Annotated in this window: 64 protein-coding genes and 1 pseudogene (2 of these 65 only partly in view); 38 read left to right on the forward strand and 27 right to left on the reverse strand. The window is 69.7% G+C overall.

All coding sequences use genetic code 11. The annotated features are described in order from the left end of the window. Nucleotides 1-451: the end of a M20/M25/M40 family metallo-hydrolase gene (locus tag AB0P25_RS16715; RefSeq protein ID WP_363808855.1), read on the forward strand. 869 nt of this gene lie to the left of the window's left edge; 451 of the gene's 1,320 nt are visible here — the last part of the coding sequence; its start codon lies off the left edge, out of view; the stop codon is at nucleotides 449-451. A 43-nt stretch (nucleotides 452-494) separates the two neighbouring features. Beyond that, nucleotides 495-1,358 (forward strand): undecaprenyl-diphosphate phosphatase, encoded by an 864-nt coding sequence (locus tag AB0P25_RS16720; RefSeq protein ID WP_363808856.1) that lies wholly within the window; start codon nucleotides 495-497, stop codon nucleotides 1,356-1,358. Between the two features lie 7 nt (nucleotides 1,359-1,365). Here the strand turns inward: AB0P25_RS16720 and AB0P25_RS16725 are convergent, their stop codons facing one another. Beyond that, complete coding sequence (locus tag AB0P25_RS16725) at nucleotides 1,366-2,301, reverse strand: PAC2 family protein (protein ID WP_363808857.1); 936 nt, start codon at nucleotides 2,299-2,301, stop codon at nucleotides 1,366-1,368. Nucleotides 2,302-2,388: 87 nt separating this feature from the next. Between AB0P25_RS16725 and AB0P25_RS16730 the strand changes: the two genes are divergently transcribed. From AB0P25_RS16730 to lnt, 10 genes are read left to right on the forward strand one after another with little or no spacing between them, the layout of a single operon-like run. Continuing rightward, nucleotides 2,389-3,114, forward strand: a complete 726-nt coding sequence (locus AB0P25_RS16730) for an HAD family hydrolase (protein ID WP_363808858.1) — start codon at nucleotides 2,389-2,391, stop codon at nucleotides 3,112-3,114. Continuing rightward, nucleotides 3,111-4,154 carry a tRNA (adenine-N1)-methyltransferase gene (locus tag AB0P25_RS16735; RefSeq protein WP_363808859.1) on the forward strand — a complete coding sequence of 348 codons (1,044 nt, stop codon included), beginning with the start codon at nucleotides 3,111-3,113 and terminating at the stop codon, nucleotides 4,152-4,154. Before AB0P25_RS16730 ends, AB0P25_RS16735 begins: the two co-directional genes overlap by 4 nt. 42 nt (nucleotides 4,155-4,196) lie before the next feature. Continuing rightward, nucleotides 4,197-5,114, forward strand: a complete 918-nt coding sequence (locus AB0P25_RS16740) for a peptidylprolyl isomerase (protein ID WP_363808861.1) — start codon at nucleotides 4,197-4,199, stop codon at nucleotides 5,112-5,114. Nucleotides 5,115-5,136: 22 nt separating this feature from the next. Then, nucleotides 5,137-6,192: a WYL domain-containing protein gene (locus tag AB0P25_RS16745; protein ID WP_363808862.1), complete on the forward strand. Its 1,056-nt coding sequence runs from the start codon at nucleotides 5,137-5,139 to the stop codon at nucleotides 6,190-6,192. Beyond that, nucleotides 6,185-7,159, forward strand: coding sequence for a WYL domain-containing protein (locus AB0P25_RS16750; RefSeq protein WP_363808863.1), 975 nt, complete (start codon nucleotides 6,185-6,187; stop codon nucleotides 7,157-7,159). Before AB0P25_RS16745 ends, AB0P25_RS16750 begins: the two co-directional genes overlap by 8 nt. A gap of 29 nt (nucleotides 7,160-7,188) precedes the next feature. Beyond that, entirely contained in the window at nucleotides 7,189-7,548 is a 360-nt protein-coding gene (locus tag AB0P25_RS16755) for a hypothetical protein (RefSeq protein ID WP_363808864.1), read from the forward strand. A gap of 4 nt (nucleotides 7,549-7,552) precedes the next feature. After that, the gene (gene tatA / locus AB0P25_RS16760; protein ID WP_363808865.1) at nucleotides 7,553-7,807 is read left to right on the forward strand and encodes a Sec-independent protein translocase subunit TatA; all 255 of its coding nucleotides are present in this window, start codon (nucleotides 7,553-7,555) and stop codon (nucleotides 7,805-7,807) included. A gap of 43 nt (nucleotides 7,808-7,850) precedes the next feature. Then, the gene (tatC, locus tag AB0P25_RS16765; protein WP_363809338.1) at nucleotides 7,851-8,603 is read left to right on the forward strand and encodes a twin-arginine translocase subunit TatC; all 753 of its coding nucleotides are present in this window, start codon (nucleotides 7,851-7,853) and stop codon (nucleotides 8,601-8,603) included. Nucleotides 8,604-8,639: 36 nt separating this feature from the next. Further along, nucleotides 8,640-11,072, forward strand: coding sequence for a DEAD/DEAH box helicase (locus tag AB0P25_RS16770; protein ID WP_363808867.1), 2,433 nt, complete (start codon nucleotides 8,640-8,642; stop codon nucleotides 11,070-11,072). Nucleotides 11,073-11,114: 42 nt separating this feature from the next. Further along, nucleotides 11,115-12,674 carry an apolipoprotein N-acyltransferase gene (gene lnt, locus AB0P25_RS16775; RefSeq protein WP_363808869.1) on the forward strand — a complete coding sequence of 520 codons (1,560 nt, stop codon included), beginning with the start codon at nucleotides 11,115-11,117 and terminating at the stop codon, nucleotides 12,672-12,674. Nucleotides 12,675-12,723: 49 nt separating this feature from the next. On the opposite strand, the gene AB0P25_RS16780 is transcribed toward lnt, so the two are convergent. The 4 genes from AB0P25_RS16780 to AB0P25_RS16795 form a co-directional block, all read right to left on the reverse strand. Then, nucleotides 12,724-13,095: an RNA polymerase-binding protein RbpA gene (locus AB0P25_RS16780; RefSeq protein WP_064108923.1), complete on the reverse strand. Its 372-nt coding sequence runs from the start codon at nucleotides 13,093-13,095 to the stop codon at nucleotides 12,724-12,726. 112 nt (nucleotides 13,096-13,207) lie between these two features. Beyond that, nucleotides 13,208-13,957, reverse strand: a complete 750-nt coding sequence (locus AB0P25_RS16785) for a glycerophosphodiester phosphodiesterase family protein (RefSeq protein ID WP_363808871.1) — start codon at nucleotides 13,955-13,957, stop codon at nucleotides 13,208-13,210. Next, nucleotides 13,954-14,949: an SPFH domain-containing protein gene (locus AB0P25_RS16790; RefSeq protein WP_363808872.1), complete on the reverse strand. Its 996-nt coding sequence runs from the start codon at nucleotides 14,947-14,949 to the stop codon at nucleotides 13,954-13,956. The genes AB0P25_RS16785 and AB0P25_RS16790 overlap by 4 nt, the downstream gene beginning before the upstream one ends. Further along, nucleotides 14,946-15,440 (reverse strand): NfeD family protein, encoded by a 495-nt coding sequence (locus tag AB0P25_RS16795; RefSeq protein ID WP_363808873.1) that lies wholly within the window; start codon nucleotides 15,438-15,440, stop codon nucleotides 14,946-14,948. Before AB0P25_RS16795 ends, AB0P25_RS16790 begins: the two co-directional genes overlap by 4 nt. Nucleotides 15,441-15,547: 107 nt before the next feature. Between AB0P25_RS16795 and AB0P25_RS16800 the strand changes: the two genes are divergently transcribed. Then, nucleotides 15,548-16,345, forward strand: coding sequence for an SDR family oxidoreductase (locus AB0P25_RS16800; protein ID WP_363808874.1), 798 nt, complete (start codon nucleotides 15,548-15,550; stop codon nucleotides 16,343-16,345). Continuing rightward, nucleotides 16,342-18,336 (forward strand): S9 family peptidase, encoded by a 1,995-nt coding sequence (locus tag AB0P25_RS16805; protein WP_363808875.1) that lies wholly within the window; start codon nucleotides 16,342-16,344, stop codon nucleotides 18,334-18,336. The genes AB0P25_RS16800 and AB0P25_RS16805 overlap by 4 nt, the downstream gene beginning before the upstream one ends. A gap of 57 nt (nucleotides 18,337-18,393) precedes the next feature. On the opposite strand, the gene AB0P25_RS16810 is transcribed toward AB0P25_RS16805, so the two are convergent. From AB0P25_RS16810 to AB0P25_RS16820, 3 genes are all read right to left on the reverse strand, one after another. Then, nucleotides 18,394-19,035 (reverse strand): DUF308 domain-containing protein, encoded by a 642-nt coding sequence (locus AB0P25_RS16810; protein WP_363808876.1) that lies wholly within the window; start codon nucleotides 19,033-19,035, stop codon nucleotides 18,394-18,396. Nucleotides 19,036-19,135: 100 nt separating this feature from the next. Continuing rightward, complete coding sequence (locus AB0P25_RS16815; RefSeq protein ID WP_363808879.1) at nucleotides 19,136-19,966, reverse strand: DUF1206 domain-containing protein; 831 nt, start codon at nucleotides 19,964-19,966, stop codon at nucleotides 19,136-19,138. Further along, nucleotides 19,963-20,742, reverse strand: coding sequence for a phosphatase PAP2 family protein (locus AB0P25_RS16820; RefSeq protein WP_363808880.1), 780 nt, complete (start codon nucleotides 20,740-20,742; stop codon nucleotides 19,963-19,965). Before AB0P25_RS16820 ends, AB0P25_RS16815 begins: the two co-directional genes overlap by 4 nt. A 145-nt stretch (nucleotides 20,743-20,887) precedes the next feature. On the opposite strand from AB0P25_RS16820, the gene AB0P25_RS16825 reads away from it, so the two are divergent. From AB0P25_RS16825 to AB0P25_RS16835, 3 genes are read left to right on the forward strand one after another with little or no spacing between them, the layout of a single operon-like run. Next, nucleotides 20,888-22,579 (forward strand): circularly permuted type 2 ATP-grasp protein, encoded by a 1,692-nt coding sequence (locus AB0P25_RS16825; protein ID WP_363808882.1) that lies wholly within the window; start codon nucleotides 20,888-20,890, stop codon nucleotides 22,577-22,579. Beyond that, a complete protein-coding gene (locus tag AB0P25_RS16830; RefSeq protein WP_363808884.1) occupies nucleotides 22,573-23,496 on the forward strand; it encodes an alpha-E domain-containing protein in 924 nt (307 codons plus the stop codon). Before AB0P25_RS16825 ends, AB0P25_RS16830 begins: the two co-directional genes overlap by 7 nt. Continuing rightward, entirely contained in the window at nucleotides 23,493-24,350 is an 858-nt protein-coding gene (locus tag AB0P25_RS16835) for a transglutaminase family protein (RefSeq protein WP_363808886.1), read from the forward strand. The genes AB0P25_RS16830 and AB0P25_RS16835 overlap by 4 nt, the downstream gene beginning before the upstream one ends. 31 nt (nucleotides 24,351-24,381) lie before the next feature. On the opposite strand, the gene AB0P25_RS16840 is transcribed toward AB0P25_RS16835, so the two are convergent. Continuing rightward, a complete protein-coding gene (locus tag AB0P25_RS16840; RefSeq protein WP_363808888.1) occupies nucleotides 24,382-24,945 on the reverse strand; it encodes a GNAT family N-acetyltransferase in 564 nt (187 codons plus the stop codon). A gap of 30 nt (nucleotides 24,946-24,975) precedes the next feature. Next, nucleotides 24,976-25,704, reverse strand: coding sequence for a Pr6Pr family membrane protein (locus AB0P25_RS16845; RefSeq protein WP_363808890.1), 729 nt, complete (start codon nucleotides 25,702-25,704; stop codon nucleotides 24,976-24,978). Nucleotides 25,705-25,863: 159 nt separating this feature from the next. Here AB0P25_RS16845 and AB0P25_RS16850 point away from each other — a divergent pair, with 159 nt between their 5' ends. Continuing rightward, nucleotides 25,864-27,213 (forward strand): DUF1214 domain-containing protein, encoded by a 1,350-nt coding sequence (locus AB0P25_RS16850; protein WP_363808892.1) that lies wholly within the window; start codon nucleotides 25,864-25,866, stop codon nucleotides 27,211-27,213. 67 nt (nucleotides 27,214-27,280) lie between these two features. On the opposite strand, the pseudogene AB0P25_RS16855 reads toward AB0P25_RS16850, so the two are convergent. Continuing rightward, a pseudogene (locus AB0P25_RS16855) lies at nucleotides 27,281-28,011 on the reverse strand (flavodoxin family protein). 321 nt (nucleotides 28,012-28,332) lie between these two features. On the opposite strand from AB0P25_RS16855, the gene AB0P25_RS16860 reads away from it, so the two are divergent. After that, entirely contained in the window at nucleotides 28,333-28,656 is a 324-nt protein-coding gene (locus AB0P25_RS16860) for a pyrophosphatase (RefSeq protein ID WP_363808894.1), read from the forward strand. A 162-nt stretch (nucleotides 28,657-28,818) separates the two neighbouring features. Here the strand turns inward: AB0P25_RS16860 and AB0P25_RS16865 are convergent, their stop codons facing one another. From AB0P25_RS16865 to AB0P25_RS16875, 3 genes are read right to left on the reverse strand one after another with little or no spacing between them, the layout of a single operon-like run. Further along, nucleotides 28,819-29,247, reverse strand: coding sequence for a MarR family transcriptional regulator (locus AB0P25_RS16865; protein ID WP_363808895.1), 429 nt, complete (start codon nucleotides 29,245-29,247; stop codon nucleotides 28,819-28,821). Then, on the reverse strand, nucleotides 29,244-29,597 hold the full coding sequence (locus AB0P25_RS16870; RefSeq protein WP_363808896.1) for a VOC family protein: 354 nt from the start codon (nucleotides 29,595-29,597) through the stop codon (nucleotides 29,244-29,246). The genes AB0P25_RS16865 and AB0P25_RS16870 overlap by 4 nt, the downstream gene beginning before the upstream one ends. A gap of 52 nt (nucleotides 29,598-29,649) precedes the next feature. Then, nucleotides 29,650-29,991, reverse strand: a complete 342-nt coding sequence (locus AB0P25_RS16875; RefSeq protein ID WP_363808897.1) for a hypothetical protein — start codon at nucleotides 29,989-29,991, stop codon at nucleotides 29,650-29,652. Between the two features lie 100 nt (nucleotides 29,992-30,091). Between AB0P25_RS16875 and AB0P25_RS16880 the strand changes: the two genes are divergently transcribed. Beyond that, the gene (locus AB0P25_RS16880) at nucleotides 30,092-31,354 is read left to right on the forward strand and encodes an MFS transporter (RefSeq protein WP_363808898.1); all 1,263 of its coding nucleotides are present in this window, start codon (nucleotides 30,092-30,094) and stop codon (nucleotides 31,352-31,354) included. Between the two features lie 6 nt (nucleotides 31,355-31,360). Here AB0P25_RS16880 and AB0P25_RS16885 read toward each other — a convergent pair whose 3' ends face one another. After that, entirely contained in the window at nucleotides 31,361-32,371 is a 1,011-nt protein-coding gene (locus AB0P25_RS16885) for an aldo/keto reductase (RefSeq protein ID WP_363808899.1), read from the reverse strand. 158 nt (nucleotides 32,372-32,529) lie between these two features. Here AB0P25_RS16885 and AB0P25_RS16890 point away from each other — a divergent pair, with 158 nt between their 5' ends. The 6 genes from AB0P25_RS16890 (at nucleotide 32,530) to AB0P25_RS16915 (ending at nucleotide 37,754) form a co-directional block, all read left to right on the forward strand. After that, nucleotides 32,530-33,444, forward strand: coding sequence for an AraC family transcriptional regulator (locus AB0P25_RS16890; RefSeq protein ID WP_363808901.1), 915 nt, complete (start codon nucleotides 32,530-32,532; stop codon nucleotides 33,442-33,444). Nucleotides 33,445-33,466: 22 nt separating this feature from the next. After that, a complete protein-coding gene (mraY, locus tag AB0P25_RS16895) occupies nucleotides 33,467-34,573 on the forward strand; it encodes a phospho-N-acetylmuramoyl-pentapeptide-transferase (protein ID WP_363808903.1) in 1,107 nt (368 codons plus the stop codon). A gap of 111 nt (nucleotides 34,574-34,684) precedes the next feature. Further along, nucleotides 34,685-35,536: a trypsin-like serine protease gene (locus AB0P25_RS16900; protein ID WP_363808904.1), complete on the forward strand. Its 852-nt coding sequence runs from the start codon at nucleotides 34,685-34,687 to the stop codon at nucleotides 35,534-35,536. A 66-nt stretch (nucleotides 35,537-35,602) separates the two neighbouring features. Continuing rightward, a complete protein-coding gene (ykgO, locus tag AB0P25_RS16905; protein ID WP_064108940.1) occupies nucleotides 35,603-35,725 on the forward strand; it encodes a type B 50S ribosomal protein L36 in 123 nt (40 codons plus the stop codon). Between the two features lie 125 nt (nucleotides 35,726-35,850). Continuing rightward, nucleotides 35,851-37,323: a cardiolipin synthase gene (gene cls, locus AB0P25_RS16910; RefSeq protein WP_363808906.1), complete on the forward strand. Its 1,473-nt coding sequence runs from the start codon at nucleotides 35,851-35,853 to the stop codon at nucleotides 37,321-37,323. Nucleotides 37,324-37,349: 26 nt separating this feature from the next. Next, entirely contained in the window at nucleotides 37,350-37,754 is a 405-nt protein-coding gene (locus tag AB0P25_RS16915; protein WP_363808907.1) for a VOC family protein, read from the forward strand. Between the two features lie 20 nt (nucleotides 37,755-37,774). Here AB0P25_RS16915 and AB0P25_RS16920 read toward each other — a convergent pair whose 3' ends face one another. From AB0P25_RS16920 to AB0P25_RS16930, 3 genes are all read right to left on the reverse strand, one after another. After that, on the reverse strand, nucleotides 37,775-39,409 hold the full coding sequence (locus AB0P25_RS16920) for a SulP family inorganic anion transporter (RefSeq protein ID WP_363808908.1): 1,635 nt from the start codon (nucleotides 39,407-39,409) through the stop codon (nucleotides 37,775-37,777). Nucleotides 39,410-39,536: 127 nt separating this feature from the next. Beyond that, nucleotides 39,537-40,970: an FAD-dependent monooxygenase gene (locus AB0P25_RS16925; RefSeq protein WP_363808910.1), complete on the reverse strand. Its 1,434-nt coding sequence runs from the start codon at nucleotides 40,968-40,970 to the stop codon at nucleotides 39,537-39,539. A 98-nt stretch (nucleotides 40,971-41,068) separates the two neighbouring features. Beyond that, entirely contained in the window at nucleotides 41,069-41,665 is a 597-nt protein-coding gene (locus tag AB0P25_RS16930; protein ID WP_363808911.1) for a TetR family transcriptional regulator, read from the reverse strand. Nucleotides 41,666-41,741: 76 nt separating this feature from the next. Between AB0P25_RS16930 and AB0P25_RS16935 the strand changes: the two genes are divergently transcribed. Further along, nucleotides 41,742-42,194: an ester cyclase gene (locus tag AB0P25_RS16935; protein WP_363808913.1), complete on the forward strand. Its 453-nt coding sequence runs from the start codon at nucleotides 41,742-41,744 to the stop codon at nucleotides 42,192-42,194. 2 nt (nucleotides 42,195-42,196) lie between these two features. Here AB0P25_RS16935 and AB0P25_RS16940 read toward each other — a convergent pair whose 3' ends face one another. Next, nucleotides 42,197-42,499, reverse strand: coding sequence for a YciI-like protein (locus AB0P25_RS16940; RefSeq protein ID WP_363808915.1), 303 nt, complete (start codon nucleotides 42,497-42,499; stop codon nucleotides 42,197-42,199). Between the two features lie 140 nt (nucleotides 42,500-42,639). Here AB0P25_RS16940 and AB0P25_RS16945 point away from each other — a divergent pair, with 140 nt between their 5' ends. The 7 genes from AB0P25_RS16945 (at nucleotide 42,640) to AB0P25_RS16975 (ending at nucleotide 46,458) form a co-directional block, all read left to right on the forward strand. Next, on the forward strand, nucleotides 42,640-43,464 hold the full coding sequence (locus AB0P25_RS16945) for a cytochrome c oxidase assembly protein (RefSeq protein ID WP_363808918.1): 825 nt from the start codon (nucleotides 42,640-42,642) through the stop codon (nucleotides 43,462-43,464). A gap of 116 nt (nucleotides 43,465-43,580) precedes the next feature. After that, nucleotides 43,581-43,913, forward strand: a complete 333-nt coding sequence (locus AB0P25_RS16950) for a PadR family transcriptional regulator (RefSeq protein ID WP_064108947.1) — start codon at nucleotides 43,581-43,583, stop codon at nucleotides 43,911-43,913. A 2-nt stretch (nucleotides 43,914-43,915) separates the two neighbouring features. Further along, complete coding sequence (locus AB0P25_RS16955; RefSeq protein ID WP_363808920.1) at nucleotides 43,916-44,296, forward strand: DUF1048 domain-containing protein; 381 nt, start codon at nucleotides 43,916-43,918, stop codon at nucleotides 44,294-44,296. Next, a complete protein-coding gene (locus AB0P25_RS16960) occupies nucleotides 44,293-45,084 on the forward strand; it encodes an ATP-binding cassette domain-containing protein (RefSeq protein WP_363808921.1) in 792 nt (263 codons plus the stop codon). Before AB0P25_RS16955 ends, AB0P25_RS16960 begins: the two co-directional genes overlap by 4 nt. Then, on the forward strand, nucleotides 45,081-45,845 hold the full coding sequence (locus tag AB0P25_RS16965) for an ABC transporter permease (RefSeq protein WP_363808922.1): 765 nt from the start codon (nucleotides 45,081-45,083) through the stop codon (nucleotides 45,843-45,845). The genes AB0P25_RS16960 and AB0P25_RS16965 overlap by 4 nt, the downstream gene beginning before the upstream one ends. 62 nt (nucleotides 45,846-45,907) lie before the next feature. Next, nucleotides 45,908-46,204 carry a DUF4287 domain-containing protein gene (locus tag AB0P25_RS16970; protein ID WP_363808923.1) on the forward strand — a complete coding sequence of 99 codons (297 nt, stop codon included), beginning with the start codon at nucleotides 45,908-45,910 and terminating at the stop codon, nucleotides 46,202-46,204. After that, the gene (locus tag AB0P25_RS16975) at nucleotides 46,201-46,458 is read left to right on the forward strand and encodes a hypothetical protein (RefSeq protein ID WP_363808924.1); all 258 of its coding nucleotides are present in this window, start codon (nucleotides 46,201-46,203) and stop codon (nucleotides 46,456-46,458) included. The genes AB0P25_RS16970 and AB0P25_RS16975 overlap by 4 nt, the downstream gene beginning before the upstream one ends. 156 nt (nucleotides 46,459-46,614) lie before the next feature. On the opposite strand, the gene AB0P25_RS16980 is transcribed toward AB0P25_RS16975, so the two are convergent. The 3 genes from AB0P25_RS16980 to AB0P25_RS16990 form a co-directional block, all read right to left on the reverse strand. After that, nucleotides 46,615-46,983, reverse strand: coding sequence for a YciI family protein (locus AB0P25_RS16980; protein ID WP_363808925.1), 369 nt, complete (start codon nucleotides 46,981-46,983; stop codon nucleotides 46,615-46,617). A gap of 74 nt (nucleotides 46,984-47,057) precedes the next feature. Continuing rightward, nucleotides 47,058-47,801: a methyltransferase domain-containing protein gene (locus AB0P25_RS16985; protein ID WP_363808927.1), complete on the reverse strand. Its 744-nt coding sequence runs from the start codon at nucleotides 47,799-47,801 to the stop codon at nucleotides 47,058-47,060. 26 nt (nucleotides 47,802-47,827) lie between these two features. Continuing rightward, complete coding sequence (locus AB0P25_RS16990) at nucleotides 47,828-49,744, reverse strand: diguanylate cyclase (protein ID WP_363808929.1); 1,917 nt, start codon at nucleotides 49,742-49,744, stop codon at nucleotides 47,828-47,830. 126 nt (nucleotides 49,745-49,870) lie between these two features. On the opposite strand from AB0P25_RS16990, the gene AB0P25_RS16995 reads away from it, so the two are divergent. Next, nucleotides 49,871-50,131 (forward strand): hypothetical protein, encoded by a 261-nt coding sequence (locus tag AB0P25_RS16995; protein WP_363808930.1) that lies wholly within the window; start codon nucleotides 49,871-49,873, stop codon nucleotides 50,129-50,131. A gap of 23 nt (nucleotides 50,132-50,154) precedes the next feature. Here AB0P25_RS16995 and AB0P25_RS17000 read toward each other — a convergent pair whose 3' ends face one another. Further along, the gene (locus AB0P25_RS17000) at nucleotides 50,155-50,544 is read right to left on the reverse strand and encodes a RidA family protein (protein WP_363808932.1); all 390 of its coding nucleotides are present in this window, start codon (nucleotides 50,542-50,544) and stop codon (nucleotides 50,155-50,157) included. An 18-nt stretch (nucleotides 50,545-50,562) separates the two neighbouring features. Here AB0P25_RS17000 and AB0P25_RS17005 point away from each other — a divergent pair, with 18 nt between their 5' ends. Beyond that, nucleotides 50,563-50,688: a hypothetical protein gene (locus tag AB0P25_RS17005; protein ID WP_363808934.1), complete on the forward strand. Its 126-nt coding sequence runs from the start codon at nucleotides 50,563-50,565 to the stop codon at nucleotides 50,686-50,688. 139 nt (nucleotides 50,689-50,827) lie between these two features. Then, nucleotides 50,828-51,316, forward strand: a complete 489-nt coding sequence (locus tag AB0P25_RS17010) for an FBP domain-containing protein (RefSeq protein ID WP_363808935.1) — start codon at nucleotides 50,828-50,830, stop codon at nucleotides 51,314-51,316. Nucleotides 51,317-51,341: 25 nt separating this feature from the next. On the opposite strand, the gene AB0P25_RS17015 is transcribed toward AB0P25_RS17010, so the two are convergent. Both AB0P25_RS17015 and AB0P25_RS17020 read right to left on the reverse strand, forming a co-directional pair. Continuing rightward, nucleotides 51,342-52,184 carry a class II glutamine amidotransferase gene (locus AB0P25_RS17015; protein ID WP_363808937.1) on the reverse strand — a complete coding sequence of 281 codons (843 nt, stop codon included), beginning with the start codon at nucleotides 52,182-52,184 and terminating at the stop codon, nucleotides 51,342-51,344. Nucleotides 52,185-52,282: 98 nt separating this feature from the next. Further along, the gene (locus AB0P25_RS17020) at nucleotides 52,283-52,951 is read right to left on the reverse strand and encodes a Type 1 glutamine amidotransferase-like domain-containing protein (protein WP_363808938.1); all 669 of its coding nucleotides are present in this window, start codon (nucleotides 52,949-52,951) and stop codon (nucleotides 52,283-52,285) included. Nucleotides 52,952-53,037: 86 nt separating this feature from the next. Between AB0P25_RS17020 and AB0P25_RS17025 the strand changes: the two genes are divergently transcribed. Then, nucleotides 53,038-53,262, forward strand: a complete 225-nt coding sequence (locus tag AB0P25_RS17025) for a hypothetical protein (RefSeq protein ID WP_363808940.1) — start codon at nucleotides 53,038-53,040, stop codon at nucleotides 53,260-53,262. 32 nt (nucleotides 53,263-53,294) lie between these two features. Here AB0P25_RS17025 and AB0P25_RS17030 read toward each other — a convergent pair whose 3' ends face one another. Then, entirely contained in the window at nucleotides 53,295-53,837 is a 543-nt protein-coding gene (locus tag AB0P25_RS17030; RefSeq protein ID WP_363808943.1) for a universal stress protein, read from the reverse strand. Next, on the reverse strand, nucleotides 53,837-53,873 hold the 3' portion of the coding sequence (locus AB0P25_RS17035; RefSeq protein WP_363808945.1) for a VOC family protein. The gene runs 392 nt beyond the window's last position; 37 of the gene's 429 nt are visible here — the last part of the coding sequence; its start codon lies off the right edge, out of view; the stop codon is at nucleotides 53,837-53,839. The genes AB0P25_RS17030 and AB0P25_RS17035 overlap by 1 nt, the downstream gene beginning before the upstream one ends.

Consider the following 53,873-nt stretch of genomic DNA (forward strand, 5'->3'; position numbering starts at 1 on the left):
GACGACCAACCCGACACTGCTCGAGGCCGGGTACAAGCACAACGTGATCCCGGACACGGCCGAGGCGCTGGTCGACATCCGCACGCTCCCCGGCGAGGAGGACGCGGTGCTCGCGCGCGTCCGCGAGCTCGTCGGAGACGACGTCGAGATCCAGGTGATGCACCGTGACATCGGCCTGGAGGCGGAGTTCGGCGGGGGGCTCGTCGACGCGATCACCGGGACGCTCAACCAGCACGACCCCGACGCGCCGGTGCTGCCCTACCTGCTCTCCGGCGGCACGGACAACAAGGCGCTGAGCAAGCTCGGGATCACCGGCTACGGTTTCGCCCCGCTCCGACTGCCCGCCGAGCTCGACTTCCCCGGCATGTTCCACGGCGTTGACGAGCGCGTGCCGCTCGACGCGCTAGTGTTCGGGAGGACCGTGCTCCGCGATCTTCTGCGCAGCTACTAGGCCCGCCCGTCCGACTCCTACCCCCGGGAGCGTCTACACCGCCATGGAATTCATCAACGCCCTGATCCTCGGCTTCGTGCAGGGACTCACCGAGTTCCTGCCGATCTCGTCGTCGGCCCACATCCGCATCGTCGGCGAACTGCTCGGCACAGGTGCCGACCCGGGCGCCCGGTTCACCGCCATCATCCAGCTCGGCACCGAGGCCGCCGTGCTGCTCTACTTCTGGCGCGACATCGCGCGCATCGTCGCGCAGTGGTTCCGAGCGCTGTTCGGGCGCATCCCGCGCAACGACCCGGACGCGAGGATGGGCTGGCTGGTGATCATCGGCAGCATCCCGATCGTGGTCCTCGGCCTGCTCTTCCAGAACCAGATCGAGACCGTCTTCCGGTCGCTCTGGATCGTCGCGACCACGCTGATCGTGTTCGGCATCCTGCTCGGCATCGCGGACTGGGTGGGGGCGAAGACGAAGCGGCTGCGGGATCTGACGTGGGTCGACGGCATCATCTACGGCTTCGCCCAGGCGCTCGCGCTCATCCCGGGCGTCTCGCGCTCGGGCGGCACCATCACCGCCGGTCTGTTCATGGGCTACCAGCGCCGTGCTGCCGCACGCTACTCGTTCCTGCTCGCGATCCCCGCCGTGTTCGGCAGCGGCCTGTACCAGCTGTACAAGGCGATCAAGGAGCCCTGCACCCAGGCGCTGGCCCAGGCCGGCACCTGCACGGTCGAGGTGTTCGGCCCGGTCGAGACCGCCGCGGCGACCGTCGTCGCGTTCGTCGTCGGCCTGCTGGTGATCGCCCTGTTCATGGGCTACATCTCGCGCCGCAGCTTCCTGCCGTTCGTCATCTACCGCATCGTGCTCGGCGTGCTGCTGATGGTCCTGCTCGCCACCGGCGTGCTGCAGGCCTGACGGCCGCTCAGCCGCGGCGCGGGTCGTCGGGCGCTCGGCCGGCTGTGCCGCCGTCGCGTCCGTCGCCACGCCGGCGCAGGTACCGCTCGAACTCCTGCGCGATCGCCTCGCCGCTCGCCTCGGGCGAGTCGACGGTGTCGCGCGCCTGCTCGAGCTGCTGGATGTAGGACGCCATCTCCTCGTCGTCCGCCGCGAGCGCGTCGATCCCCGCCTCCCAGGCCGCCGCCTCGTCGACGAGGGTGCCGCGGGGGATGGTCACGTCGACCAGCTCCTCGAGCTTGTCGATCAGCGCCAGCACCGCCTTGGGGCTCGGCGCGTTGTGCACGTAGTGGGGCACGGACGCCCAGATCATGATGGTCGGGATGCCGACGTCCTCCGCGCCCTCGGCGAGCGCGCTCAGGATGCCGACCGGCCCCTCGTAGGTCGACCGCTCCACGCCGAGCTCGGCCCGCACCGCGGCGTTGTCGCTGGAGGCGAACACCGAGATCGGCCGCGTGTGCGGCACGTCGGCGAGCATCGCGCCGAGGAAGACGACTGCTCCGATGTCGGCGGCGAGCGCCACATCCATGATCTCGGCGGTGAAGCTGCGCCAGCTGCGGGACGGCTCGGTGCCGAGGAGCAGGAAGATGTTGCCCGCGTTGTCGCCGGTCACGGTGAGCTCGGCGTCGCCGGCGAGGTCTTCCCCGATGCGTCCGGGGAGCGACGGTCCGTAGACCACGGCGGACGGCCAGATGAGCCGCCTGCGCCCGTCGTCGTCGGTCACCACGGGCCGGTTGAACTGGAAGTCGAAGTAGAGCTCGGGATCGACCTCGGCGATCGGCACCACCTCGAGTTGCTCCTTGAGCGTCTTCACTGCGCCGCTGGCCGCCTCACCGGCGTCGTTCCATCCCTCGAACGCCACCACGAGGATGCGGCCACCGAGGATGTTCTGTCCGTCAGTCACGAAGTCGTCCCTCGTCCTTCCCGGCGACCGGTCGGGCCGCCATCCCTCAAGGATAGGCCCGCCCCTCTCCCGATAGACTTGCCCGTTGTGACCGCGTCTTCCCCCCGCAGCGAACAGGCCCCCAGCACCACCGAGGCCGACGGGCTGCCCGCCGCCGTCCTCTGGGACATGGACGGCACCCTCGTCGACACCGAGCCGTACTGGATGGCGTCCGAGCAGGAGCTCGTCGGCTCGTTCGGCGGCACCTGGACGCACGACGACGGCCTGCTGCTCGTCGGCCTGGGTCTGTGGAACTCCGCCGAGATCCTGCGGTCGCGCGGCGTCGCGATGGAGGCGGACGAGATCGTCCACTGGCTGACCGACCGCGTGCAGCGCAAGCTCGACGAGGAGGGCGTCCCGTGGCGCCCGGGAGCCCGCGAGCTGCTGGAGTCCCTGCGTGAGCGCGGCATCCGTACCGCGCTGGTGACCATGTCGGTGCGCCGGATGGCGGAGCAGATCGTGTCGCACATCCCGTTCGACGCGTTCGACGTGATCGTGAGCGGCGACGAGGTGGAGGAGCCCAAGCCGGCTCCGGAGCCCTATCTGCGTGCAGCACGGCTGCTCGGGATCGACGCCGCCGACGCGGTCGCGATCGAGGACTCGCTGGTCGGGCTGGCCTCGGCGGTCGACTCCGGCGCCGTCACGATCGGCGTGCCGCACATCGTCCCGCTGCCCGAGTCGGACGAGCACACCCTGTGGGAGTCGCTGGCGGGCCGCACCGCCGACGACGTGATCGCCGTGGCGCGGGCGCGCCGCGAGGAGGCCGGCCGATGAACGAGACACGACGCAACTCCGGGCCCTTCCGCGTGGGTGACCGGGTGCAGCTGACCGGGCCGAAGGGCCGGATGAACACCATCACGCTCGAGCCGGGCAAGCTGTTCCACAGCCACCGCGGGGTCCTGGAGCACGACGCCATCATCGGGCTGCCCGACGGCTCCGTCGTCGTGAACAACGCCGGCGTCGAGCACCTGGCGCTGCGTCCCCTGCTCACCGACTTCGTGATGTCGATGCCGCGCGGCGCGGCGATCGTCTACCCGAAGGACGCCGCGCAGATCCTCGCCCTGGCGGATATCTTCCCGGGCGCGACCGTCGTCGAGGCGGGAGTCGGCTCCGGCGCCCTGTCGCTGTGGCTGCTGCGGGCGATCGGCCCGGAGGGGCGGCTGCTGTCGTTCGAGCGCCGCGACGAGTTCGCGGACGTCGCCCGCGGCAACGCGGCCACGTTCCTCGGCGGCGACCCGGAGAACTGGACGCTGACCGTCGGGGACCTGCAGGACGCGCTTCCCGCCGCCGTCGAGCCCGGCTCGGTCGACCGGGTGGTGCTCGACATGCTCGCGCCGTGGGAGACGCTGGATGCGGTCACGACCGCGCTCAAGCCCGGCGGCGTGGTGATCTGCTACGTCGCGACGGTGACGCAGCTCTCGCGCGTCGCCGAGGCGATCCGCGCGTCCGGCCACTACACGCACCCGCAGTCGAACGAGACGATGGTCCGCGGCTGGCACGTCGAAGGCCTCGCCGTGCGTCCCGACCACCGCATGATCGCGCACACCGGCTTCCTCATCACGGCGCGCCGGCTGGCTCCGGACACCGTGCTGCCCGAGCTCAAGCGCCGGCCGTCCAAGTCGGACTACTCGGACGAGGACGTCGAGGCCTGGACGCCCGGCGCGCTGGGGGAGCGGCAGTCCAGCCCCAAGAGCCTGCGCAAGCGGATGCGCGAGGCCGCCGCGAGCGCCGAGCTGGCCCGCGGGCGCGACGCGGATCACGACTCGGTCTCGGACTCCCCGGAGCCGGACGAGGACACATCCGGCGTCCGTTAGCATGAACACGCCTTGAGCCAAGCCCCGACCGAAAGAGAACCCGTGCGCAGAATCACCATCGGAAGAACGTCCGCCGTCGTGGTCGCCGTCGGCCTGGTGGCCGCCGCGCTCACGGGATGCTCGTCCAACCCGAACGCGGACTGCGGCACGGCCCTCCCATCGGGCGGCGCCTCGCAGCTGGTGGAGGCGACCGGCAAGATCGGCTCGAAGCCGGACATCACGGTCCCGACCCCGCTCGACACCACGAAGTCGCAGCGCACGATCCTCACCGAGGGCACGGGCGAGCAGGTCCACGAGGGCCAGGTCGTCGAGATCCAGTACACGATCCTCGACGGCAAGACCGGCCAGGTGCAGCAGACCTCGTACGGCAGCGGCGACACCTACCCGCTGGCGCTCGGCTCCGGCAACGCAGCGCTGAGCAAGGGTCTGCAGTGCGCGCCGGTCGGCTCGCGCGTCGCGGTCGTCATCTCGCCGAAGGACGCGGGCGGCCAGGGGGCGACCAGCTCGGGCGTGATCGTGGTCGACATCCTCAAGGCGTACCTGTCGCAGGCGAACGGGGCGGTGCGTCCCTCCGCGTCGGGCTTCCCGACCGTGGTGCTCGCGCCCACCGGCCAGCCGGGCATCACCATCCCGTCCTCCGGTTCCGCGCCGAAGTCGATCCGCAGCGAGGAGCTGAAGGCGGGCGACGGCGCGACGGTCAAGAAGAACTCGATCGCGATCCTGCACTACACGGCCGTCGGCTGGGAGAACAAGAACGTCGTGCTGTCGAGCTGGCAGTCGGGGTCCCCGGACCTCGTGTCGATCGGCACCGGGCAGAGCCAGGTCAACCAGGCGCTGCCGCAGAGCGTGCTCAAGCAGCTGGTAGGCAAGAAGGTCGGCTCGCAGGTCGTCGTCGAGGCCCCGGCCGAGGGACAGGTTCCCGCGGCCGCCTGGGTGGTCGACATCCTGGGGATCCGCTAACCGCTCGGACTAGGATGGACGGGTGTCCCGTTCCTCTTCCTCGCCCGCGCGCGTCCCGGTCGAGGAGCGCCTGTTCAGCCTCGTGCTGGCGCTGCTCGCGACCGAGAACGGGCTGACCAAGAGCGAGATCCTGTCGACCGTGCAGGGCTACCGCCAGCGGTACGAGCCGCACGGCGACAACAGCAGCCTCGAGCGGCAGTTCGAACGCGACAAGGACGACATCCGCGAGCTCGGCGTGCCGCTGGAGACCGTGGAGGCGCCGGAGGCGGCCGGCAACAACCAGCTGCTGCGGTACCGCATTCCGAAGGGGGCATACGACCTCCCGTCTGATGTCAGCTTCTCGCCCGAGGAGCTGACCCTGCTCGGTCTCGCCGCCGCCGTGTGGCGCGAGGGGTCGCTGTCGGGGGAGTCCCGGCGCGCGCTCATGAAGCTGCGGTCGCTGGGCGTCGAGGCCGACGACCCGGTGGTCGGCTACGCGCCGCGCCTCCGCGTCCGCGAGAGCGCGTTCGAACCGCTCAGCCAGGCGCTGGAGCGGCACGTCATGGTCCAGTTCCCGTACCTCAAGCCCGGCGAGAGCGCATCGCGGCAGCGCACCGTCGCGCCGCTCGCGCTGGTCCAGCACCAGGGGCGCTGGCACCTGCAGGGCATCGACCAGGATGCCCGCGAGTCGCGCACCTTCCTGCTGTCGCGGATCGTCGGTGCGGTCAAACTCACCTCGCGCGTGTTCGACCCGGAGCAGTACCGCGTCGACGGCGAGGCGTTCGCCGAGCGTGCGCTGCTCGAGCTCGAGCGCATCTGGGAGTCGAACGTCGCCACGATCGAGGTCACGGCCGGCACGGATGCGGCCACACGGCTCGGCAAGCGCTATGGCGACGCCGTGCCGGTCGGTGCGGAAGGCGAGCCGGTGCGGCTCACCGTCAACTTCTCGGACAGCAACATCCTCGCCGATCAGCTGGCGTCGTTCGGGCCGGAGGTGCTGGTGATCGCGCCGCCCGAGCTGCGCCAACAGGTGGTGCAGCGGCTGGAGGCGGTCGTCGCCGCGCACAGCGGTACCGATGTCGAGGAGTCCCATGGCTGAGCGCCGCAAGCCGATGCAGGCGCAGGACAAGCTGGCGTTCCTGCTGGCGCTGGTCCCGTACCTGATGGACCGCGATCGCGTGAGCGTCGCCGAGGCGGCAGAGCACTTCGGCGTGGAGCAGGAGCAGCTGCGCGACGCCGTGCGGTTGATCGCCGTTTCCGGCATCCCGGGCGAGACGAACGCGTACCAGCCCGGCGACCTGTTCGACATCGCCTGGGACGACTTCGAGGACAACGACCAGATCGTCCTGACCCATCAGGTCGCCATCGACGACTCTCCGCGCTTCTCGGCGCGCGAGGCGGCGGCGCTGATCGCCGGTCTGCAGTACCTCACCGCACTGCCCGAGAACGCCGACCGGGACGCGATCGGCTCGCTCATGGCCAAGCTGGCCCGCGGGGCCTCGGCCGCGCCGAGCCAGCTCGCCGTCGCCCGGTCCGAGACCGACGAGGCCTTGGCGACCATCCGCGACGCCGTCATCGCCGGCGTCCAGGTGGAGTTCGACTACCTCAGCTCGCGCGGCGAGCGGGAGCGCCGCCGCGTCGATCCGCTGCGCATCGAGTCGGTCGACCAGGACTGGTACCTGCGCGGCTGGGACCACCTGCGCACCGCGATCCGCACCTTCCGGCTCGACCGCATCGACGACCTCGTCGCCACCACCGAGCCGATCACCTACCGGCCTGGGGACGTCAAGCTGCCGGAGACCCTGTTCACCGGCACCGACGAGGACCAGCTGGTGACGGTGGAGGTGTCGGCGTCGGCCATCCCGCTGATCGAGGACTACATCCCCGAAGGCGCGGCGCGCGAGGAGCGCGGAGGAGTCATCCGCACCAGCGTGCGCGTCGCCCACTTCCACGGCCTGAAGCGGCTGGTCGCCGGGCTCTCCGGTGTGCTCACCGTGCTCGACCCGCCCGAGGCGCGGCAGGTCGTGGCCGGCTGGGCGCAGGCGGGCGTCGACCGCTACCGCTGACCTTCCCGGCCGCCCGTTAGGCTGGGCGCATGCCCTGGTGGTCGTGGCTGGTGATCTGGACCGTGCTCGTGCTCGGTCTGCTGGGCATGCTCGCGTTCTTCGCGTGGTGGCTGTTCCGCAAGGTCGTCGCCGCCGGGCGCGAGGCCGCCGCGCTCATGGACAAGGCCGAGGTGCTGTCGCGCCGCGCCGACGAGCTCCACGAGCGGTTCGAGCCGGCCGTCCTCGCCGACGCCGACGAGCTCCGCGCCGAGCGCGAGGACGAGCGCACCCGGCGTGCCTATGCCCGGCAAGCTCGCAGGGATGCGCGGGTCCGGCGCGGTAGACTACTGGTCGATGTGGATCCGGCGACGGTTCCGGATCGCTTCGCCCACCTTTTGAGAAGGACCTGATCTCATGTTCGCAGGACTGACCGGATGGCATCTGCTCATCATCCTCGCCGTGATCCTGCTGCTCTTCGGTGCGCCCAAGCTCCCGGCCCTCGCCAAGAGCATCGGCCAGTCGATGCGCATCTTCAAGGGCGAGGTCGACGAGCTGAAGAAGGACGGCAAGGACGACAAGCCGGCCGACGGCACCCAGAACGCCACCCCGGCCCCCACGGTCGCCCCGGCGCCGGTCGACCCCTCGACCGAGCCCAAGCCGAAGTCCTAGCACCGTGGCCTCCACGAAGCGAGGCAAGAACCGCGAAGGACGGATGACGCTCGCCGAGCACTTCGTCGAGCTTCGCAAACGCCTCTTCCGCTCCGCGCTGGCGCTGCTGCTCGGCTCCGTCGTGGGCTGGTTCCTCAGCGGCTACGTGATGGATGCGCTGCGCGGCCCGATCACCGAGATCGCGAAGCAGCAGGACCGCGTAGCGACGCTCAACTACGACAGCATCACCGGCGCGTTCGACTTGAAGATGCAGGTCGCGATCACGATCGGCGCCATCGTCTCGAGCCCGGTCTGGCTGTACCAGATCTGGGCGTTCTTCGTCCCGGCGATGACCCGCCGCGAGCTCAAATACGGCTTCGGCTTCTTCTTCACCGCCGTGCCGTTGTTCATCGCCGGCGGTGTGACCGGCTGGCTCCTCGTCCCGCACATCGTGAGTCTGCTGACGAGCTTCGCGCCCGCCCCTGACACCGCGATCATCGGGGCCAAGACCTACTTCGACTTCATCCTCAAGCTGGTGATCGCGGTCGGGATCGCCTTCGTGCTGCCGGTGTTCCTCGTGCTGCTGAACTTCGTCGGCGTGCTGAGCGCGAAGTCGATCATCGCGTCCTGGCGCTGGGCGCTCATCCTGATCGCGCTGTTCACAGCGATCGCGACCCCGGCCGCCGACGTGCTGTCGATGTTCCTGCTCGCGATCCCGATGGTGGGGCTGTACTTCGCGGCGTACGGCGTCGCCTGGCTGCACGACCGCCGGGCCGCGAAAGCCGCGAACCGGCTGGAGGCCGAACTCGCCGCCTGATGCGGGCCCCCCTGACGACAGGCATAGGCTGGTGGGGTGACCGACCAGACGCTCTCGCCGGCGGAGCGGTACGCCGCCTCCCGCGACCGGGCCCGCCAGCCCCTGCTCGAGACCTTCCGCGAGGGCCTGCGGTTCGATCTCGACCCGTTCCAGCGTGAGGCATGCGCCTCGCTCGAACGCGGCAGCAGCGTCCTCGTCGCCGCGCCCACCGGCGCGGGTAAGACGATCGTCGCCGAGTTCGCCGTGTTCCTGGCGATGCGCGAGGCGAACGCGAAGGTCTTCTACACCACGCCGATGAAGGCGCTCAGCAACCAGAAGTTCCAGGAGTTCGTCGAGGCCTACGGACCCGAATCCGTCGGCCTGCTCACCGGCGACACCAACATCAACTCGCGCGCCCGGATCGTCGTCATGACGACCGAGGTGCTGCGCAACATGCTCTACGCCGACTCCGATCTGCTCACCGACCTCGCCTACGTGGTGATGGATGAGGTGCACTACCTCGCCGACCGGTTCCGCGGCGCCGTGTGGGAGGAGGTCATCATCCATCTGCCGTCGGAGGTGCGGATGGTGTCCCTGAGCGCCACGGTGTCCAACGCGGAGGAGTTCGGCGACTGGCTGCAGGCGGTCCGCGGCGACACCGACGTCGTGGTCTCGGAGGAGCGTCCCGTGCCGCTGGAGCAGCACATCCTGATGCGCTCCAAGCTGATCGACCTGTTCGACTCGTCCGGCCTCGCGGCGACCAACCGGGTGAACCCGGAGCTCGTGCAGATGGCGCGCTACGGCGGCCGGGTGCTGAGCAGCCGCCAGATGCGGGATGTCGGCCGCTACCACTCGAAGGGCGGCCGGCCCGACGGGTTCCGGATGAACCGGGCCGACCTCGTCGCGCTGCTCGACGACCGCAACCTTCTTCCGGCCATCTTCTTCATCTTCAGCCGCAACGGCTGCGACGCCGCGGTCAACCAGGTGCTGCGCGCCGGCGTGCGGCTGACCGAGCAGAACGAGCGCGAGGAGATCCGCGCGATCGTGGAGGAGCGGTGCCGCACCCTCCTCGATGAGGACCTGGCGGTGCTCGGCTACTGGGAGTGGCTGGAGGGTCTGGAGCGCGGTGTCGCGGCTCACCACGCCGGTCTGCTTCCGGCGTTCAAGGAGGTCGTGGAGGAGCTGTTCCGCCGCAAGCTCGTCAAGGTCGTCTTCGCGACCGAAACCCTCGCCCTCGGCATCAACATGCCCGCCCGCACGGTCGTGCTGGAGAAGCTGGAGAAGTTCAACGGCGAGGCGCGCGTCCCGATCACGCCGGGGGAGTACACGCAGCTCACCGGCCGCGCGGGACGCCGCGGCATCGACGTCGAGGGCCACTCCGTCATCCAGTGGGAGGACGGACTCGACCCCCAGTCGGTCGCCTCGCTGGCCTCCCGCCGCAGCTACCCGCTGAACTCGAGCTTCCGGCCGACGTACAACATGGCGGTCAACCTCATCGACCAGTTCGGCCGCGTGCGCACCCGCGAGATCCTGGAGTCGTCGTTCGCGCAGTTCCAGGCGGACCGTGCGGTCGTCGACCTCGCCCGGAAGGCGATGCAGCAGGAGCAGTCGCTCGCCGGGTACGAGGAGGCGATGAGCTGCCACTTGGGCGACTTCAAAGAGTACTTCAGCATCCGCCGCGAGCTGACGGACCTGGAGCGCAAGGGCTCCCGCATCGAGTCCGCGTCCAGCGAGGAGCGCGAGAAGCGGCAGCGTCAGCTCGCCGCCCTGCGCAAGCGGATGAAGGACCACCCGTGCCACCGCTGCACCGAGCGCGAGCAGCACGCCCGCTGGGCCGAGCGCTGGTGGAAGCTGAAGCGCGACACCGACCGGCTCCGGGCGCAGATCCAGTCGCGGACGGGAGCCGTCGCCAAGGTCTTCGACCGGGTGTCCGACGTGCTCCTCGAACTCGGCTACCTGACCGAGGAGGACGGCGAGACGGTGCTGACCGTGCACGGCCGGACCCTCAAGCGCATCTACGGCGAGCGCGACCTCCTGGTCGCGGAGTGCCTGCGCCGCGGCGTCTGGAAGGACCTGGATGCGCCCGGTCTCGCGGCGATGGCGTGTGCGCTCGTGTTCGAGCCGCGTCGCGACGAAGGTCTCGCCAGCGAGCGCACGCTGCCACGCGGCGCCTTCCGCCCCGCGCTGGAGAAGACCACGACCCTGTGGAGCAAGCTCGACGACCTGGAGCAGGACCACCGCCTCCCGGGCAGCGAGCCCCCGTCGACCGCTATCTCCCTCGCCATGTGGATGTGGTCCCGCGGCTCCGGGCTGGACGCGGTGCTCCGCGAGGCGGACATGGCGGCCGGCGACTTCGTCCGCTGGGCCAAGCAGACGATCGACCTGCTGGACCAGCTGTCGCTCGTCGCCCAGGGCAACGTGGGGCGCGTCGCGCGCCAGGCACTGGAGTCCATCCGGCGCGGGATCGTCGCGTACTCGTCCGTGGCCTAGCCTGAGCGGTGCGCACGGCCGGATGACATAAGCTCTCCCTTCGTGCACATCCTCCCGCGAGCCCCGCTTCCGCTGTGGCTCGCGGTCATCGTCGCCGCGACCGCCGGGCCGGTTCTGGACTCCGGGTTCCCGGCGCTGGACTGGTGGCCGATGACCTTCGTCGGGATCGCGATGGTGCTGCTCGCGCAGCGCGGCCGGCGGGCGGGATCCGCGTTCCTCGTCGGGTTCGTGGCGGGCGAGGCGTTCTACCTGGTCCACGTCGCCTGGACGGCGCTGTACCTCGGCCCGCTGCCGTGGATCGCGCTCTCCACCTTGGAGGCGCTGTTCTGGGGTGTGGGCGGCATCCTGATCACCCTCGCGTACCGGTGGGTGCCGCGCGCGTTCCCGACCCGCCTCGGGCGGCTGGGGCTGCTGCCGGTGGTCATCGCCGGGCTCTGGGTGCTGCGGGAGTTCGTGACCGGCACGTGGCCCTACGGCGGGTTCTCGTGGGGACGCGTGGCCGAGTCCCAGTCGACGAGTCCGCTCGCGCCCCTGGTCGCCTGGCTCGGCATCTCCGGACTCGGCTTCGCGATGGTCTGGCTGGTGGCGTTCCTCATCGAGCTCGACGGAACTGTGGATGTTCGCAGGAGCTCGCGTGCTTTCCTCGCCGGGATCGCCATCGTCCTGCTGTTCGCCATCCCGGCCTGGCCGGCCACGACGAACGGGACCACGCGCATCGCCGCTGTCCAGGGCAACGGCCCCGCCGGCTACTTCGACAACGCACCCCCCGGTGCGGTCTTCGACACCCAGGTCGCCGAGACGCTGCGCATCCCGGCCGCGCAGACCACCGGTGACAAGAAGGTGGACATGGTGGTCTGGCCCGAGGGTGCGGCGCTGCCGGACCCGACGCGCGACCCGGACACGGCCGCCATCCTGGACGCCCTCAGCCGCAAGCTCGGCGCGCCCTTCATCGTCGGCACGATCACCCAGCGCGACGACAAGCTCTACAACACCTCGCTGCAGTGGGAGGCCGGGAAGGGTGCCGTCGACTACTACGACAAGAAGCATCCGGTGCCGTTCGGCGAGTACGTGCCCGACCGCGCGTTCTGGCGCCCCTTCGCTCCCGACCTCATCGACCTGATCGGGCGCGACTACACGCCGGGGACGCGGGACAACGTCTTCGACATCGGAGGTGTGCGCGCCGGGATCTCGATCTGCTTCGACATCGTCGACGACCAGCTGCTCACCGACATGATGCGCGGGGGAGCGCAGGTCATCCTGGCGCAGACGAACAACGCCGACTTCGGCGAGACCGACGAGAACCAGCAGCAGCTGGCCATCGCGCGGCTGCGCGCCATCGAGTCGGGGCGGTCGCTGGTGAACATCTCGACGGTCGGCAGCAGCCAGATCGTCGGTCCCGACGGACGGACGATCACCGCGATCGCGCCGTTCAAGCCGGGTCACATGGTCGCGGATGTGCCGCTCGGAACGACCACCACCCCGGCGACGCTGCTCAGCCGCGGGATCGAGTTCCTGGTCGCCGGCCTCGGCCTGTTCGGGCTGCTGGTCGCGTTCACCGGGCGGCGTGGGACGCCGACCGTGCCGGTTCCGCCGCTGACATGAGAGAAGCCGCCCTCACCCGGAGGTGAGGACGGCTTTCCGATGCAGCGGCTCAGGCGCTGTGCTTGCGCTCGCTGGTGCCGCGACGGGCCCGCAGGTACTGAAGGCGCTCCTCCAGGAGCTCCTCGAGCTCGGCGCGGGTGCGGCGCTCGAGCAGCATGTCCCAGTGGCTGCGCGGCGTCTTGACGTCGGTGTGGTCGACCTCGACGGGGGTGTCGTTGACGAGCAGGCGGGCCTCATGCCCGCAGTGCTTGCACTCCCAGGTGTCGGGTGCCTCTGCCTCCGCGGAGAAGACCATTTCGGTCTCCTGCCCGCAGACGGTGCAGAGGTAGGTATAACGGGAACGCGGAGAGTAGACGACGCCTTCTTCGCTCTGTAGGCTTTGGGCGCCGAGTCTCATTCCGCGCAAGCTGCGATCTGCCATTGTGTGGTTCTCCTCTATGCGCGCGAATCCTCACAGTTATAAACCGTCAAGCTGGGGATTCTCTTTCCGGAGGAGCCTTTCTCCCAGTGGGCTCTCAGCGTCAGCGGCCGCCTCAGCGCCGGGCGTCGACCACCCGGCGCAGGATGTCGCAGCGGTCGGTGACGATGCCGTCGACGCCGAGGTCGAGCAGGCGGATCATGTCGTTCGGCGCGTTGACGGTCCACAGGTGCACCTCGGCTCCGGCGGCGTGGATGCGGCCGACGGTGCGCCGGGTGACGAGGCGCACCGGGCCGCGCCGCTCGGGCACCTGCACCGCGACGAAGCCGCGCAGGGCACTGCGGACGGCGCTCCCCACACCGGTCTTGGCGCCCAGGAGGACGGGGACGAACTCCGACACCGCAGGTGACGACGCGACGCCGGGGAGGTGGTCGGTCACCGCTTTCCGGCGTTCCGGGGAGAAGCTGGTGATGAGCACGCGGTCGGTCGCCCGGGCGGCCCGGATCACCTCGACCGCGGGGGCCGCGGCGCGCGCATCCTTGACGTCGATGTTGAATCGCGCCTGGGGGAATGCGTCGAGCGCTTCGGCCAGTGAGCAGAAGCCCTGGCCGTGCCCGAGATCGATGCGCCGCAGCTCCGGCATCGTCAGCTGGGCGACCTGGACGTTCCGTGCGGCGACCCGCGACAGGTCGGGGTCGTGCGCGATCACGGCCACGCCGTCGGCGGACGCGTGGATGTCGGTCTCGAGGTGCGTCGCACCGGCGGTGAGCGCCCGCGCGAACGCCAGCAGCGTGTTCTCGGGCGCGTCGATGGCCAGGCCGCGGTGCGCGATGACGCGTGGCGGCCGTCCGTCCAGGAAGCTCACGGAGTCGGTGCGGAGGCGGGTGCCGGGGGAGCGGGCGGCTCGGCGGTCTCCCCGGCGTCGGCCGCGGCATCTGCCGGCCCTCCGACCCGCGGCGCGCCGGCCTGGCCGAACGCGGTCCCGATGCCCTTCAGCGCCTCGGTCAGTTCGCTCGGGATGATCCACAGCTTGTTCGCCGGGCCCTCCGCGAGCTTCGGGAGCGTCTGCAGATACTGGTAGGCGAGCAGGAGGTTGTCCGGGTTGCCCTGGTGGATCGCGCCGAACACCGTGGTGATCGCCTGCGCCTCGCCCTCGGCGCGCAGCACCTGCGCCTTCGCGTCGCCCTCCGCGCGCAGGATGGCGGCCTGCCGCAGACCCTCCGCGTTCAGGATCTCGGACTGCTTCGTGCCCTCGGCCGTCAGGATGAGTGCACGCCGGTCGCGCTCGGCGCGCATCTGCTTCTCCATCGAGTCCTGGATGGACACCGGCGGGTCGATCGCCTTGAGCTCGACCCGGGAGACGCGGATGCCCCACTTGCCGGTCGCCTCGTCGAGCACGAGGCGCAGCTGGCCGTTGATGTTGTCGCGGCTGGTCAGCGCCTCCTCGAGGTTGAGGCCGCCGACGACGTTGCGCAGGGTGGTCGTGGTCAGCTGCTCGACCGCGCCGAGGTAGTTGGCGATCTCGTAGGTCGCGGCGCGCGCGTCCGTGACCTGGAAGTAGACGACCGTGTCGATCGAGACGACGAGGTTGTCCTCGGTGATCACCGGCTGCGGCGGGAACGACACGACCTGCTCGCGCATGTCGATCAGCGGCCGCACCTTGTCGATGAACGGCACGACGACGTTCAGACCCGGCATCAGCGTCTTGTGGTACCGGCCCAGCCGCTCCACGACCCCGGCCCGCGCCTGCGGGATGATGCGGATCGAACGGAACAGCGTGACCAGCACGAAGATCGCGATGATCAGGATGATCACGCTGACGACGATGGTCACGATGAGCTGGCTGGCGTCGTTCACGGGGCAGTCCTCTCGGTCAGGCCGTCGGCGCCTGCGGAGACCGGTGCGGGCGCGACGACGGCGGTCGCGCCTTCGATCGAGACGACGACCACGTGCTCGCCGGGGACCAGCTCCGGGGGAGCGGCGGAGGCGATGCGCGCGGTCCAGGTCTCGCCGACCTGCAGCTTGACCAGCCCGGAGGTGCGCGTGACCGTCGAGACGACGACACCGCCCATCCCGATCAGCCGGTCGACGTTGCTCTTGGCCGGGTCGCCGCCGCGTTTCAGCGCGTGCAGCAACGGCGGCCGGATGAAGAAGATGAGGACGACGGAGAGGATGGCCGCGATGAGCAGTTGCAGCCACCAGGGCGCCCCGAACAGGCCCGAGAGCAGCCCGCCGAGGCTGCCGACGGCGATCATCAGGAAGACGAAGTCGAGCGTCAGCATCTCGATGATCACGAAGATCAGAATGAGGACCAGCCAGACGATCCAGGCGAAGGACGTGATGTCCATGACGTCCTCCTTTCGCTCCTTGATATGAAGGTACCAGCGTCGGCCGACGCCGGGTCGGACGCACTTGGTAGTCTCAGGATGCTAGACATCGACGCCGAGGAGTTTTCGTGGCCAACCCCCTTTCCCCTGGTTCGCTGACGGGCAAGCGCGCCCTCGTGACCGGTTCGTCCCGCGGTATCGGCGCCGACACCGCGCAGTACCTCGCAGAGGCCGGCGCGAGCGTCGTCATCAACTACCGCAACAAGGAGGCGCGGGCGCAGAAACTGGTCTCCGCCATCGAGGAGCAAGGCGGGACGGCCCTCGCGGTCGGCGCCGACCTCACCGATCCGGACTCGGTTGCGGCCATGTTCCGGACGGTCGAGGAGGCCTGGGGCGGTCTCGACATCCTCGTGCTGAATGCGTCCGGGGGCATGGAGTCGGGCATGGCGGAGGACTACGCCATGCAGCTCAACCGCGACGCGCAGGTGAACACCCTGACCGCCGCGCTGCCGCTGCTCGGCGAGGGTGCCCGCGTGGTGTTCGTCACGAGCCACCAGGCCCACTTCATCAAGACCACCCCGACGATGCCCGAGTACGAGGCGGTCGCGGTCAGCAAGCGGGCCGGAGAGGACGCGCTGCGCGCCCTGCTGCCGACGCTCGCCGAGAAGGGCGTCGAGTTCGTCGTCGTCTCCGGCGACATGATCGAGGGCACCATCACGGCGACCCTGCTCAACCGCCTCAACCCGGGAGCCATCGACGCGCGCAAGGAGGCCGCCGGTCGCCTGTACAACGTGAGCGAGTTCGCCGCCGAGGTCGCCGCCGCGGCGGTGGAGCCGGTGCCGGCCGACCACACCCGCCTCGTCGGCGACGTGTCCAGCTTCACGCCGATCGTGGAGTCGGAGCTGACGGAGGGGCGCGGCGAGTGAAGCCCGCCGACCTCGACCTGCTCGTCGGCGTCTCCACGCCGACCGTCCACCCGGGAGGCGGCCGCGCGGTCGTCTCCGTCATGCATCCGTCGCTCTCGGCCGACGCGACCGTCGGCCAGCTGTGGACCATCCCGCTCGGCGGTCACGCGGCGCCCAAGCTGCTGACCCGCGGGTTCCGCGACACCGCGCCGCGCTTCTCGCCGGACGGGCGCCTGCTCGCGTTCCTCCGCGCCGAGCCGAAGCGACCGCCGCAGCTGTTCGTCGTCGACGCCGCCGGCGGAGAGCCGGTCGCCGTCACCGATCGCACGCTGGGCGTGAGCGAGTTCGTCTGGTCTCCCGACGGCCGTGCGCTCGCGTTCGTGAGCCGCGAGCCCGAGCAGGGCCGGTACGGGACGGTCGAGGGCATCGACCCGAACGGGGAGCCCGCCCGCCGCATCGACACTCTGAAATATCAGGCCAACGGTCTCGGCTACACGATCGACCGGCACGCGCACGTCTTCGTGGTCGCCGTGCCGGACGTCTGGTCGGCGCCGACGCCCTCTCCGATCCCGCTGCCCGACGGGTCCACGGACCCGGCGCCGACGGTGGCGGAGCCTCGGCAGCTGACCGACGGCCCGTACGACGACGGTTCGATCTCGTTCTCGCCGGACGGCGGCCGCGTCGCGTTCGTCTCGGCGCGTCACGCCAGCCGCGATGTCGACCTGCGCTCGAACGTCTTCACCGTCCCGGTCGAAGGCGGGGAGCCACGCGATCTGACCGGTCCGCACGGGTCGTTCAGCGTCGTGGACGCGCAGTACGCGAACAACGGCCTCCTGTTCTTCACCGCGCAGGACGTGGGGGAGAGCGGCCGTGACTTCGTCGCCCGCAACACCGCGCTCTACGTCATCGACGGCGAGGGCGCCGTGCCGCGCCTTCTGACCGATCCGGAGACCGTGGACTTCACCGAGTCCGGCATCGTCGCCTACCGCGACGACGCCGTGCTCCTCGTCGACCGCCGCCGTGGCGCTCTCGTGCTCACCGAGGTGGACGCGTCGGGGGCGCTGCGAACGCTGACCGACGACCAGACCGTGGTCGGCGGCGCCGGCGTCGCGGGGGACACCATCGTGGTGAACTTCGCGGACGCCCGCACCACCGGCGATGTCGCACTCGTCGACGGGGAGGGGCTGCACCGCCTCACCGATCTCTCGGCGCCGCTGCGCGCGAAGGGCGTCATCACGCCTCGAGAGCTGACGATCACGGGGCGCGACGGCTACCCGATCCACGGCTGGGTGCTGGTGCCGGAGGGGGAGGGGCCGCATCCCGTGCTCCTCAACATCCACGGCGGGCCGTTCGCGTCCTACACCGGCGCGCTGTTCGACGAGGCGCAGGTCTACGCCGGCGCGGGCTACGCGGTCGTCATGTGCAACCCGCGCGGATCCGCGGGATACGGGCAGGAGCACGGCCGGGTCATCCGCCAGAAGATGGGCACCGTCGACCTGAACGACGTGCTGGACTTCCTCGACGGCTCGATCGAGCAGGTCTCCGGTCTCGACCGCGAGCGGGTCGGCATCATGGGCGGCTCGTACGGCGGTTACCTCACCGCGTGGACGATCGCGCACGACCACCGGTTCGCCGGCGCGATCGTCGAGCGCGGCTTCCTGGACCCCGACGCCTTCGTCGGCACGAGCGACATCGGCAGCTTCTTCGGCGACGAGTACACCGGCACCGACCCGGAGCTGATGCGATCGCAGAGTCCGCAGGCCGTCGTCGACCAGGTGCGCACGCCGACGCTCGTGCTGCACTCGTCGGCCGACCTCCGCTGCCCGCTGGGCCAGGCCGAGCGCTACTACACGGCGCTCAAGCGGCGGGGAGTGGAGACCGAGCTGGTGATCTTCCCGGGTGAGGACCACGAGTTGAGCCGCAGTGGACGACCGCGCCACCGCAGGCAGCGGTTCGACATCATCCTGGACTGGTGGGCCGACCACCTGCCCAGCCGCTGCAACCACCGCTGAACCACGGAACGGCCCCGCTCGAGTGATCCGAGCGGGGCCGTTGCGGTTGCCGGGGCGTTACGCGACGCGCGGCGCCGCCGGGGCGGAGTCCGTCGCCTTCAGCACATCGCGCCCGAACGTGAACGCGCGGACGATGCCGATGATGCCGAGCACGATCAGCGCGATCGCGGCGAACAGCAGCAGCACGGCGGCGGAGGACACCGGCACGAACAGCACGACGATCCCCGCGATGATGCTCAGGATGCCGAACGCGATCGACCATCCGGAGTTGGGGGAGCGGCCGGCCTCGGCAAGCGCCATGACGCCCTCGATGATCCACCCGACGCCGATGAAGGCGACCGCGAAGATCACCAGGGTGATGGCGGCTGTCTGGACGTTCTTGAGCGCGAGGACGCCCACGAAGATGAGCAGGACGCCGAGGATGATGTTGAGCGCCCTCGAGCCGCCGCTCATCCCGCGACTGAAGATGCCGACGCCGAGGCGCAGCACGCCGGCGACGAGGAAGTAGATCCCGAGGAAGATCGCGAGCACGGCGATGGTCTTCTCGGGCCAGAACAGCAGCACGATCCCCAGGATCAGCCCGACGGCGCCGCTGATGCCCAGCGCCGTGCGGATCGCGTTGATGGCGGAGCGCGTCATGTGACGGGCATCCAGGGAGAACTCGTGCAGCATCGGATCGGTCGGGTCGTTGAGGCTCATTGCTTCATCCCTTCGCATGGCAGCCGCGGCCTGCGGCTGGTGCTGACATTAGCGCCGGGACGGGGTGCGCCGTCAGAGGTGATCGCGGCGCGCGCCGGATTCAGAAGCGAGCGACCCAGGCCCGCAGGATGTTGTAGACGCCGGACGCGATGAGCCCCGCCCCGGTGGCGATGAGCAGCGCGACGCCGAGGGGGAGCGTCGACAACGATTCGAATGCGCCGTAGAGCCCCGACGCCTCGTCCGGACGGACGGTGATCGCCGCCACGACGAACAATGTCCCGGCGACGCCGAGCACGAAGCCTTTCGCGACGTAGCCGGCGATGCCCAGCACGGTGAGGGCAGGGCGTGCGCCCGGCAGGTCGGGGATGTCGATGTCGCGCAGGAACCGTCGACGCACGCCCTTGATGAACAGGAACACGCCGATACCGATCACGGCGAGGCCGACCAGCACCAGGAGCACCGCGCCGCCGGGAAGAGCGAGGATCTGCCCGCTGAGAGTGCGCGTCGAGGAGCTGGCATCGCTCGGGTGGCCCTGCACGACCGCGAGGGCGGTCAGGGCGAGGGCCGCGTAGGCGATCGCCTTTCCGACGTTCTGGAGCCGCCTCGCCCAGAGCTTCGCCGGCGTTCCGGCGCGCATCAGGGCGGCCTCGATGAGCAGCCACACCGCCAGCGACACGAGGCCGATCATGCTGACCCAGAGCAGCACGAAGCCGCCGGGCAGCTGCCCCAGCTGCTCCATCGCGCCGGACTGGTCCGCGTCTGCGAAGTGGTTGATTCCGAGCTGGATGGCCAGTGCGCCGAGGAACACCTGCACAAGTCCGCTGGCCGCGAAACCGATCCGGGCGAGGACGTGCAGCACCGTGCTGTCGCGTGCCGTCTCGGCGGCGTCGCGCACTTTGTCGCCGGCGTCGGCCGTCCCGTTGGGCGTCATGTGCCGTCCACCTGAGGCTGCGAGTGCTCGCCTTCGACCTTCTCGCCCTCGACGCGCACGGTGCGCCGGGTGTCGAGCGCGATCACTCCACCGAGGACCGCCAGCGACAGGGCGACGGATCCGGTGGTGTCGCTGATCCAGTGGTAGCCGAGGTAGAGGCGGCTGGCCACCTGCAGGACGATCAACGCCGCCGCCAGCGCGAAGGCCGCGACGGTGAACCAGGGCTTCTGGATACGGCTCGCCAGCAGGAACGCGAGGATCAGGAAGAAGTCGGAAGCCCCGAGCACGTGGCCGGAGGGGAACGAGAAGGTGTGGTCCGGTCCCATCAGCATGAGCGACAGCGGAGGCCGGGGGTGCTGGATGATCGGCGCGAGGATCTGTGCGAGCACCACGCCCGTCAGCATCCCCACCGCGAGCAGGAACGGTCGCCACAGGTGCCGGGCCAGCAGGGCCCAGACGATCACGGTGATGAGAACGATGAACGGCATGGCCACCGGCCCGAAGATGATCGCGAGCACGGTCATGAAGCCGGTCGTCTCGGCGGACCGTTGGGCGTTGAACCAGCGTTCGACCGGCACGTCGAGACGTTCGTAGCCGGTGTGGGTGATGACGTTCGTGGCGAGTATCACGAAAGCGGTCAGGCCGACCACGACGAGGACGACGGACGTCAGGTAGAGGCGCCGACGGGTCTCGGCGGGGAGGTAGCGTTCTTCGACGATGAACCGCCTGTTCCAATCGGACAGACGGCTCGTTCGGAGGTCAGCGGCTGCGGGCACTTATTCGGGCCTTTCGGGACGGCGAGCAACGGCGACCCGTGGGGCGGGCGTCATGTACTGTACGCGGAAACCTCTCCGCCCTCCATTCCGCGACCCGCAACAGGTTCGAAACGCGGGTGAAACGCGGCGTGGATAGCGTCACCGCATGGGCGAGCTGTTCGACGGGTATGCAAAGACCGCATCTCTGCGACGACGACGTGGCCGAGACGCGCCTTTCGACGAGATGTTCGGCGAAGCCGCCGCCGCGGCGAAGGGCGGCAGGTCGGCGTATCGGGAGCTGTTCGCGGCCCTCGCCTCGCTGACGCAGGAGGAGCTGCGGGGGAGGATGGAGTCGCTCGCGAGCTCCTACCTGGCGCAGGGGGTGACGTTCGATTTCGCGGGGGAGGAGCGACCCTTCCCGCTCGACGTGGTGCCGCGCGTGATCGAGCAGGCCGAATGGTCGCGGTTGGAGCGGGGGATCCAGCAGCGCGTGCGCGTTCTGGAGGCCTTCCTGAGCGACGTCTACGGCGACCAGAACGCCGTCCGCGACGGCGTCATCCCGGCCGGCCTCATCACCTCGTCGGCGCATTTTCATCGCGCGGCCGCGGGCGTCACCAGCGCCAACGGCGTGCGCATCCAGGTCGCCGGTATCGACCTCATCCGCGACGGCAGCGGCGAGTGGCGGGTGCTCGAGGACAACGTCCGGGTGCCGAGCGGCGTGAGCTATGTGATCTCCAACCGGAGGGTGATGGCGCAGACCCTCCCCGAGCTGTTCGCCTCGATGCGGGTGCGGCCGGTGGGGGATTACCCGAACCGGCTGCTCCAGGCGCTCCGGGCTAGTGCCCCCGGCGGCATGAGCGAGCCGAACGTCGTGGTGCTCACCCCCGGGGTCTACAACTCGGCCTACTTCGAGCACACGCTCCTCGCCCGGCTCATGGGAGTCGAGCTGGTCGAGGGCCGCGATCTCTTCTGCAGCGGAGGCTACGTCTACACCCGCACGACCTCGGGGCCGCAGCGCGTGGACGTCATCTACCGGCGCATCGACGACGATTTCATCGACCCGTTGCAGTTCCGGGTCGATTCCGTGCTCGGCACACCCGGCCTCATGCTGGCGGCCCGGCTCGGAAACGTCACCATCGCCAACGCGGTGGGCAACGGGGTCGCCGACGACAAGCTGGTCTACACGTACATCCCCGATCTCATCCGCTACTACCTGGCGGAGGAGCCGGTGCTCCCCAACGTGGACACCTGGCGCCTGGAGGACCCGGCCGCTCTGGCGGAAGCGCTGGATCGTCTCGACGAGCTCGTCGTGAAACCGGTGGACGGTTCGGGCGGCAAGGGTCTCGTGATCGGTCCCGACGCGTCCCGCACGCAGCTGGACGAGCTGCGGGCCCGGCTCATCGCGGACCCGCGGGGATGGATCGCCCAGCCCGTCGTCCAGCTGTCGACGATCCCGACGCTCGTCGAGGACGGGATGCGCCCGCGTCATGTGGACCTGCGGCCGTTCGCGGTCAACGACGGGCGTGATGTCTGGGTGCTTCCGGGCGGCCTCACCCGCGTCGCGCTCGGCGAGGGGCAGCTCGTGGTCAACAGCAGCCAGGGCGGGGGATCGAAGGACACCTGGGTGATCGGAGCCGCGGAGACCCCGGATCCACGAAGCGCCGGCTCGTCGGATACGGCGGACGCCCAGCCCGACCTCTCGCGCGTCGCTGGGATCGTCGCCGATCAGGCCTCCCCGAAGACCACGGTCCCCGGGCGGGTCCACCCGCAGGATCATTCGACCGAGGATTCCCCTCGCACCGACCAGCAACAGCAGCAACAGCAGAGCCGCGCAGGTGAGGAGGGGTCGCGATGTTGAGCCGGATCGCGTCGTCGTTGTTCTGGATCGGCCGGTACCTGGAGCGCAGCGACGGCACGGCCCGCATCCTCGACGTCCACCTCCAGTTGCTGCTGGAGGACCCGTGGGTGGACGAGGACACCGCGTGCCGTTCGCTGCTGGGCGTCATGGGGAGCCCTGCGCCCAGCCGGTGCGCCCGCGAGGACGTGCTCCGGATCCTCGCCGTCGACCGCACGGCCCCGGCGTCGATCGCGTACTCGCTCGCTGCAGCGCGGGAGAACGCCCGTCGCGCCCGCGAGATCATCTCGACCGAGCTCTGGGAATGTCTCAACACGACAGCGGCGCGCACTCCACGCCAGGTGGCGAGCGACAAGGTGCACGGGTTCTTCAGCTGGGTGAGGGAGCGGACCGCTCTCGCGGTCGGGGTGATGGAGTCCGGAGCGAGCCGTGACGAGCCGTGGCACTTCTTCACGCTCGGTCGCAGCCTGGAGCGGGCGGACATGACCGCGCGCCTGCTCGCGACGCGCGCGCTCACCGAGGCGAGCGGCCCGAGCTGGACGACGATCCTGCGCTCGTGCGGCGCCTACGAGTCCTACCTCCGCACGTACCGCGGGGTGCCCTCGGCCCGCAACGCGGCGGAGTTCCTGTTGCACGACCGCCTCTTCCCGCGGTCGATCCTCTACTCGGTCACCCGCGCGCTGGAATCCCTCGGTGAGATCGAGCCGCGCCTCCAGCGCGCCGGCGTCTCCGACGACGCGGTGCGGATGCTGGGGAAGGTGCGGAGCGAGCTCGAGTTCCGGCCGGTCGCCGACGTGCTCGTGGACCTCCCCGCCGCCATGTCGGGGATCCAGGACGCCACGAGCGCGGCCACGGACGCGGTGGCGTTGCGGTACTTCCCCGAGAATGTCGCACTGAACTGGATGGGGGACCGGGCGTGAAGCGGCTGCGGGTGGTGCACACCACGGGGTACCGGTACGTCGAGTCGGTGACCGCCTCCTACAACGAGGCGAGGATGCTGCCGATCTCGAGCGACGCGCAGCTGGTGCTGCACTCGGCCGTGGAGGTCTCTCCGGTGTCCTCGCACCACCAGTACACGGACTACTGGGGCACGCGCGTCCTCGCCTTCGACATCCTGGACGCGCACCGCGAACTCACCATCACGGCCAGCAGCCTGGTGGAGGTGCTGGAGAGCGCCGGCTCCGAGCCCGGCGTCGGCTGGGAGGAGCTGCGCGCTGCGATCCCGCGCTCGGCGGGATGCGTCGAGCAGCTGGGACAGACGCCCCTCACGGAGCCGTCCGCTTCGCTCGCCGAGCTCGCGGCGTCGGTCCTGGAAGCCACCGACCCGGCCGTCGACGGTCCGTGTGCGGCCGCCCGGGCGATCGTCGCATCGGTCTCGTCCGAGATGGAGTACATGAGCGGCGTGACCGGGGTCCGGACCACCGCGGCCGAGGCCTGGGAGGCGCGCAGCGGCGTCTGCCAGGACATCGCGCACGTCGCCATCGGAGCCCTGCGCTCGATCGGGATCCCGGCCCGCTATGTGTCCGGCTACCTGCACCCGAAGATCGACGCGGTCGTCGGCGAGACGGTCACGGGGGAGTCGCACGCGTGGGTGGAGTGGTACTGCGGCACCTGGCATGGCTACGATCCGACGAACGGCGTGGAGATCGGCGACCGCCACATACGCATCGGGCACGGGCGCGACTATTCGGACGTGACCCCGTTGCGCGGCGTGTACGCCGGGGGCGCGAGTTCCGATCTGTTCGTCCAGGTGTCGATCACCCGGGAGGCGTGAGGGGTTCACAGCCGGCCGGACGAGCGTGCCGTCACTCGGAGAGCACGTACCGCATGACCGGTCGGCTGGGGAACGTCCGGCCGAGCTCGGTGAAACCGACCTCTTCGAACATCCGCAGGGTGCCGGTGAAGACAGCCGAGGGGGCGGGCGCGCCGGTGAGGAGGTCGGTGTCCACGGGATGACCGTCGAGGACGCTTGCTCCGTGCCGTCGTGCCCAGTCGACGGCCTCTGCGAGCAGCTGGACACCGATGCCTTCTCCGCGATGATCCCGGCGGACGACGAAGCACGTGGCCCACCAGGCGGACGGGTCATCGTCGAGAATGCGGGCGAGCGCTCGGTTGCGGATGATGCCGGGGAGTGTCGAGCGCGGCACCACTCTCGTCCAGCCGACCGGGTCCGCCTCGTCGTACGCGATGAGTGCGACAGGGGTGTCTGCGTGAGCGATCTCCTCGTGGAGAGCGGCCCTGTTGTCGGGAGCGTCGGTGTCGCGGAAGCGTTGGCACCAGCACGAGTCGGCCCGGCGTCCCTGTGGCCCGAATACCTGGGCGATATCCGCCCAGCGCTCGACGGTCGCCGGCTCGATCCTGACTGTCATGTCGTGTTACAAGCGCTCCGCGGATCCTCGTCAGGTGCGCGCAGAGCTGACCGCAGACGGAATCTCGACCCGCTCCACGGGGGAGTCGGCAAGCACGCTCGGGATCTTCGCGTCGATCAGCTTGAAGATAGCGGCCAGCACCGCCGCGACGACGAGGACCAGGACCGCGTTGAAGAGCGCCGCGCCCAGGCCGATCCTCGTCACGTCGAGGAACGGGTACGGATACCAGTGCGTGAAGGCGCCCTGGATGAAGATGTAGAACAGCCACGCGATCGGAAGGATGAACGCACCCGCCACGGTCGACCATCGGAAGCGGGGACGGGGCCCGAAGACCAGCCATCCGGCGACGAAGGTCCAGGGCGAGATGTAGTGGAAGAGGATCGTCGCCGTCAGCGCCCAGCCGGTCAGATGCAGCTGGGGGGCGAGGATGATCGCGAAGACCAGACCGGTGATCGTGATCGCCAGCAGCGCGTTGAGCCGCGCGATGTCCCACCAGCGACCGCGCCTGCGTGGGTCGGCGACGAGGAACACGCAGACGATCATCACGACGATGTTGCTCTCGACGGTGAAGAAGCTGAACAGCCGCCAGAGGCGCACGGGGACGCTCACCGCGGTTCCGGACTGGCCGGAGTTGGCATCGGCGCCGCCCGTGAAGATCAGTACGAGCTGGATGATCAGAGCGGCCAGAACGACCGCCGCTATCGCGCCGTACCAGACGCGAGCTGCTGGACTCCATCGATCCCCGGCGACGTGGCTCATTCGACGATTCTGGTGTCTGCTGTCGAATTGATCAATCGGCTGGTTCAGCGCGTTCGTCGAAATCTGCTGTGATGACCGGCCGGGGGAGTCCAACGGGACTATTCGCGGTGATCGCACGCTACGTAGACTCCGGCCATCAGGCTGAGCAAAGGGGGAGCGGTGGGCGCAGAGCAGCGGGTGACGACGGCGTACGCGACGGAGGTGGCTCGAGCCGCCTACCTGTGGGGGTGGCCGTTGGTGAACATCCACAACCGTCGGGTGTTCATGGAGCAATTGCCCGGGCCAGGGCTCCTGGCAGGGATCGTCCCCGCCGGGCCGCCGAACCACATCGGGATGCTGCACGATTACATCCGGCCCGAGGAGCGCGTCGTCGCCTGCCCGAACCAGGACGTGGCCTACGGGTTCGGTCCGTTGGACGCGAACCTCGGACCGGCGGTGGTGCAGGTGCCCGACTTCGGCGACCGGTTCTGGGTGTACCAGGTCGTGAATCAACGCACCGACTCGTTTGTCGAGCTGGGGAAGATGTACGGTACGGCACCCGGTCACTACCTGCTCGCGCCCACGACGTGGGAGGGGGAGGTGCCCGTCGGAATCGCCGGAGTCTTCCGTTACGACACCCGGTGCGGAGTGGTGATCCCACGCGTCTTCCTGGACGACACCGCCGAGGACCGCGCGGCGATCCTCCCGCTGGTGAACCAGATCAGCGTGTACCCGCTCGCGGACTTCGACGGCACGATGAAGGTGACCGACTGGGCCGGCGTGCCCAGCTTCGGCGGTTCCGACGCGACGTCCGGTCAGGCAGAGACGCAGTGGGTGAACCCGGAGACGTTCTTCGAGTCGTTCGCCGAGATCCTGGACGAAGTCCCGCCCCTGCCCGGTGAGGAAGCGCTCTACGACTGGTTCCGCGTCGTCCTGGACGCCGCGCAGCGGGACGAGGACATCGCCGCTGCGTGCCGTCAGGCGGCGGTGGACGCGGACGCCGTCGTGAAAAAGCTGTTCGAGTTCCGCAACTACGGCATCCCCGTCGGCGGCAACTGGACCACTCAGCGCAGCGGCGCGCGGTTCGGCACCGACTACCTGATGCGCACCGCGGTCGGCAAGTCGAACATCTTCGTCAACACGCCCAACGAGACCACCTACTTCTACCAGGACCTCGACGCCGACGGCGCGCGCCTGAACGGCACGCGGCGGTACTCGGTCCGCTTCGAGGCCGGGCAGCTCCCACCGGTGGCCGGTTTCTGGTCGCTCACCGTCTACAACAAGCACCACTTCTTCCACGCCAACGACCTCGACCGGTTCTCACTGGGCACGAAGAACCAGAACCTCACCCGCGGCGACGACGGCTCGCTGACTCTCACGGTCGGAGGCGAACGACCCTCCGACCCGGCAGACCTCGCCAACTGGCTGCCGGCACCCGCCGACGACTTCTCCGTCTACCTCCGCGCCTACTGGCCCGACGAGAGCATCCTCAACGGCGACTGGACGCCACCGGCGGTTCGTCCGGTCTGATGCTCAGGGCGGTTGGGGCGCCACCGCGATGGCCGCAGGACGAGCGCGGACGGACAGGCTGTCCGGCTCAAGACCTGTATTCGGGGTTGGGGAAATCGAAGCGGGAACCGGCGTCCCATTCCCGGCGCTGGTTGCCGTATTCGGGGAAGCCGCCCGCGTTCTTCAGGAGCCGCGCGAGATGCATGAGGTTCCAGGTGAGGAAGGTCGTGTTCCTGTTGGTGAACTCGTTGTCGAACCCGACGCGCCGACCGTCGCCGAGGTCATCCCGTAGCTGGGGCCGGGTCCGGCCTCGCCGATCCAGCCGGCGTCCGCCTGCGGCGGCACCGCGTAGCCGATGTGCTGGAGGCTGTAGAGGACGTTCGACGCGCAGTGCTTGATCCCGTCCTCGTTGCCGGTGATGAGGCAGCCGCCCACTCGGCCGTAGTAGAGCCACTGGCCCTTCTCGTTGAGCTCGCTCGAATGCGCGTACAGCCGCTCGATGACCTTCTTGGTCTCGCTGCTGTTGTCGCCGAGCCAGATCGGCCCGGCGATCACGAGGATGTCGGCGGCGAGCACCCGGGGGAACAGCTCGGGCCACGCGTCCACGTCCCAGCCGTGCTCGCGCATGTCGGGATGGACGCCCGTTGCGATGGGGTAGTCGACAGCACGGAACTGATCGACCTGCACGCCGTTCGCGGACATGATCGACGCGCTGACGTCGATCAGCGACTGCGTGTGGCTGCGCCTGGGCGACCGCGTGAGCGTCGTGTTGATGAACAGCGCGCGCAGATCGCTGAAGTCGGTGCCCGGGAGATTCATGGCTCCATCGTCCTCGAGTGATCCTCAGAGGACACATGCCAGCACTTGGCGGCCATTCCTACTGCGGATCGACAGTGGGTGATGGCGGAATACTGTCACGCAGCAGAATGCACGGGAAGGGGCCGATTCTGAAGCGCTGATAATGCACATTATGTCAGGTCGAGTTGAGTTCCGGCTCCTCCTCTCTCACGACGTGCCGACCGCCAACGTAGATTCTCTTTCCGCACGTAGATTGTCGGTTTTCGCGATCTGGACAATCTGTTCGGCGGAATCCGCCTCGTACGGGCAGGTGCTGCCCGATTTCCTGCAATGCTTCGACGCATGGAAGTTGTTGAGCTGCAGGCCAACGTAGAGTCCGTGTCGGTCTTCTACGCGGAGCGGCACGGGATCGACCGCACGGATGACTGGTTCATGCTCAAGCTCGGTGAAGAGGTCGGCGAGTTGACCCAGGCCTATCTGGCAAGGTGCGGGCAAGCGCGCGATAAAGGACAAAGCGAAGCAGAGCTCGGGCAGGACTTCCGCGCCGAGCTCGCCGATGTTCTGGCCCAGGTGCTTCTCATCGCTCAACGATTCGATGTTGACTTGGTGTCAGAGGTCGAGCGCAAGTGGCTGGTCTGGAAGCCTTCGCGCACAGGAGCCTCATGATCGTGGACGACGCCGGAGGTTAAATTGTCTCTCCGCCACCTAATGCGCCAACTTGCCGAGGCGCAGCGATAACGGCGTAGGGTTGCGGCGTGACGACCCCCTCGGTCGCGTTGCCGCCGCCCAGCGACTCCTCCACGCCCCGTCGGTCCTCGCCATGAGCGCTCACGATTCGAGCCTGAGCCGGATCCGCCGCAGCACGTCCGCCGTCTCGGCCAGCTCCTCCGCCGAGCTGACGCGGGCCGTTTCGTCCGCCCAGGCGTGCCTCACCGGGCGGATGCGCTTGAGCGTCGCGCGGCCCTCTTCCGTGAGGTGCACGAGCGGCGCTCGCGCGTCGTCCGGATCCGGCTCCCGTGTCACGAGGCCGGCGCGTTCCAGGGCGGCGACGCTCTCGGCCGCGGACTGCCGGCGCATCCCGCGGCGGCGGGCGATCCCGGCGACGCTCAGCGGTCCGTGGGCGACAGCGCCGAGCGTCAGCCAGCGGGCGCTGGTCAGCTGCTCCCCCGCGACCAGCCTGTCCCCAGCCGCCGACAACGCGTCGGCCAGGCGGAAGACCTCGTCGACGAGGACCGTAAGCTCCCGGCCGCCGCTCACGGCGACTCCACGAGGCAGACGAGGTGTCCGTCGGCGTCCCTCACCACCGCCATCCGCTCACCCCACGGCTGCGCGGCGGGCGGGTCGACGACCGCTCCCCCGGCTGCGGTCCAGCGCTCGATCGCTCGATCGAGTCCATCGACCGCGAAGGTCAGGGCGACGGCCGCATCCGACGCCGACGCCGGACGCTCGTGAAACATCAGCTCCAGTCCATCGCCGGTGCGCAGCGAGGCGAACCCGTCCGCGCGCGCTTCGACCGCAAGACCGAGCCCGACTTCATAGACGGGCAGCGCCGCGTCGAGCGAACGCGACGAGATGACGGCTCGATGGAGAACGGTGGATGATGGCACGGCGCAATGATGACGCACTTGACAGGGGCCTGTCAATCATTGCGCCCTACACTCACCTCCCCCGCAGCAACCGCGTCAACGCAAGCCCGGCGGCCGACACCAGCGGCGCCGCGGCGATGATCACCGCGACGGGGTTCGGGCGGAACGTCGGGCCGTGGGATCCGCCGATGTAGGCGCCGATCGGCACCGCGTAGCCGCCGCCACCGCCGCCGCTCCCCTCGCCTCGCTGGGCGCCGTCCGCATCCTCGCCGGACCCCTCGCCGCCCCCGAATCCGAAGACGACGAGCGCGACGGGGAGGACGTCGTGTCCGTCGAGCGTGGTCTTCTCGCCGTACGCGAGGCGCGCACCCCAGGAGGGTACGTACTCAGCCAGTCTCTCGATCAGGTTCGTCATGGCAGAAAGCTACGCGTCTCCGTCCGCCGCGACCACTCTGGTGCACAGCTCCTGAGCGGACGATGATGTGCTCCGTGATGGCACCACGCTGGTCGACCCTATGACCCCCTCCGCCCGCCGCGTGCAGGGGGTCTACCTGACTCTCCTGCTCGGCAACACGCTGGCTGCGGCGTTCATCTGGGGCATCAACACGCTGTTCCTCCTCGACGCCGGCCTCACCAACTTCGAGGCCTTCGCGGCGAACGCCTTCTTCACGGCGGGGATGGTCGTGTTCGAGATCCCGACCGGCGTGGTCGCCGACACCATCGGGCGACGCGCGTCCTACCTCCTCGGCACGATCACCCTCTCCCTCTCGACCGCCCTGTACTGGCTGCTCTGGGTGTGGCACTCCCCCTTCGTGTGGTGGGCGCTGGCCTCCGTGCTGCTCGGGCTGGGCTTCACCTTCTTCTCCGGCGCCGTCGATGCCTGGCTGGTGGATGCGCTGGCCGCGACGGGCTACACGGGCAGCCTCGAGGCGGTCTTCGGGCGCGGCCTGGTCGTGACGGGTGTCGCGACGCTCGTCGGCTCGGTCCTGGGCGGCGTAATCGCCCAGCTGACGAACCTCGGAGTGCCGTTCCTCCTACGGGCCGCGGTGCTGGTGGTCATGTTCGTCGTCGCGTTCGTCGAGATGCACGACCTGGGCTTCACGCCCGACAAATCGATGGGCACGCTCCAGGCGACGAGGAACGTCCTCCACCAGTCGATCGAGCACGGGATGCGCAAGCGCTCGGTGCGCTACGTCATCCTCTCGGCGCCCTTCGCGTCGGGCGTCGGGATCTACGCCTTCTACGCCCTGCAGCCCTACTTGCTGGTGCTCTACGGCGACCCGAACGCGTACTCGATCGCGGGTCTCGCGGCAGCCGTGCTGTCTCTCGCGCAGGTGGCGGGCGGCATCCTCGCTCCGCGCCTGCGGAGGGCGTTCGCCAAGCGGACGACGACCGTGATCGGGGCGTCGCTGATCAGCATCGTCATCCTGGTGCTGCTCGGGCTGACGGCATTCTTCTGGTTCGCGCTGGTGCTGCTCGTCGTGTGGGGCTTCGTCTTCGCCGTCGCCGGGCCGGTGCGACAGGCGTACCTCAACGACATGATCCCGTCGAAGCAGCGCGCGACCGTCCTCTCGTTCGATTCGCTGTTCGGGAGCCTCGGCGGCGTCGTCATCCAGCCGGCGCTCGGACGCGCGGCGGACCTCTGGGGCTACGGCACCTCGCTCGTCATCGGCGGCGCGATCGAGCTGATCGGGATCCCGTTCCTGCTCGCCAGCCGCCGCCAGCGCGACCCGGCCGACACGGCGGGTGCCCGCGGGCCGGAGGTCAGCGCGCAGTGAGCCGGCTCACCGCCGGCGCAATGCCCGCTCGGCCAGGGCGGGCGGCGTCGCCGCGTAGCTGTCGTCGTTCAGTTCCGTGCCGGGCGGGACGATGGCGTCGATGCGGTCGAGGGTGTGGTCCGTCAGGGTGACGTCGGCGGCGGCCAGCAGTCCGTCCAGCTGCTCCTGGGTTCGCGGGCCGATGATGGCGGCGCTGACGGCGGGATGCGAGGTCACGAACGCGATCGCCAGTTGCGGCATCGTCAGGCCGGCGTCCGCGGCGACCTGCTGCAGCTGATCGAGAGCCTGCGTCCGCCGCTTCCCGGCCTCCGTCTCCGGGTCGTACAGTGCGCCCCGGGTCCGCGCCCGGTGACTCGCCTCCGGACGTGGACGGCCGGAGAGCCAGCCGCCGTGGAGCGGACTGTAGGTGAGCACGCCCATCCCGTACTGCTGTGCGACCGGGAAGACCGCACGCTCCGGGAGCCGGCCGAAGATCGAGTACATCGGCTGCTCGCTGAGGAAGCGGTGGGTGCCTGCGGTCTGCGCGACCCACTGCGCCTCGACGATCTTCTCGGCGGCGAACGTGGAGGCTCCCACCGCGAGAACCTTGCCGGCCCGGATCAGGTCGTCGAGCGCGGTCAGCGTCTCGCCGAGGTCGGTCGTCCAGTCGTAGCGGTGGAGCTGGTACAGGTCGATCCGGTCGGTTCCCAAGCGGCGGAGGCTGTCCTCCACGGCTCGCACGATCCACCGCCGGGATGCTCCCGCCGAGTTGGGGTCGGAGCCCATCGGGAGGCCGAACTTGGTCGCGAGCACCACCTCGTCGCGGCGCTCCCGGATCGCCCGGCCGACGATGACCTCCGACTCCCCTGCCGAGTACACGTCGGCCGTGTCCACGACATTGATCCCCGCGTCGAGCGCGCTGTTGATGATGCGCGCCGCGTCGTCATGGTCGGTGTTGCCCATCGCCCCGAACATCATGGTGCCGAGCGCGAGCTCGCTCACCGACCAGCCTGTCGCCCCGAAGGTCCTGCGTCTCATGTGGATCCATCCCTTTCCTGCGGATGACTCCATCGCATCACCGACGGCAGGGACGTCCTACACCGATCCTGCGGAGGTCGTGCACGATCCTGGCGCGTCGGCCTACTCCGCGACGAAGTCGTTTGCGCCGAACCGCGTCCTGGTGCTTGTGTCGGATCATGGGACAGCCGGCGGACCTGCGCGATCTGATCATCCGTCACGCGCGCGGCGGGATCCGCAGGAACATCGTCGACGGCCTCAGCCTGGGCGTCGTGACCGACGGCACTCCCCCGGCCGCCACCATGTCGGAGCCGTCGGTGACCCTCGTCGCCGGCGGCAGCAAGCGGACGGCGGTCGGCGACCTGGAGGTGGTCTACGGTGCCGGCGAATACCTCGTCGTCTCGATCGACCTCCCGGTCACCGGCCGCGTGGAGCAGGCGACCCCCGACGATCCGTTCGTCGTGTTGAGCCTGGCGCTCCGGCCGGCCGTCATCGCCGCCCTCCTGCTCGACACGGTGGAGGTCGCCCGGCCGCCCGCGTTCACCGGACTCGCCGTCGGCACGGCCTCTCCGGACCTGCTCGATGCGGCGTCGCGGATGCTGCGGCTGCTGGACGACCCGGCTGACCTCGCCGCCCTGGGCGCGGCCGCCGAACGGGAGATCGTCTGGCGCCTGCTCAGCGGCCCGCGGGGCGGGATCGTGCGGCAGATCGGTGTGGCCGACGGCAGCCTCGCGCACATCGCCCGGGCGATCCGATGGATGCGCGATCACCTCGACGAGTCCGTCGCGATCGAGGAGCTGGCGCGGATCAGCGGGATGAGCGCGTCCACCTTCCACCGTCACTTCCGCGCCGCGACGTCGATGACGCCCATCCAGTGGCAGAAGGCGCTGCGGCTGCGCGAGGCGCGGGCGCTGCTGCTGAGGGGCGCCGCGGGGGTCGCGGAGGCCGGGTACGCCGTCGGCTACGGGAGCCCGTCGCAGTTCAGCCGTGAGTACCGCCGTGCTTTCGGGCGGCCACCCGGACGCGACGCCGAGACCGTCCGAGGCGGTGGCGCCCCCGCCACACCCGTGGGCGAGGGTGCGTGGATCCCCTGACGACCGATGAGAGGATTCCCCGGTGGGGACCCTTCTGACTGCCGGCAGCCTTGCCCTCGTCTTCTCGTTGGCACTGACTCCGGCGTTCATCCGGTTGTTCCGGCGGCTGAACCTGGGGCAGTTCATCCGCGACGACGGGCCGGAGAGCCACCACGTCAAGCGCGGAACGCCGACCATGGGCGGGATCGTCTTCATCCTCGCGACCCTGTTCGGCTTCTTCGTCGCGGCCTGGCTGAACGGCGGCGCCGCGATCACCCCGTCGGCCCTGCTCGTGCTGTTCATGCTGGTCGGGATGGCGGCCGTGGGCTTCCTCGACGACTACCTCAAGGTGCGCAACCAGCGCAGTCTCGGTCTCGGCGGATGGTCCAAGATCGCCGGTCAGCTCGCGGTGGGCACCGCGTATGCGATCCTCGCCGTCCAGCTCACGAACGCGGACGGGCTGACGCCGGCCTCGACGGCGATCTCGGCTGTCCGCGACATCCCGGGCCTCGACCTCGCACGCATCGCGACCGCCGTGCCCGCTGTCGGGGTCATCCTCTACCTGCTCTGGGTCAACGTCCTCGCCGCCGCCTCGACCAACGGCGTGAACCTCGCCGACGGGCTCGACGGGCTCGCCACCGGGGCGTCCATCCTCTCGATCGGGGCCTTCGCGTTCATCGGCTTCTGGCAGTTCAGCCAGGCGTGCGGAGGCGACCGTGTGCAGCCGGACAACGTGTCGAAGTGCTACCCCACCGCCGATCCGCTCTCGCTCGCCATCGTCGCCGCCGCGATCTGCGGGGCCCTCATCGGCTTCCTCTGGTGGAACACGAACCCGGCGAAGATCATCATGGGCGACACCGGTTCCCTTGGGCTCGGCGGGGCGCTGTGCGCGCTGGCGATCGAGACGCACACCGAACTGCTCCTCCTGCTCATCGGCGGCCTCTTCGTCATCGAGGCGGGGTCGGTGATCGTGCAGCGCGCGTACTTCAAGGCCACGGGCGGCAGGCGGCTGTTCCTGATGACGCCCATCCATCACACGTTCGAGCTCATGAACTGGCGCGAGGTGACCATCGTCGTGCGGCTCTGGATCGTGACCGGGATCCTCGTCGCGCTGGGTCTCGGGGTCTTCTACGCGGAATGGCTCGGCTGACCGCGTCCCGTTCACAGCGCGAACACCCCAGGCAGCGGGGGTCTTGGCCGAACCTGTGAAAACGTACATACTCGATCCCACCGAATCCGCTTCGAGATCCAAGGGGGATCCATGCGAAAGAGAATCCTGGCTGCCGCCATCGCGGTCGCCGCTTTCGGCGCACTGCTGACCGGCGCACCCGCCGTTGCCAGCACCGGGGGCACGCCCGACGGGAACACCCATCCCGACGTCGGCCTGATCCTGTTCTACGACGCCGACGGTCGCTTCCGCTGCTCGGCGACGCTGGTGTCGCCGACGGTGGTCGTCACCGCCGCGCACTGCACGTCCGGCACGCTGGGCAAGACGCTGGTCACCTTCGACTCGGTCATCGCCGAGCAGCCCCCGACGCCGTTCCCGGTCGCGGCCGACCCGAGCGCCGGGTACACGGCGGCCGAGATCACGGCTGCCGGCTACTACTCGGGCACCGCCTACACGCACCCGGACTACTCCGACTTCACCGACCGGGACAACTGGAACGACGTCGGCGTGATCGTTCTCGATCAGCCGCTCCCCTCCTTCGGGTCCGGCTATCCGCAGATCGCTCCCGTCGGCACCCTCGACGCGATCAAGACGAGCAACCTGTCGAAGACGCTGTTCACCGGCGTCGGGTACGGCACCGAGGTCCGCAAGCCCGAGTCCGGGCCGCAGAAGCCCCAGCCGATGACCTATCCGCTCATCCGCCGCTACGTCGACATGCCCGGGCAGAAGCTCACGCCGCAGATCCTGCAGACCAACGGCAACCCCAACGACACCCGCGGAACCGGCGGCACCTGCTTCGGCGACTCGGGTGGACCCGTCTTCCTCGACGGGCGGATCGTCGCGGTGACGAGCTACGGCTATACGGCGAACTGCCGCTACCTCGGCGGCTACCAGCGCCTGGACATCCCGGTGGTGGACGCCTGGCTCGCGACCTTCGGAGTGTGAGCGCCGGAGAATAAATCGCGGCCCTCCCGCGTTATTGAGAATAGGTTTCAATAAGGGAGGTTCGCCATGAAGGTTCGCAACTCGTTGAGCTCGCTCAAGTCGATGCCCGGAGCGCAGGTCGTGCGCCGCCGGGGCCGCACGTTCATCATCAACAAGAAGAACCCGCGGATGAAGGCCCGCCAGGGCTGAGCGGCACGCGGTCAGAAGGGCGCAGGGTCATCGACCCTGCGCCCTTCGTCGTGCAACCGCCGCCTTCCCGAGGTGTGCGCTCGCCTGGCATACTCCGACCACCATCGGCACGGGAAGGCGGTCGCATGAACCCGGAGCAGTTCCCCATCCTCGGCGGCATCCTGATCCTCGCCGACCTGGTCATCCGCATCGCCGCTCTCATCATCGTGCCGCGCGACCGTAAACCCACGGCGGCCATGGCGTGGCTGCTCGCCATCTTCCTCATCCCGTTCGTCGGCATCGTCCTCTTCCTGCTGATCGGCAACGTGCGGCTGCCGAGGAAGCGGCGCGACAAGCAGAACGAGCTCAACCGCATCATCACCGACCGCGCGGAGGGCATCCCGCCTCTCGGCGACCGCGGCGGCTTCCCGGAGTGGTTCGCCTCGCTCACGCGCCAGAACCGCGAGAACGGAGCCCTGCCGGCGGTCGCGGGCAACACGGCCACCCTGATCGGCGACTACCGATCGTCGATCGACGCGATGACCGCCGATATCGAGACCGCCAGGACCTTCGTGCACGTCGAGTTCTTCATCGTGTCCTGGGATGCGACGACGAAGCCCTTCTTCGCCGCAATGGAGCGGGCGGTGCAGCGGGGCGTGACCGTGCGGCTCCTCGCCGACTACGTCGCCTCCCGGCGCGCGGTCGACAGCGAGAAGACCTTCGCCGAGCTCGACCGCATCGGCGTGAAGTGGAGCTGGATGCTCCCCGTCCGGCCGTTCTCCGGCGAATACCAGCGGCCGGATCTGCGCAACCACCGGAAGCTCGTCGTCGTCGACGGACTCGTCGCGCACATGGGGTCGCAGAACCTCATCGACCGCAGCTACAACACCCCCAAGAATCTGAAGCGCGGACTCCAATGGCAGGAGCTGATGGCCCGGATCACCGGGCCGGTGGTCGCCGAGACCAACGCCGTCTTCCTCTCCGACTGGTACCTGGAGACCGGCGAACTGCTCGGCGCGGACGCCCAGGTTCCCGCGGTGGACGTGCCCGCCGATCCCTCCGACGACGCGCTCGTCTGCCAGGTGGTCCCGAGCGGCCCCGGCTACGAGGGCGAGAACAACCTCCGCCAGTTCCTCACACTCGTCACGTCGGCGCAGCGGAAGGTGATCATCACCAGCCCGTACTTCGTGCCCGACGAGGCGATGATGTACGCCATCACCTCCGCGTGTCAGCGCGGTCTGGACGTGCAGCTCTTCGTCTCGGAGATCGGCGACCAGGGGGCGGTGTGGCACGCGCAGCGGTCGTACTACGAGCCGCTGCTCCGCGCGGGCGTGCAGATCTGGCTCTACCCTGCGCCGTTCATCCTGCACTCGAAGCACGTGTCCATCGACGACGACGTCGCCGTGATCGGGTCGAGCAACATGGACATCCGGTCCTTCGCGCTGAACTCCGAAGTGACCCTCCTGGCCTATGGCCGCTCGTTCGTCGAGCAGATGCGGGCCGTGGAGCAGGGGTACCGGGATGCGGGCCGGCAGTTGACGCTCGAGGAGTGGCTGCGCGAGCCGCGGTCGGCGACGTTCCTCGATGGCGTCGCCCGGCTCACGTCGGCGCTCCAGTAGGGCAGCGCTCCCCTAGACTCGCTCGCATGGCCCTCGTCGACCACCTCGGAATGACCGTCGCAGATCTGCCGTCCGCCATCGCCCAATTCGATCCTGTGCTCACCGCACTCGGGTACTCGCGCAACGACGCCGAGGGGTCGGTCTCGTGGGACTGCGGCACCGAGACCGAGCTGATCCTGTTCCCCGAGCGCGAGCCGGGCTCGGGGCCGCACCGCCATGGACGCGTCGGCTGGCAGCACCTCGCGTTCGACATCGCCACGCCGGACGAAGTCGACCGGCTTCACGCGATCGCTCTCGCGGCGGGATGGACGTCGGTACGGGACCCGAAGCCCTACCCGCGGTTCAACGAGCGGTACTACGCGGCGTTCGTCGAGGACGACAACGGCATCCGCTTCGAGTTCGCGTACAACCCGCCGCGCACGGGGGCGTGACCGCGGTCGCCCAGCACGCGTCAGCGTGCGTCCTGATCGGTTCGCAAGGCAGCCAGTGCCGCACGGTTCGTGTCGAAGACGCGCACGCCGTCCAGCAGCCGGAAGTGCTCCAGGCGTTCGAGGATGTCCGGACGCGCTCGACTGACCGACAGATCCGCGCCGCGCTCCTCCAGCTGGCGGCGCATGACTCGCCAGGATGCGGCACCGGTGACATCCACGTCGGTCACCGCCTCGAGGTCCAGGACGAGGTGCGCGGCACCTGAGGCCGTCATCGCGTTCCTGATCGCCTCCTCGAACGTCCCGCCGTTGGCGAAGAACAGCGGTGCCGCGAGGCGGATCACGACGACGCCGGGCGCCGTCGACTCCCCCGCGGGGGCCGCCTCCAGCAGCGACGCGTGCGGGTCGCCGTTGGCCGTGAGGACGTCGATGGGCGGGTTGGCCGCACGGCGCACGACGTTCACCACCGAGAGCACGAACGCGATCGAGATCCCGGCGATCGGCCCGATGACGGCCGAGGTGAGGAAGCACACGGCTGCGATCGCGAACTCGAAGCGGTCCTCCCGCCACAACGAGACGAGCTCTCCGATGCCGAGCAGCGGGAAGACGGCCACCGCCACGATCGCACCGATCGCGGCCGAGGGGATGGACTCCAGCAGCCCCGTCCCGAAGAGGAGGAGCAGGAGAGCCGCGAGGGCCGCGACGACCGAGGGCAGTTGCGTCCGGGATCCGGCTTGATCCATCGCCGCCGTGCGGGACACTGACGAGCCGATCGAGTACCCGCCGCTGAGGCCGGCCCCGATGTTCGCCACTCCAAACGCGAACAGATCCCGGTTGGGACGGGTCGTGTAGCCGCGCCGTTGCGCGTAGGCCCGTGAGACCAGCAGCCCCTCCCCGATCGTCACGACGGTCAGCGCAGCCGCCGAGGGGATCAGTTGGATCCACTGCGCGAGGGAGACGGACGGCCAGCCGAACTGCGGCGGCCCCGCCTGCACCGGACCGAGCACGGCGACGTCCGGCATGGCCGGACCGGCCAGCTTCACGACGACCGTGGCGACGATCAGGACCACCAGCGCCCACGGCACCACCGCTGCGATTCTGCGACCGATCAGCAGGATGGCGAGCGAGCCGAGCGAGATGAGCACGGCCCACCCGTTCGACGACGGAAGTCCGGTGGCGAGCCCGACGAGCTTGTCGACGAACTCACCGCCCGGCTGGAGCCTCACACCGAGCATCCTGGCGACCTGGGACAGCAGGATGTCGAGGGCAAGACCGCCGACGAATCCGACCAGGATCGGCTTGGACAGGAAGTCGGCCAGGAACCCGAGCTTGAGGAACGCGCAGAGCAGGAAGAGAACACCGCTGAGGATCGCCTGCGCGAAAGCGAGCGCGAGGTATCCCGAGCTTCCCGCCACCGCGAGACCGCCGAGAGATGCGGCGATCAGCGCCGATCCGGCAGCATCCGGCGAGGCGACGACCTGACGGGAGGAGACGATCAGCGCGTACAGGATCGAGGGCACGACCATGGAGTACAACCCGACCACGGGAGGCAACCCGGCGATCTGCGCGTATCCGATGTTCAGCGGCACGGCGATCGCCAGGAGGGTGACCCCCGCGAGAACTTCCCTGACGAGGTTCTTCCGGTTCACCCCTGCCATCGGGCGTAGACGCAGGGACGACCTCGGGTCCATACGACCTGCACCTCCCGCGCCACACGTGACGGATGGCGCCGAGGATACTGCCGTCACGCGTCCGGCGACTAGCAGGCTCCGGACCGGGACAGGGTCATCGCCCGTCCGGCGCGCCGAACCACCGGAGGAGCGCCGCGTGGAGTCCGTCGGCATCCTCCCCCAGCCACACCACGTGCCCGTCGGGCCGCAGCAGCAGCGCGGGTGCGGGCAGTTCGTCCGCCGACCCCGTGACGACGTCGACGCGGCCGGCCCAGCCGTCCGCCGACAGCGCGCCGGTGCCGTCGAGCAGCATCCCGCGGCCGTCGCGCAGGCGCTCGTACAGGCGGCCGTCGCCGAGAGGCAGATCCCGCAGGCGGCTCCCGAGCAAACGCGGCCCCTCTCCGACGTCGTAGCGGATGGCGGTGCCCGCGACCTTCTCGGCCAGGAACGTCGTCACGTCGTCGAACTCCATCAGCTCGGCCAGCACCCGGCGCACGGCCTGCGGGCCGGGCTCCGGCGACGTGAGCACCGCCTGCGCGCGTGTGGACGTGAGCACCCCCTCGGCGACGGGATGACGCTCCGAGCCGTAGGTGTCCAGCAATCCCGCGGGCGCCCATCCCGCCACCTCTGCGGCGAGCTTCCAGCCGAGGTTCACCGCGTCCTGGATGCCGAGGTTGAGGCCCTGCCCGCCGAGAGGCGGATGCACGTGCGCGGCATCGCCCGCCAGCAGCACCCGGCCCTCCCGGTACCGCTCCGCCAGCCGAGTGGCGTCGGTGAAGCGGGTGAGCGAGCGCGGTGAGTGAACGCCGAAGTCGGTCCCGGTGACTTCTTGCAGCCGCGCGGCGAACTCCTCGAGCGTCGGCGCCACCGTCCGGTCGTCGGCGACGGCGGCGGCCGGAACGACCGCGCGGACCAGCCCGTCGGCGGTGGGACCGATCCCGAAGCCGCGCTCCGTCTGACGGATCCGGGCGGTCACGGCGGCCATCTCGTCGGGTGAGGCGGTCGCCTGCACCTCGCCGAGCATCCACTCGATGTGTGCGGGCTCGCCCGGGAAGCCGATGCCGGCGAGCTTCCGGATGAGGCTGCGGCCGCCGTCCGCACCGACCAGCCAGCCTCCCCGCTCGGTCGAGCCGTCGGCGAGGGACACGGTCACGTCCTCGCCGTCCTGCTCGAAGCCGACCACCTCGGCGCCCCGACGCACCTCGGCGCCCAGCTCGACGGCATGGTCGAACAGGATGCGGTCGGTGACCGGCTGCGGGATGCCGAGCACGTAGGCCTGCGAGCTGTCCAGGTGCACGGGATGCGGGCTCGGGATCCCCGCGAAGTGTCCGATGGCCTGCGGATACGGCGTGCCGACGTCGAGGAACCGGTCGAGCAGCCCGCGCATGTCGAGTATTTCGATGCTCCGCGGATGCAGGCCCAGCGAACGGACCAGCGGCGTCGGCTCGGGGTCGCGCTCCAGCACCAGGACGTCGACGCCATGGAGGCGCAACTCGGCCGCCAACATCGCTCCCGTGGGGCCTCCACCGCTGATGATCACGTCGTGCACATCGCTCCTCTCGTTCCGCGGAGCGACCATTCTGGTGCCTCACCGGGGCCTTGCAGCAAGACCCCACCCGGCGGGTATCCTGGAAATGCGGGAGGGGATCAGAGCAGCTGCGCCGTGAGGACCCCGTGCAGCCAGCGCTCGAACCGCTCCGGCGTCCACCCCGACGCCACCACGAGCTCCTGATAGACGCCGGTGGCCGCCATCGCGCGGTAGACGGACTGCGCCTCCCCCACCGGCACGGCGAGGATCGGCTCGACGGATGCGATGAGGTTGTCCATCACGCGGTTCCGTCCGCGCAGCTTCGACCGCAGCAGCTCCTGCGTCTCGCGGTCCTCGTCCTGTGCCGCGTCGAGGATGCGGACCACGTCGAAGTCGGTCGAGTACAGCACGGTCAGCCAGTGGGCGGCGCCGGCGAGCCGGGCCAGCGGGTCCGCCTCCCCGAGCACCGCCCTCGCGAGCTCCCGTGCGCGTGCCCGTTCGAGCCAGCGCTCGCAGATCTGGTTGAGGATTTCGCGCTTGGCGCCGAAGGCGGCGTAAACCGTGCGCGTGGCGACCCCGGCCTCCCGCGCGATCGCCTCGATGCTCGTGACCGCATAGCCATCGCGTGCGAACAGGCGCTGCGCCGCCCACGCGATCCGCTGGCGCGTCTCGAGCGCCTGCTCCTGACGGTATGTGCTCTTGACCTCCGCGTCCACGCGAGTGATACTACCGGTGTATTCAGTGCAGTGTCACTGCATCGAGTACAGCGACAATGCAGACGAAGGAGTCATCATGATCATCGAGCGAGCGGACACCACCGCTCTGCACATCGTCGAACGCATGCTCGACGAGGGGTTCTCCGGCGGCCGTCTCGAGGTCGTCGACGAGCTCTGCTCCCCGGACATCGTGGAGCACCAGTTCGGGATGTCCGGCACGGGACCCGAGGCCATCCAGTACATCAAGAAGTGCATGTCCGACGTGCACACCGCGTTCCCCGACCTGCGCTTCACCGTGCAGGACTCGGTGCAGCGAGGCGACACGGTCTGGGTGCGCGCCGAAGGCGTCGGGACCAACACCGGCCCATTCGCCGGGCCGCCCACCGGGCTCCCGATGCGGCTCACCGTGTTCGACGTGGCGCGCGTGCGCGACGGGCGCATCGTCGAGCACTGGGGCGTGCCCGACCGGTTCGAGATCCTGGTGCGGCTGGGGCGCATCCCCGCCGGGGCGGTCCCGTCGGCGGCGTGACGCTAGGGGCGGACGGGCGCGGTCGCCGTCTCCCCCAGCGCCGTCTTCCATTCGCGGACCGTCCAGGCGGTGACGAGACCCTGGGCGACGTACGGGTCGGCGGCGGCGAAGCGCTCGGCGGCGCCGACGGCGTCGTCGCCCTGGAAGATGAGCAGCCCGTCGAACGGTCCGTCGCCGAGCACGCCGCCGAGGAGCAGTTCGCCACGCTCCACGGCCTCCCAGCCGAGGGCCAGGTGCGCGGGCCGCAGCGCCTCGCGGGCCGTCAGGTAGTCGTCGGCGTACGTGTACTGGAGAGCGGCGTGCATGCCTCCAGCCTAGGAGCATCCAGCGACGGCACAGAACGGCCGGAGGAGGATGCGGGGGTCCCGACATCCGAACGGAGCCGACCACGCCACCCCTCGCCGTCCTCCTCAGCACCTGGTCGTTCGATCCCGCCGCAGCGGCCGTGCTCGTCGCGGCAGCGGCGCTCTACCTCGGCGGCGTTCTCCGGCTCCGCGGCCGCGGCCACCGCTGGCCCGCTCGGCTGACCGCCGCGTTCCTCCTGCTCGGCCTCGGGTCGTACGCCGCGGTCTCGTTCGGCTTCCTCGGCGCGGAGAGCGCCGACCTGCGATGGGCATTCACCACGCGGATCGCCCTGCTGCTGTTCGTCGTGCCGGCGCTGGTCAGCCTCGGCCGCCCGGTGGCGCTCGCGCGGGTGGCGCTGGGCGCGGTCGGCCGCCGTCGCACCGATCGGGTCATGCGTTCCCGAGCGGTTCGTATCGTCGGCAGCGCCGCCTTCGCGCCCGTGTTCGCCTGTGCGGTGTTCCTGGTCTTCCTGACGCCGGTCGCAGCGATCCTGCGCGACTCCCCCTGGTCGGAGTGGACGATCTCGGCGCTGACGCCGCTCGCCGGCCTCCTGCTCGTCCTGCCGATCGCGGCGCACTCCGTGCTGCGCACCGGCTTCTTCGTCACCGTGGAATTCCTGCTCGCGTTCGTCGAACTGGTGCTGGACGCGATCCCCGGGCTGCTGCTGCGGCTGAACGACGGCATCCTCGACCACGCCCCGGCGATCGCCGGCCGTCTGCCGTTCTGGTTCCCCACTCCCCTGCACGACCAGCACCTGTCGGGCGACCTGCTCTGGTTCATCGCCGAGCTCGCCGATGTGCCGGTGCTCGTCATCCTGTTCGTGCGCTGGATGCGCCTCGACCGGCACGAGAGCCGGCGCCTCGACGAGCTGAGCGACGAGGAGATGGCCGAGCTGACGCGGCGTCATCTGGAGGGCCGGAGGTAGTCGTCGCCTTCTGATCCGTTCAGGAGGAGAAAGTTTGCTATTCGGTATTGCTAAGTACCGGTACTCAGTGTTACTTTCTACCAGTAGTCAACATCACTGAGTAGGAGGTGACCCCGATGGCCAGCCAGATGACGGAGATGCTGAAGGGCACTCTCGAGGGCATGGTGCTCGCGATCCTCGCGGACCGGCCCGCATACGGGTACGAGATCACGACACGGCTGCGCGACCAGGGCTTCACCGATCTCGTCGAGGGCACGGTCTACGCGCTGCTGGTCCGCATCGAGCAGCGGGGCTTCGTGGACGTCGAGAAGGTGCCGTCCGAGAAGGGTCCGCCGCGCAAGGTCTTCTCGCTCAACACGCAGGGGCGCGAACAGCTCGCAGAGTTCTGGAGGACGTGGAGCTTCCTCGCGGAACGGATCGAACAGCTCCACACCGAAGGGAACGACTGATCATGGCAGCGAAGTGGATCGAGGCCCTCACCGGGTCGCTCGAGCAGAAGAAGCAGTACCGGCAGTACGTCGCGCGACGTGATGCGCTCCCTGAGCCCTACCGCTCGGCCGCGAAGGCCTTCCACCGGTACTTCATGTACCAGGGCATCCTCGTCGACGGCGACGTGCTCATCACCATGCTGAACGACTTCGCGGACCTGTGGGAGCGCGCGGCCGCCGACGGAACGCCCATCCACGAGATCGCGGGCGACGACCCCGCCGAGTTCGCGGAGACGTTCGCCGAGGCCTACACGGGCAAGCGCTGGACCGACAAGGAGCGCGAACGTCTCGCCTCGGCGGTGGCCGAGGCCGAGAGAGAACAAGAGAAGGGGGAACGATCATGACCGCCACCACACTCGACCCGGCCATCCGGGTGCAGGGCATCACCAAGTCCTTCAAGGAGCTGGAGGTGCTGCGCGGCGTCGACTTCGACGTCGCCGCCGGCAGCATCTTCGCCCTCCTCGGCTCCAACGGAGCCGGCAAGACCACCCTCGTCCGCATCCTCGCCACCCTCCTGGAGGCGGACGGCGGCAGCGCCAGCGTGCAGGGCTTCGACGTGGCGTCGGCTCCGGCCGACGTGCGCCGCTCGCTCAGCCTGACCGGGCAGTTCGCGGCCGTCGACGAGGTGCTGACCGGACGGGAGAACCTCGTGCTGGTCGCGAAGCTCCGGCACCTGAAGGACCCGGGCCAGGTGGCCGACCGGATGCTCGCCCGCTTCTCGCTCAGCGACGCGGGTGACCGCAAGGCGGGCACCTACTCCGGCGGCATGCGACGCCGGCTCGACATCGCGATGAGCCTGATCGGCGACCCGCCGGTCATCTTCCTCGACGAGCCGACCACCGGCCTCGACCCGCAGGCGCGCATCGAGGTGTGGGACACCGTGCGCGAGCTGGCCCGCACCGGCACGACCGTGCTGCTCACCACGCAGTACCTCGACGAGGCCGAGCAACTGGCCGACCGGATCGCGATCCTGCACAAGGGCACCATCATCCAGAACGGCACCCTCGCCGAGCTGAAGAAACTCCTCCCCGCGGTCACGGTCGAGTACGTGGAGAAGCAGCCGACGCTCGAAGAGGTCTTCCTGGCCCTCGTCGGCGACGGCGACACGGCGAACGAAAGGAGCGAACGATGAGCACCTACGTCCTCAGCGACACGCGCACCCTCACCGGGCGGTCGCTGCGCCACATCCTCCGCAGCCCGGACACGATCATCACCACCGCGATCACGCCGATCGCCCTGATGCTGCTGTTCGTGTACGTGCTCGGCGGAGCGATCCGGATCGGCACCGGCCAGTCGTACATCGACTACATGCTGCCGGGCATCCTTCTCATCACCATCGCGTCGGGTATCGCCTACACCGCATACCGGCTGTTCCTCGACCTGCAGGGCGGGATCTTCGAGCGCTTCCAGTCGATGCCGATCGCCCGGTCGTCGGTGCTGTGGGCGCACGTGCTCACCTCGCTCGTCGCGAACGTGGTCTCGGTCGCGCTGGTGATCGGCGTCGCGCTGATCATGGGCTTCCGCACCGGCGCTTCGGTCGGGGCATGGCTCGCGGTCGCGGGCATCCTCATCCTGTTCACGCTGGCCCTCACCTGGATCGCGGTGATCGCGGGACTGTCGGCCAAGACGGTGGACGGGGCGAGTGCGTTCAGCTACCCGCTGATCTTCCTGCCCTTCATCAGCTCGGCCTTCGTGCCGACGGAGTCCATGCCGGCGCCGGTCGCCTGGTTCGCCGAGAACCAGCCGGTCACCTCGATCGTGAACACGATGCGGGCGCTGTTCGCCGGGCAGCCGGTGGGCACCGAAATCTGGATCGCGCTCGCCTGGCTGGTCGGGATCCTCGTGGTCGCCTACGCCTTCGCGATCGCGAAGTACCGTCGCAAGTTCAACTGAGCACCACGCCCACGCCGCCCGTCTCCCCCTGGAGGCGGGCGGCGTCGCGTACGCTCGGCGCTATGTCATTCCAGGCGTACTTGGACACCATCGAGAAGAAGACCGGACTCACCCCGCGGCAGCTCGTCGACATCGCGCACGAGCGGGGACTCGACGCGCCCAGCGTGAAAGCGGGCGAGATCCTCGCCTGGCTGAAGGACGACTACGACCTCGGACGCGGGCATGGGATGGCGCTGGTGCACGTCATCCAGAAGGGCCCGACGATCAGCACGAAGCACGTCGGCACGGACGGCGTGCACCGCGACGAGTCGGAGACCCTGTGGCTCGACGGCGTCGCGACCAAGCCGGCGAACCCGTGACGCAGTACCGCGCGGTGTTCGACGCTGAGGTGACGTTCTCGAACGACGGCGGCCTGCAGGCGCAGGGCTTCCGCGTCGACGTGCCGGGACCGGATGTCACCGAAGACGAGATCGGCCGCCTGTTCGTCACCTCCCTCGACCTGCTGATGACCGAGACGGTGACCGTACACGATGTGCGGATCATCGAGGAGCCGCACAAGGGGCCGCGCAGAGGTCCCAGCGACCCCCGCGCGTTTGGCCCCGTCAATTCTTGACGGTTTCGGTCCTCCGAATTGAGGACACGGTCACTCCCCCGCTAGCGTGATGGAGGCCCGGGGATGCCGGACCCGACGCGGACACGAATTCGCTGGCGAAGACGTCTCAACCCGACGCGAACGGATCGGCATCCCGGGGGAACCACCCTCGCTCCCCTAGCTGGTCTTGTCGCTGTGATCGACCAGCGGCTGCACCTGCACTCCGCTGTGATCGTGCCGCGCCTCCGCCAGCCCGGACGCCAGTTCGACCGCGGTCTCGCGGTCCGGGACGTCGATCAGGTAGAACCCGCCGACGACCTCCTTCGCCTCGGTGAACGGCCCGTCGACCGCGACCGGCTCGCCGCCGTCGCCGCGCCGGACGGTCACGGCCGTCCGCGAGCCCTGCAGCTCTCCGGAGGCGCGGATCGCATCTCCTGCCTTCTGCCAGAACGCGCCGTGCGCGGCGTCGATCTCCGCTCTCTCCTCCGCGGTCATGCTGCTCCAGCGCTCTTCGTCGCCCTGGATGAGGATGATGTACTCGGTCATGGTCAAGCCTCCTGTCTCGCATCATCTCGTGCTGATGCGTCGAACGGGAACCGCCCGGATCGACACGACCGGCGTCAGCGGACGGGCTCGAGCACCAGGAGCGGCGTCAGATAGTGCTCGGTGACCGCGCCGCCCAGCTCGTCGACCGCCCTCGCGGCCTCCCGCGCTTCCGCGGCGGTCCAGTCGCTGAACGTCGTGAACAGGTCGCGCACGTCGTCCGCGTCGAGGTCGATGCTCCAGGCGAACTCGTCGGAATGGACAGTGCGGAACAGCCCGCCGGTCTCGAGGGCCCGGGCCCAGCTCGCCGTGTCGGTCTCGTCCGGCTGCCGGCGGGGTGGCGCGTCCCGTGCGTCGACGATCCGCTGGACGCGCTCGCGGAACGGCCCGGGAGGCACCGACGGATCGCCGTAGGCGGTGCGCCACACCGCGAGCCGGCCGTCGGTCGCGAGGGTGCGATGCAGCTTCGGTAGGACGACGTGCAGGTCGAACCAGTGCACGGCTGTCGCGATCGTCACGAGATCGAACGACCCGTCCGGGAACGACACCTCCTCCGCCGTGGCGCGGATCACCTCCACGTCCGGAAGCGTCGACTGCAGCCGCGCGGCCAGGGCGCGGCCCGGCTCGACCGCCGTCACCTCCATCCCGGCATCGACCAGGATGCGCGTCGCCTGTCCGCTCCCGGCGCCGAGGTCGAGCGCACGGGCGCCGGCCCGCAGCAGCCCGAGGGCGGCGAGACGGTCGGTCAGCGCCGTCGGGTACGGCGGGCGGGCGCTGTCGTACAGGTCGGCATGCCGGTCGAAGTGCGTCGGATCGGGCATGTCCCGAACGCTACGCCCTCGACCCCTCAGAGCGAGACGCGGTTGCGGCCGGTGTTCTTGGCGCGGTACATCGCCGCGTCCGCCGCATCAAGCAGCTGCTTCGCCGTCAGCCCGGGCTCGATGGTGATGACGCCGCAGGAGGCCGTGACGGTCATGAGCCCGCGAGCCGTCTGGATGGGCTCGGCGATGTCGCGCACCAGGCGGGCGGCGAAGCGCTCTCCGTCCTCCTGCGTCGCGCCGCCGCTGAGCACGACGAACTCGTCGCCCGCCAGCCGCGAGATCACGTCGGACGAGCGGCTGTCGCGGGTGAGCCGGTCGGCGATCGCCCGCAGGACCGCATCGCCCGTCTCGTGCCCGTGCCGGTCGTTGATCGACTTGAAGCCGTCGAGGTCGAGGAACAGCAGGACGCCGCCCTCCCCGGCGGTGACGGTCTTCTCGAGCTCGTGCTCGAAGGAGCGGCGGTTGTGCAGGCCTGTCAGGTGGTCGATCAGCGCGAGCTGGGCGAGGTGCGCCTCGCGGCGGCGGTCGAGCGCCCGGGCGAGGTCACGGCCGAGCTCGCGCGACTCCTCGACGACGGAACCCCACGGCAGCGCGGTTCCCGCGACGCTCTGCTTCCACTCGGAGAACGACCGGCGCGGAGACAGCGCGTCGTCGCGGTTGGCGGCGGTCTGATCCCCGAGCCAGCGGATGACGCGTGTCACCTCGTGCCGGAAGAACAGCAGGACGCCGTGGGCGCCGACGGGAACGACCATCAGGCCGGCGAAGCCCGGCATGAGAACGCTGAGCGCCGGGTGCGTGCGTGCCAGCTCGTTCGTCGCCAACGGTTCGGTGCCCGCGGCCGACAGCAGCAGGCTGCGGTCGGTGAGCGGCACGGCGCCGACGCTGCGGCTGACGCCGTCCAGGGCGAGGATGGCGCCGTCGGCGCCCACCAGCCGGCACAGCTCGGCGCCGCTGTCGACGAGCGTCATCAGCGGGTCGTCGGAGGACGGGACCCCTGCCAGCACGGTTGCCCGCTGCTCCCGGATGCTGAGGTCGCGGCGCAGCTGCGCGATCGACTCGAGCGCGCCGAGCTGCAGGGTGAGCTGCGTCGCCAGCACCTCGAGCGCGCGGCGCAACAGGATCGGCATCCGGCGCTCGGTGCGGTGCGCGCAGGTGATCATGCCGACCAGCCGGTCCTCCTGGATGAGCGAGAACGACACCGTCGACGCCTGTCCCATGTTGCGCATGAACTGGAGGTGGTGCGGCGACACCGCGCGCAGCTCTGCGCTGCTCAGGTCGAGCGGCGGCGAGTCGACCACCGAGACCAGCGGCGTCCCGAGGTCGTCCGTGCTGACGATCTGGCGCGAGAGCTTGGTCAGGTAGAGCGAGCGGGCCTGCTGCGGGATATCGGACGCCGGGAAGTGAAGTCCGCGGTACGACTCCATGTCGGGCTCTGACGCCTCGCCGGCGACCTCGCCGTGGCCGTCCTCGAAGAAGCGGTACACCATCACCCGGTCGAAGCCGCTGATGCGCTTGACCTCCTCCGCGGCAGCCTGCCGGAGCTCGTCGGCGCCGGCCAGCAGGCCGAGAGAGCGGATCGCGCCGACGACGGAGGCGGACGGCAGTTCGGGTGCGGTGTCGGCGGGCTCCAGCTCGATGATCACCTGACCGCCCTGGCGGTGGGTCACGGCGTCGAACGACTCGTCACCGATCTCGACCCGGATGGGGTCCCCGTGGGTCTCGGCGGTGACGCTCCACTCCAGCGTCGGGCTGTTCAGCTCCGAGACCGAGCGTCCGAGCCAGCGTCCGGCGTTCTCGCTGACGGTGACGATCTCGTACGTTGCGATGTCGACGACGAAGAGCATCCCGAACGACTGGATGCGGCCGGGCGTCCTGATCGGTTCTTTGACGCATTCCTGGAGCCGTCGGAGCTCGGCCGGGTCGAGCCCTATTTGTCCATCCACCACTTGACCCTAATGCACGTTCTCCGGTTAACCTACGCGTCCGTTATCCGAAAAGCGCACTTTCTGCCACTTCGCGCACACCCCGTCCGGGTGGATGATGCGAACCAGAACTCGAAGGAGGACCCCATGGCCGACGCATACGAGGAAGACGCGGCGCCGCGCGACGGCGAGTACCCGGACGACGCCGGGTACCCGGACGGCGAAGGCACGCTCGACGAGGGCACCGGCGCGTACCGTGACGGATCGTCGGGTGACGACGCTTTTCCCGTCGGCCCCTCGGGCGACGAGGCGGCCGACGACGGCGGCCGGGACGACACGGGCGCCGAGGGCGAGGCCGTGGTGGAAGAGCTCACCGAGTTCGACGGGCCCGACGACCGGGACGAATAGGTCCTTGCCGGCGCCGGCGGGCGTCAGCTGGGAACGGACGCCACGGCGTCGATCTCGACCAGTGCACCCGGGCGCGCCGGAGACACGGCGAGCACCGTGACGGCGGTGCGATGGTCGCCCCACACGGTCCGGGTCGCACCGTAGGCGGCGGTCGGATCGATGCCGGGCGCGAGGTGGATGGTCAGCTTGACCACATGCTCCGGCCCGCTGCCGGCGGCCGAGAGCACCGCGAGCAGATTCCGCAGTGCCTGCTCGGTCTGCGCCTGCAAGCCCTCGAGGAGTTCGCCCTCGGCATCCACGCCGTTCTGGCCGCCCACGAAGAGCAGCGGGCCGGGCGGCGCGATCATCCCCTGCGCGAACGCCGGGCTGCGGAAGAGCTCCGGCGGGTCGACGGGGGTCGGTCCTGCGGTCATGGCGCGTCCTTTCTCCTTGTGCGGCCCACTCTCGCGCCGACCACCGACATCCCGGCGCGTTACAGTGGAGAGGTGAACCCGCTCATCTCGCAGCCCGTCGGGCGTCTGGAGGTCGTCGGCGCGCTCAGCGCCGGCGCGAGATAGCGCTGTCCCCTCTCCGGTGATCCCGCGCGCTTCGGCGTGCGTTCCGCCGCGCGCATCCGCACGCTCCCGTGCGCCCGCGGCGTCTCCCGCGGCCGGTGTCCGGCCGTGCTCGACCGACCTCCGATAGACAGGTTCATCCATGATCCCCCTGACCGAGAATCAGATCCGCTCCTCCTTCGTCAACGCGTCCCAGCGCGAACGCAAGGAGGCCACCCTCCCCGACCTGGCGCAGCTGCGCTTCGACGACCTCGACTACCTGGGCTGGCGCGACCGCAAGCAGCCGGCCCTCGGATACGTCGTGGCGGTCGTCGACGGCGAGCCCGTCGGCGTGCTGCTGCGGCTGGCCGACGGACGCGTCCGCTCCCGTCCGCAGTGCTCCTGGTGCGAGGACGTGCACCTCCCCAACGACGTCGTCTTCTTCATCGCGAAGCGGGCGGGTAAGGCGGGCCGCAACGGCAACACCCTCGGCACGCTGGTCTGTGCCGACTTCCAGTGCTCGGCGAATGTCCGCAAGCGCCCGCCGACCGCCTACGTGGGGTTCGACGTCGAGGCCGCGCGGCAGCAGCGGATCGACGCGCTGCGCGAGCACGTCGACGCGTTCGTCCGCCGGGTGATGGACGGCGACTGACGACGATCCTGCGGGAGGCGGCCGCTCATGCCGCCTCCCGCAGGAAGTCCTGGTGCCGGTAGCCGTCGTCGTCGAGGATGGCGACCGTCGACTCCTCCAGCTCCACGAACGCGCCCGGGATGTCTGTGAGCGGCTCGGAGACCACGACCTTGGCTTTCGCGCCGAACACGTCGAGCCGTGCGGCGTCCGGGTAGAGCTCCCGCAACTCGGGGATCGCCGTCGAGTGGAACAGGGTCCGGCTCTTGTGCGCGGTGGAGTAGCGGAAGGCCCACAGCGTGCGGCCGTCCGAAACGGCGACCGTGCCCTGCATCGGATACTCGATGCCCGCCTTCCTCCCCTCCTCCTCGACGCGCCGGATCGCGCGGCCGAGCCCGCCGATCGGGTCGTCCTGCAGCCCCTCGGTCAGGGCGAGGTAGAACAGCACCTCGGAGTCCGTCGTCCCGTGGATGAGCGGGTACAGCGACGGGTCCACCGCGAAGGCGAGCTCGCGCTTCGTCTTCGCGAAGCCGTCGAGGAATCCGTTGTGCATGAACAGCCAGTTCTCGTAGCGGAACGGGTGGCAGTTGCTCTGCTGGATGGGCGGACCGGCGGCCGCGCGGACGTGGCCGAAGAACAGCGGGCTGCTGATGGCGTTGGTGAGTTCGCGCAGGTTCTCGTCATGCCAGGCCGGCTCGATGCTGTGGAAGAGGGACGGCGTGGCACCCTGCACCGGGTCGCCGCCGTACCAGCCGAGCCCGAAGCCGTCGCCGTTCACGGTCTCGTTGCCGAGCGGCGAGTTGAGGGACTGGGCGACCAGCGAGTGCTTCGTGTCCAGGATGAGTTCGGCGGGCTTCAACGGCTCCCCCGAGTATGCGAGCCAACGGCACATGACTTTCCTCCCCGAGGTTCCGGATGGGTCCGGATGCGGACGGCCGCACGATAACCCGCGGCGGGGCATGGCGGGAATACAGAGAACCGGCGGCGTGCTCAGCCCTCGAAGCGCTCCCAGTGCCCCTCGCTGATGACCTCGACGCGGTCGTCGGCCACGGCGATCGCCGTCTCGTCGTCGATGGCGTAGGACGTGCCCGGGATGCGCTCCGCCCAGCGACGCGCTGCCTCGAGGGTGTTCTCCGACCAACCAGGGTGGTCGAGGTGGGGGAAGATCGAGAAATCGACCAGCCCGAGCGTGTCATCCGGGCCGTCCGGCTGCCAGTCCAGGAACTCCCGGCCGACCCGCGGGGTCATCACCATGCTTCCCGCGCTGACGCCCACCCAGACGGTGTCGGGTAGCTCGGGAAGCAGGTCGGCGAGACCCGACCGCTGCATCCAGGTGCTGAGGTAGCGGGCTTCGCCGCCGTCCACCAGGAGCACGTCGGCATCGCGTACCCACGTCATCCAGCGCTCCTCGGCGATGCTCGAAAGCGCTGTCAGTTCGAGCACACCGACGGACTTCCAGCCCAGTCCGACCAGACGGGCGCCGGGGTCGCCCTCGGAGGTCGATCTCCACACGGTCTGCGGGCTGCACGCGGGCTGACCCCACTGCGCGGTGGGGATGAACAGGGCGTCGCTCTCGCCGATCGGCTTGCCCAGCAGCCCGATCAGCGCATTGCGGATGCTCCGGTTGGTCACGCCGCCCGAGGTCAGCAGCAGTCTCATACGTCTCTCCGACTCATCCATCACTCCTTCGTCCGGGGGCTGTCAAGGCCTGGCCGCAGAACCAGCGGTCCACTTCACTTGGATGCATGAAGACGCACACGGTCTTCCTCCGGCAGGGGCTGGAGGTGGCGGAGATCTCGGACCACGAGTGGCGGATCAGCGACGCCGAGGCCGCTGCGCTCGGGGCGCCGGCCGTCGTGGGCTTCATCCTCCAGCTGGACGGCATGTTCGAGGTCACGCAGATCGGGCGCCCGGGCCGCCGCACCTACTACCGCTCGTTCGACGCGGCGCTGCACGAGCTGCACGGCTGATCGCCGCTCCCTCCGGTCAGCAGGCCGTCGCGTCACGCGATCGTCGGTGTGGCGAGGTCCTTGGCCGTCACCGGGACCACCACCACGGGCGTCCGCTGATCGTGCGTCAGCCGCGCTCCCACCGACCCCGCCAGCCAGTTCTCCAGCGTGTTCGAGAATCCCCGTCGGTGCGTGCCGACCACGATGAGCCGCGCTTCGGTCTCGGCTGCCAGCCGGCCGAGCGCCTTGGCGGGGTCGCCGGCGAGCAGCCGCACCGACCATCCACTCGGCGCGGGGTCGACATCGGCCAGCGCCGTCTCGATCGCGGACGTGAGCGCCAGCACGGCCTCGCCTTCCCCTGCGCCGACCTCGGTCGGATGCAGCGACTCCTCGGCGACCTCGCCCGGCTTGTCCCACTCGGTGAGGTAGCTGTCCTCCGAGACATACGCGCACAGCAATGGCCTGCCCAGCTCCGCCGCGAGCCGCGCCGCCTCCGTCAGCACCGCGCGCGACTGACCGCGGTGCACCCCGACGATCACCGGACGGCTCGGAGTGCCCGCGTTCTCCTCCGAGGCGGTGTCGCCCTCGGCGGCCATCAGCCGTCCGACTCCCGCGGCGTTCCCGCGATGTTC

The sequence above is a fragment of the Leifsonia sp. NPDC077715 genome, assembly GCF_040686855.1.
In the GTDB taxonomy this organism is placed as follows: domain Bacteria; phylum Actinomycetota; class Actinomycetes; order Actinomycetales; family Microbacteriaceae; genus Leifsonia.

Bases quoted from the DNA above. Each gene is read 5' to 3' on its own strand.
- AB0P25_RS16830 (WP_363808884.1), top strand. From the start codon at position 22,573: ATGTTGAGCCGGATCGCGTCGTCGTTGTTCTGGATCGGCCGGTACCTG.
- AB0P25_RS16750 (WP_363808863.1), top strand. From the start codon at position 6,185: ATGGCTGAGCGCCGCAAGCCGATGCAGGCGCAGGACAAGCTGGCGTTC.
- AB0P25_RS16940 (WP_363808915.1), bottom strand. From the start codon at position 42,499: ATGCACGCCGCTCTCCAGTACACGTACGCCGACGACTACCTGACGGCC.
- AB0P25_RS16815 (WP_363808879.1), bottom strand. From the start codon at position 19,966: ATGACGCCCAACGGGACGGCCGACGCCGGCGACAAAGTGCGCGACGCC.
- AB0P25_RS16935 (WP_363808913.1), top strand. From the start codon at position 41,742: ATGATCATCGAGCGAGCGGACACCACCGCTCTGCACATCGTCGAACGC.
- AB0P25_RS16780 (WP_064108923.1), bottom strand. From the start codon at position 13,095: ATGGCAGATCGCAGCTTGCGCGGAATGAGACTCGGCGCCCAAAGCCTA.
- tatA (WP_363808865.1), top strand. From the start codon at position 7,553: ATGTTCGCAGGACTGACCGGATGGCATCTGCTCATCATCCTCGCCGTG.
- AB0P25_RS16875 (WP_363808897.1), bottom strand. From the start codon at position 29,991: ATGACGAACCTGATCGAGAGACTGGCTGAGTACGTACCCTCCTGGGGT.
- AB0P25_RS16825 (WP_363808882.1), top strand. From the start codon at position 20,888: ATGGGCGAGCTGTTCGACGGGTATGCAAAGACCGCATCTCTGCGACGA.
- AB0P25_RS16900 (WP_363808904.1), top strand. From the start codon at position 34,685: ATGCGAAAGAGAATCCTGGCTGCCGCCATCGCGGTCGCCGCTTTCGGC.
- AB0P25_RS16950 (WP_064108947.1), top strand. From the start codon at position 43,581: ATGGCCAGCCAGATGACGGAGATGCTGAAGGGCACTCTCGAGGGCATG.
- AB0P25_RS16845 (WP_363808890.1), bottom strand. From the start codon at position 25,704: ATGAGCCACGTCGCCGGGGATCGATGGAGTCCAGCAGCTCGCGTCTGG.
- AB0P25_RS16995 (WP_363808930.1), top strand. From the start codon at position 49,871: ATGGCCGACGCATACGAGGAAGACGCGGCGCCGCGCGACGGCGAGTAC.
- tatC (WP_363809338.1), top strand. From the start codon at position 7,851: ATGACGCTCGCCGAGCACTTCGTCGAGCTTCGCAAACGCCTCTTCCGC.
- AB0P25_RS16920 (WP_363808908.1), bottom strand. From the start codon at position 39,409: ATGGCAGGGGTGAACCGGAAGAACCTCGTCAGGGAAGTTCTCGCGGGG.
- AB0P25_RS16955 (WP_363808920.1), top strand. From the start codon at position 43,916: ATGGCAGCGAAGTGGATCGAGGCCCTCACCGGGTCGCTCGAGCAGAAG.
- AB0P25_RS17030 (WP_363808943.1), bottom strand. From the start codon at position 53,837: ATGGCCGCCGAGGGCGACACCGCCTCGGAGGAGAACGCGGGCACTCCG.
- AB0P25_RS17010 (WP_363808935.1), top strand. From the start codon at position 50,828: ATGATCCCCCTGACCGAGAATCAGATCCGCTCCTCCTTCGTCAACGCG.
- AB0P25_RS17025 (WP_363808940.1), top strand. From the start codon at position 53,038: ATGAAGACGCACACGGTCTTCCTCCGGCAGGGGCTGGAGGTGGCGGAG.
- AB0P25_RS16810 (WP_363808876.1), bottom strand. From the start codon at position 19,035: ATGAGCCTCAACGACCCGACCGATCCGATGCTGCACGAGTTCTCCCTG.
- ykgO (WP_064108940.1), top strand. From the start codon at position 35,603: ATGAAGGTTCGCAACTCGTTGAGCTCGCTCAAGTCGATGCCCGGAGCG.
- AB0P25_RS16795 (WP_363808873.1), bottom strand. From the start codon at position 15,440: ATGGACATCACGTCCTTCGCCTGGATCGTCTGGCTGGTCCTCATTCTG.
- AB0P25_RS16915 (WP_363808907.1), top strand. From the start codon at position 37,350: ATGGCCCTCGTCGACCACCTCGGAATGACCGTCGCAGATCTGCCGTCC.
- AB0P25_RS16755 (WP_363808864.1), top strand. From the start codon at position 7,189: ATGCCCTGGTGGTCGTGGCTGGTGATCTGGACCGTGCTCGTGCTCGGT.
- AB0P25_RS16840 (WP_363808888.1), bottom strand. From the start codon at position 24,945: ATGACAGTCAGGATCGAGCCGGCGACCGTCGAGCGCTGGGCGGATATC.
- AB0P25_RS17000 (WP_363808932.1), bottom strand. From the start codon at position 50,544: ATGACCGCAGGACCGACCCCCGTCGACCCGCCGGAGCTCTTCCGCAGC.
- AB0P25_RS16960 (WP_363808921.1), top strand. From the start codon at position 44,293: ATGACCGCCACCACACTCGACCCGGCCATCCGGGTGCAGGGCATCACC.
- AB0P25_RS16980 (WP_363808925.1), bottom strand. From the start codon at position 46,983: ATGACCGAGTACATCATCCTCATCCAGGGCGACGAAGAGCGCTGGAGC.
- AB0P25_RS16880 (WP_363808898.1), top strand. From the start codon at position 30,092: ATGACCCCCTCCGCCCGCCGCGTGCAGGGGGTCTACCTGACTCTCCTG.
- AB0P25_RS16985 (WP_363808927.1), bottom strand. From the start codon at position 47,801: ATGCCCGATCCGACGCACTTCGACCGGCATGCCGACCTGTACGACAGC.
- AB0P25_RS17020 (WP_363808938.1), bottom strand. From the start codon at position 52,951: ATGAGACTGCTGCTGACCTCGGGCGGCGTGACCAACCGGAGCATCCGC.
- AB0P25_RS17015 (WP_363808937.1), bottom strand. From the start codon at position 52,184: ATGTGCCGTTGGCTCGCATACTCGGGGGAGCCGTTGAAGCCCGCCGAA.
- AB0P25_RS16720 (WP_363808856.1), top strand. From the start codon at position 495: ATGGAATTCATCAACGCCCTGATCCTCGGCTTCGTGCAGGGACTCACC.
- AB0P25_RS16890 (WP_363808901.1), top strand. From the start codon at position 32,530: ATGGGACAGCCGGCGGACCTGCGCGATCTGATCATCCGTCACGCGCGC.
- AB0P25_RS16970 (WP_363808923.1), top strand. From the start codon at position 45,908: ATGTCATTCCAGGCGTACTTGGACACCATCGAGAAGAAGACCGGACTC.
- AB0P25_RS16735 (WP_363808859.1), top strand. From the start codon at position 3,111: ATGAACGAGACACGACGCAACTCCGGGCCCTTCCGCGTGGGTGACCGG.
- cls (WP_363808906.1), top strand. From the start codon at position 35,851: ATGAACCCGGAGCAGTTCCCCATCCTCGGCGGCATCCTGATCCTCGCC.
- AB0P25_RS16965 (WP_363808922.1), top strand. From the start codon at position 45,081: ATGAGCACCTACGTCCTCAGCGACACGCGCACCCTCACCGGGCGGTCG.
- AB0P25_RS16860 (WP_363808894.1), top strand. From the start codon at position 28,333: ATGGAAGTTGTTGAGCTGCAGGCCAACGTAGAGTCCGTGTCGGTCTTC.
- AB0P25_RS16885 (WP_363808899.1), bottom strand. From the start codon at position 32,371: ATGAGACGCAGGACCTTCGGGGCGACAGGCTGGTCGGTGAGCGAGCTC.